Annotated in this window: 47 protein-coding genes and 2 pseudogenes (1 of these 49 running past the window's edge); 32 read left to right on the plus strand and 17 right to left on the minus strand. The window is 64.7% G+C overall.

Annotated features, from left to right (window positions below):
* From AC1DYM_RS09270 to AC1DYM_RS09340, 15 genes and pseudogenes are all read left to right on the plus strand, one after another.
* A pseudogene (locus tag AC1DYM_RS09270) lies at positions 1-5093 on the plus strand (beta strand repeat-containing protein); the annotation flags it as partial.
* Positions 5094-5313: 220 nt separating this feature from the next.
* On the plus strand, positions 5314-7029 hold the full coding sequence (gene gspE / locus AC1DYM_RS09275; RefSeq protein WP_477337686.1) for a type II secretion system ATPase GspE: 1716 nt from the start codon (positions 5314-5316) through the stop codon (positions 7027-7029).
* Positions 7030-7037: 8 nt separating this feature from the next.
* Positions 7038-8255 carry a type II secretion system inner membrane protein GspF gene (gene gspF / locus AC1DYM_RS09280; RefSeq protein WP_477337687.1) on the plus strand — a complete coding sequence of 406 codons (1218 nt, stop codon included), beginning with the start codon at positions 7038-7040 and terminating at the stop codon, positions 8253-8255.
* Positions 8256-8281: 26 nt separating this feature from the next.
* A complete protein-coding gene (gene gspG / locus AC1DYM_RS09285; RefSeq protein ID WP_071924881.1) occupies positions 8282-8707 on the plus strand; it encodes a type II secretion system major pseudopilin GspG in 426 nt (141 codons plus the stop codon).
* A 15-nt stretch (positions 8708-8722) separates the two neighbouring features.
* On the plus strand, positions 8723-9163 hold the full coding sequence (locus AC1DYM_RS09290) for a GspH/FimT family protein (RefSeq protein WP_046966915.1): 441 nt from the start codon (positions 8723-8725) through the stop codon (positions 9161-9163).
* Positions 9160-9579 (plus strand): prepilin-type N-terminal cleavage/methylation domain-containing protein, encoded by a 420-nt coding sequence (locus tag AC1DYM_RS09295; RefSeq protein WP_477337688.1) that lies wholly within the window; start codon positions 9160-9162, stop codon positions 9577-9579. The genes AC1DYM_RS09290 and AC1DYM_RS09295 overlap by 4 nt, the downstream gene beginning before the upstream one ends.
* The gene (locus tag AC1DYM_RS09300) at positions 9576-10241 is read left to right on the plus strand and encodes a prepilin-type N-terminal cleavage/methylation domain-containing protein (protein ID WP_477337689.1); all 666 of its coding nucleotides are present in this window, start codon (positions 9576-9578) and stop codon (positions 10239-10241) included. Before AC1DYM_RS09295 ends, AC1DYM_RS09300 begins: the two co-directional genes overlap by 4 nt.
* Positions 10238-11092, plus strand: a complete 855-nt coding sequence (locus tag AC1DYM_RS09305; RefSeq protein WP_477337690.1) for a type II secretion system minor pseudopilin — start codon at positions 10238-10240, stop codon at positions 11090-11092. The genes AC1DYM_RS09300 and AC1DYM_RS09305 overlap by 4 nt, the downstream gene beginning before the upstream one ends.
* The gene (locus tag AC1DYM_RS09310) at positions 11089-12330 is read left to right on the plus strand and encodes a PilN domain-containing protein (protein WP_477337691.1); all 1242 of its coding nucleotides are present in this window, start codon (positions 11089-11091) and stop codon (positions 12328-12330) included. The genes AC1DYM_RS09305 and AC1DYM_RS09310 overlap by 4 nt, the downstream gene beginning before the upstream one ends.
* Entirely contained in the window at positions 12317-12913 is a 597-nt protein-coding gene (gene gspM / locus AC1DYM_RS09315; protein WP_477337784.1) for a type II secretion system protein GspM, read from the plus strand. Before AC1DYM_RS09310 ends, gspM begins: the two co-directional genes overlap by 14 nt.
* On the plus strand, positions 12910-13683 hold the full coding sequence (locus AC1DYM_RS09320) for a hypothetical protein (RefSeq protein ID WP_477337692.1): 774 nt from the start codon (positions 12910-12912) through the stop codon (positions 13681-13683). The genes gspM and AC1DYM_RS09320 overlap by 4 nt, the downstream gene beginning before the upstream one ends.
* A gap of 36 nt (positions 13684-13719) precedes the next feature.
* A complete protein-coding gene (gene gspD / locus AC1DYM_RS09325; protein WP_477337693.1) occupies positions 13720-15915 on the plus strand; it encodes a type II secretion system secretin GspD in 2196 nt (731 codons plus the stop codon).
* A gap of 43 nt (positions 15916-15958) precedes the next feature.
* Positions 15959-18469 (plus strand): ATP-dependent helicase HrpB, encoded by a 2511-nt coding sequence (gene hrpB / locus AC1DYM_RS09330; protein ID WP_477337694.1) that lies wholly within the window; start codon positions 15959-15961, stop codon positions 18467-18469.
* A gap of 148 nt (positions 18470-18617) precedes the next feature.
* The gene (locus AC1DYM_RS09335; RefSeq protein WP_477337695.1) at positions 18618-19805 is read left to right on the plus strand and encodes a hypothetical protein; all 1188 of its coding nucleotides are present in this window, start codon (positions 18618-18620) and stop codon (positions 19803-19805) included.
* Between the two features lie 2 nt (positions 19806-19807).
* Positions 19808-20692, plus strand: a complete 885-nt coding sequence (locus AC1DYM_RS09340; RefSeq protein ID WP_477337696.1) for a deaminase domain-containing protein — start codon at positions 19808-19810, stop codon at positions 20690-20692.
* Here the strand turns inward: AC1DYM_RS09340 and dbpA are convergent.
* The 8 genes from dbpA to AC1DYM_RS09380 form a co-directional block, all read right to left on the minus strand.
* Complete coding sequence (gene dbpA / locus AC1DYM_RS09345) at positions 20684-22060, minus strand: ATP-dependent RNA helicase DbpA (RefSeq protein ID WP_477337697.1); 1377 nt, start codon at positions 22058-22060, stop codon at positions 20684-20686. The two genes, AC1DYM_RS09340 and dbpA, sit on opposite strands and share 9 nt — an antisense overlap.
* Positions 22061-22104: 44 nt before the next feature.
* Positions 22105-23172 carry a hypothetical protein gene (locus tag AC1DYM_RS09350; RefSeq protein WP_477337698.1) on the minus strand — a complete coding sequence of 356 codons (1068 nt, stop codon included), beginning with the start codon at positions 23170-23172 and terminating at the stop codon, positions 22105-22107.
* A 6-nt stretch (positions 23173-23178) separates the two neighbouring features.
* Positions 23179-24264, minus strand: a complete 1086-nt coding sequence (locus AC1DYM_RS09355) for a hypothetical protein (RefSeq protein ID WP_477337699.1) — start codon at positions 24262-24264, stop codon at positions 23179-23181.
* A gap of 28 nt (positions 24265-24292) precedes the next feature.
* Complete coding sequence (locus tag AC1DYM_RS09360) at positions 24293-25219, minus strand: hypothetical protein (protein ID WP_477337700.1); 927 nt, start codon at positions 25217-25219, stop codon at positions 24293-24295.
* Positions 25216-26349, minus strand: coding sequence for a hypothetical protein (locus AC1DYM_RS09365; protein ID WP_477337701.1), 1134 nt, complete (start codon positions 26347-26349; stop codon positions 25216-25218). The genes AC1DYM_RS09360 and AC1DYM_RS09365 overlap by 4 nt, the downstream gene beginning before the upstream one ends.
* A gap of 151 nt (positions 26350-26500) precedes the next feature.
* Positions 26501-27220 (minus strand): pseudouridine synthase, encoded by a 720-nt coding sequence (locus AC1DYM_RS09370; RefSeq protein ID WP_477337702.1) that lies wholly within the window; start codon positions 27218-27220, stop codon positions 26501-26503.
* A 4-nt stretch (positions 27221-27224) separates the two neighbouring features.
* On the minus strand, positions 27225-27998 hold the full coding sequence (locus tag AC1DYM_RS09375) for an ABC transporter permease (RefSeq protein ID WP_046966902.1): 774 nt from the start codon (positions 27996-27998) through the stop codon (positions 27225-27227).
* Positions 27995-28927, minus strand: coding sequence for an ABC transporter ATP-binding protein (locus tag AC1DYM_RS09380; protein ID WP_477337703.1), 933 nt, complete (start codon positions 28925-28927; stop codon positions 27995-27997). Before AC1DYM_RS09380 ends, AC1DYM_RS09375 begins: the two co-directional genes overlap by 4 nt.
* An 82-nt stretch (positions 28928-29009) precedes the next feature.
* On the opposite strand from AC1DYM_RS09380, the gene AC1DYM_RS09385 reads away from it, so the two are divergent.
* On the plus strand, positions 29010-29756 hold the full coding sequence (locus AC1DYM_RS09385) for an FAD-binding oxidoreductase (protein ID WP_477337704.1): 747 nt from the start codon (positions 29010-29012) through the stop codon (positions 29754-29756).
* 30 nt (positions 29757-29786) lie between these two features.
* The gene (locus AC1DYM_RS09390; RefSeq protein WP_477337705.1) at positions 29787-31067 is read left to right on the plus strand and encodes a flavohemoglobin expression-modulating QEGLA motif protein; all 1281 of its coding nucleotides are present in this window, start codon (positions 29787-29789) and stop codon (positions 31065-31067) included.
* Positions 31068-31076: 9 nt separating this feature from the next.
* Here AC1DYM_RS09390 and AC1DYM_RS09395 read toward each other — a convergent pair whose 3' ends face one another.
* Positions 31077-32969 (minus strand): reprolysin-like metallopeptidase, encoded by a 1893-nt coding sequence (locus tag AC1DYM_RS09395; RefSeq protein WP_477337706.1) that lies wholly within the window; start codon positions 32967-32969, stop codon positions 31077-31079.
* 226 nt (positions 32970-33195) lie between these two features.
* Between AC1DYM_RS09395 and AC1DYM_RS09400 the strand changes: the two genes are divergently transcribed.
* From AC1DYM_RS09400 to AC1DYM_RS09435, 8 genes and pseudogenes are all read left to right on the plus strand, one after another.
* Positions 33196-35496: an NADP-dependent malic enzyme gene (locus AC1DYM_RS09400; RefSeq protein WP_477337707.1), complete on the plus strand. Its 2301-nt coding sequence runs from the start codon at positions 33196-33198 to the stop codon at positions 35494-35496.
* A 208-nt stretch (positions 35497-35704) separates the two neighbouring features.
* A complete protein-coding gene (aceE, locus tag AC1DYM_RS09405) occupies positions 35705-38398 on the plus strand; it encodes a pyruvate dehydrogenase (acetyl-transferring), homodimeric type (protein ID WP_477337708.1) in 2694 nt (897 codons plus the stop codon).
* A gap of 191 nt (positions 38399-38589) precedes the next feature.
* The gene (locus AC1DYM_RS09410; protein ID WP_477337709.1) at positions 38590-38922 is read left to right on the plus strand and encodes a DUF4377 domain-containing protein; all 333 of its coding nucleotides are present in this window, start codon (positions 38590-38592) and stop codon (positions 38920-38922) included.
* 903 nt (positions 38923-39825) lie between these two features.
* A complete protein-coding gene (locus AC1DYM_RS09415) occupies positions 39826-41649 on the plus strand; it encodes a type IV secretory system conjugative DNA transfer family protein (RefSeq protein WP_477337710.1) in 1824 nt (607 codons plus the stop codon).
* Positions 41646-42494: a hypothetical protein gene (locus AC1DYM_RS09420; RefSeq protein WP_477337711.1), complete on the plus strand. Its 849-nt coding sequence runs from the start codon at positions 41646-41648 to the stop codon at positions 42492-42494. The genes AC1DYM_RS09415 and AC1DYM_RS09420 overlap by 4 nt, the downstream gene beginning before the upstream one ends.
* 201 nt (positions 42495-42695) lie before the next feature.
* Positions 42696-43991: pseudogene (locus AC1DYM_RS09425) on the plus strand (XVIPCD domain-containing protein); the annotation flags it as partial.
* A 24-nt stretch (positions 43992-44015) separates the two neighbouring features.
* Positions 44016-44867: a peptidoglycan-binding domain-containing protein gene (locus tag AC1DYM_RS09430; protein ID WP_477337785.1), complete on the plus strand. Its 852-nt coding sequence runs from the start codon at positions 44016-44018 to the stop codon at positions 44865-44867.
* Between the two features lie 78 nt (positions 44868-44945).
* Positions 44946-45479, plus strand: a complete 534-nt coding sequence (locus tag AC1DYM_RS09435) for a hypothetical protein (RefSeq protein ID WP_477337712.1) — start codon at positions 44946-44948, stop codon at positions 45477-45479.
* 59 nt (positions 45480-45538) lie between these two features.
* Here AC1DYM_RS09435 and AC1DYM_RS09440 read toward each other — a convergent pair whose 3' ends face one another.
* Both AC1DYM_RS09440 and AC1DYM_RS09445 read right to left on the minus strand, forming a co-directional pair.
* Positions 45539-45868 carry a hypothetical protein gene (locus tag AC1DYM_RS09440; RefSeq protein WP_046966891.1) on the minus strand — a complete coding sequence of 110 codons (330 nt, stop codon included), beginning with the start codon at positions 45866-45868 and terminating at the stop codon, positions 45539-45541.
* 112 nt (positions 45869-45980) lie between these two features.
* Complete coding sequence (locus AC1DYM_RS09445; protein WP_477337713.1) at positions 45981-46649, minus strand: glutathione S-transferase; 669 nt, start codon at positions 46647-46649, stop codon at positions 45981-45983.
* Between the two features lie 107 nt (positions 46650-46756).
* Between AC1DYM_RS09445 and AC1DYM_RS09450 the strand changes: the two genes are divergently transcribed.
* Positions 46757-47065: a DUF3247 family protein gene (locus AC1DYM_RS09450; protein ID WP_046966889.1), complete on the plus strand. Its 309-nt coding sequence runs from the start codon at positions 46757-46759 to the stop codon at positions 47063-47065.
* A 112-nt stretch (positions 47066-47177) separates the two neighbouring features.
* On the opposite strand, the gene AC1DYM_RS09455 is transcribed toward AC1DYM_RS09450, so the two are convergent.
* Complete coding sequence (locus AC1DYM_RS09455; RefSeq protein WP_477337714.1) at positions 47178-48479, minus strand: thioredoxin family protein; 1302 nt, start codon at positions 48477-48479, stop codon at positions 47178-47180.
* Between the two features lie 60 nt (positions 48480-48539).
* On the minus strand, positions 48540-49799 hold the full coding sequence (locus AC1DYM_RS09460; RefSeq protein ID WP_477337715.1) for an MFS transporter: 1260 nt from the start codon (positions 49797-49799) through the stop codon (positions 48540-48542).
* A gap of 98 nt (positions 49800-49897) precedes the next feature.
* On the opposite strand from AC1DYM_RS09460, the gene AC1DYM_RS09465 reads away from it, so the two are divergent.
* Positions 49898-50614, plus strand: a complete 717-nt coding sequence (locus tag AC1DYM_RS09465) for a hypothetical protein (RefSeq protein ID WP_477337716.1) — start codon at positions 49898-49900, stop codon at positions 50612-50614.
* 76 nt (positions 50615-50690) lie between these two features.
* Here AC1DYM_RS09465 and AC1DYM_RS09470 read toward each other — a convergent pair whose 3' ends face one another.
* Positions 50691-51512, minus strand: coding sequence for a ferritin-like domain-containing protein (locus AC1DYM_RS09470; RefSeq protein ID WP_046977772.1), 822 nt, complete (start codon positions 51510-51512; stop codon positions 50691-50693).
* 94 nt (positions 51513-51606) lie between these two features.
* Positions 51607-52023, minus strand: coding sequence for a universal stress protein (locus AC1DYM_RS09475; RefSeq protein ID WP_477337717.1), 417 nt, complete (start codon positions 52021-52023; stop codon positions 51607-51609).
* 194 nt (positions 52024-52217) lie between these two features.
* Here AC1DYM_RS09475 and AC1DYM_RS09480 point away from each other — a divergent pair, with 194 nt between their 5' ends.
* From AC1DYM_RS09480 to AC1DYM_RS09500, 5 genes are all read left to right on the plus strand, one after another.
* Positions 52218-52676: a hypothetical protein gene (locus tag AC1DYM_RS09480; RefSeq protein ID WP_477337718.1), complete on the plus strand. Its 459-nt coding sequence runs from the start codon at positions 52218-52220 to the stop codon at positions 52674-52676.
* Positions 52677-52829: 153 nt separating this feature from the next.
* Complete coding sequence (locus tag AC1DYM_RS09485) at positions 52830-53363, plus strand: peroxiredoxin (RefSeq protein ID WP_477337719.1); 534 nt, start codon at positions 52830-52832, stop codon at positions 53361-53363.
* Positions 53364-53365: 2 nt separating this feature from the next.
* Positions 53366-53908, plus strand: coding sequence for a hypothetical protein (locus AC1DYM_RS09490; protein ID WP_477337720.1), 543 nt, complete (start codon positions 53366-53368; stop codon positions 53906-53908).
* 5 nt (positions 53909-53913) lie between these two features.
* Positions 53914-54669 (plus strand): DUF2884 family protein, encoded by a 756-nt coding sequence (locus AC1DYM_RS09495; RefSeq protein ID WP_477337721.1) that lies wholly within the window; start codon positions 53914-53916, stop codon positions 54667-54669.
* A gap of 66 nt (positions 54670-54735) precedes the next feature.
* Complete coding sequence (locus AC1DYM_RS09500) at positions 54736-55170, plus strand: PA2169 family four-helix-bundle protein (protein ID WP_477337722.1); 435 nt, start codon at positions 54736-54738, stop codon at positions 55168-55170.
* Positions 55171-55202: 32 nt separating this feature from the next.
* Here AC1DYM_RS09500 and AC1DYM_RS09505 read toward each other — a convergent pair whose 3' ends face one another.
* Both AC1DYM_RS09505 and AC1DYM_RS09510 read right to left on the minus strand, forming a co-directional pair.
* Positions 55203-55424: a hypothetical protein gene (locus AC1DYM_RS09505; protein WP_477337723.1), complete on the minus strand. Its 222-nt coding sequence runs from the start codon at positions 55422-55424 to the stop codon at positions 55203-55205.
* Positions 55425-55539: 115 nt separating this feature from the next.
* On the minus strand, positions 55540-57671 hold the 3' portion of the coding sequence (locus AC1DYM_RS09510) for an ATP-binding protein (RefSeq protein WP_477337724.1). 628 nt of this gene lie beyond the right edge of the window; only the last 2132 of its 2760 coding nucleotides appear in the window; its start codon lies off the right edge, out of view — the gene reads right to left on this strand; the stop codon is at positions 55540-55542.

Raw genomic sequence — 57671 nt, forward strand, 5'->3', positions numbered from 1 at the left:
ATTTCAAGGCGAACGGTTTGAACGACGGTTCCGATGATGCGCAGGCGACGGGCCAGTACGCGACGGCGTCCGGCTCCGGTGCCTTTGCCGGTGCCGATGGCGCCACGGCAACCGGCAGCGGCGCGGTCGCGACAGGGACGAATGCGACGGCGAATGGCTTCGGCAGCGTCGCCACAGGTCAGAACAGCGCCGCCTATGGCGCAGGTGCGCAGGCCAACGGCCCGGGTAGTGTCGCCGTCGGCGGTGTCGCTGTGGACGAAGACGGCAATCCGTTGATCACGAACGGCGGTGTGCCGGTCGATACCGGCGCAACCAGTGCGGGTGTGGGCGGTACGGCGGTCGGTGCGAGTGCACAGGCCGGTGGTTTTGCCGCGTCCTCGTTCGGTGTCGGTGCGTATGCGAGTGGTGCGCAGGCCACGGCAGTGGGCGCGGTCGCCAATGCGACTGGGGCTCTGTCGACCGCCGTCGGTACGCAGAGTGCAGCGACCGGTGCGAGCAGCGTGTCGGTCGGTGAAAGCGCACAAGCTACCGGCGATGAAAGTGTCGCCGTGGGTGGCAGCACCTTCTTCGGCTTCATCCCCGCCCAGGCGACCGGTCTCGGTGCGTCCGCCTTCGGTGCAGGCGCCTGGGCCACCAACGACTATGCCACGGCACTCGGCTGGAACAGCTGGGCCGATGGCGCCAGCAGCACGGCGATCGGTGAGTCGTCTTATGCGTCCGCCGCCAATTCTGTTGCGCTGGGTGCGAGTTCGCTGGCCGATCGGGCGAACAGCGTCTCGGTAGGTGCCGCAGGTAGCGAAAGGCAGATCACCAACGTCGCCGCCGGTACGCAGGACACCGATGCAGTGAACAAGGGCCAGCTCGATAGCTCGGTGAGCGGAGCGACACGCTACTTCAAGGCGAATGGACTTAACGACGGCTCCGACGACGCGCAGGCAACCGGTCAATACGCGACGGCTTCGGGTTCCGGTGCTTTCGCTGGTGCTGACGGCGCCACGGCAACCGGAAGCGGTGCGGTGGCTACCGGTGTGAACGCCACGGCGAATGGCTTCGGGAGCGTCGCCGCGGGTCAGAACAGCGCGGCCTATGGCGCCGGTGCTCAGGCCAATGGCCCGGGTAGTGTCGCGGTAGGCGGCGTGGCCGTGGACGAAGACGGCAACCCGTTGATCACCAACGGTGGCGTGCCCGTGGATACTGGCGCGACCAGTGCGGGTGTGGGCGGTACGGCGGTCGGTGCGAGTGCACAGGCCGGTGGTTTTGCCGCATCCTCGTTCGGTGTCGGTGCGTATGCGAGTGGTGCGCAGGCGACGGCGGTCGGCGCGGTGGCGAATGCCACCGGCGCTCTCTCGACGGCCGTCGGTACACAGAGTGCAGCGACCGGCGCGAGCAGCGTGTCGGTCGGTGAAAGCGCACAGGCTACTGGCGATGAAAGTGTCGCCGTGGGTGGCAGCACGTTCTTCGGCTTCATCCCCGCCCAGGCGACCGGGCTTGGCGCGTCGGCTTTTGGTGCCGGTGCGTGGGCAACCAATGATTACGCTACGGCGCTCGGCTGGAACAGCTGGGCCGATGGCGCGAGCAGCACGGCGATCGGTGAATCGTCGTACGCGTCCGCGGCCAACTCGGTGGCCCTCGGCGCGAGCTCGTTGGCCGATCGAGCCAACACCGTTTCGGTGGGCTCGGCGGGTAGCGAGCGGCAGATCACGAATGTCGCGGCGGGCACCGAAGATACGGATGCGGTGAACAAGGGGCAGCTTGATTCGTCGGTGAATGGCGCGACGCGYTAYTTCAAGGCGAACGGTTTGAACGACGGTTCCGATGATGCGCAGGCGACGGGCCAGTTCGCTACCGCGTCGGGTTCGGGTGCCTTCGCTGGCGCCGATGGCGCCACGGCCACCGGTAGCGGTGCCGTGGCGACCGGCACGAATGCGACGGCGAATGGCTTCGGTAGCGTCGCCACGGGTCAGAACAGCGCGGCCTATGGTGCCGGTGCCCAGGCCAATGGCCCGGGTAGTGTCGCCGTCGGCGGTGTCGCTGTGGACGAAGACGGCAATCCGCTGATCACCAATGGCGGTGTGCCGGTCGACACCGGCGCGACCAGCGCGGGCGTGGGCGGTACGGCGGTGGGTGCGAGTGCACAGGCCGGTGGTTTTGCCGCGTCCTCGTTCGGCGTCGGCGCCTACGCAAGCGGCGCCCAGGCCACCGCGGTGGGTGCCGTCGCCAATGCGACTGGGGCTCTGTCGACCGCCGTCGGTACGCAGAGTGCAGCGACCGGTGCGAGCAGCGTGTCGGTCGGTGAAAGCGCACAAGCTACCGGCGATGAAAGTGTCGCCGTGGGTGGCAGCACCTTCTTCGGCTTCATGCCCGCCCAGGCGACCGGTCTCGGTGCGTCCGCCTTCGGTGCAGGCGCCTGGGCCACCAACGACTATGCCACGGCACTCGGCTGGAACAGCTGGGCCGATGGCGCCAGCAGCACGGCGATCGGTGAGTCGTCTTATGCATCCGCAGCCAATTCTGTTGCGCTGGGTGCGAGTTCGCTGGCCGATCGGGCGAACAGTGTGTCGGTCGGTTCGGCGGGTAGCGAGCGGCAGATCACGAATGTCGCCGCGGGCACGGAAGATACCGATGCGGTGAACAAGGGTCAGCTCGATTCGTCGGTAAGCGGGGCGACGCGTTACTTCAAAGCCAATGGGTTGAACGACGGTTCCGATGATGCGCAGGCGACGGGCCAGTACGCGACGGCGTCCGGCTCCGGTGCCTTCGCCGGTGCCGATGGCGCCACGGCTACCGGCAGCGGTGCGGTCGCGACAGGGACGAATGCGACGGCGAATGGCTTCGGCAGCGTCGCCACAGGCCAGAACAGCGCCGCCTACGGCGCCGGTGCGCAGGCCAACGGCCCGGGTAGTGTCGCGGTCGGCGGCGTGGCCGTCGACGAAGATGGCAATCCTCTGATCTCCGACAATAACGGCAATCCCATCGACACAGGCGCGACCAGTGCAGCTGTCGGCGGCACGGCCGTCGGCGCTAGCGCGCAGGCAGGCGGGTTCGCGGCGACCTCGGTCGGCGTGGGTGCCTATGCCAGCGGTGCGCAGTCCACCGCCCTGGGTGCCGTCGCCAATGCCACCGGCGATTATTCGACCGCCGTGGGTACATCGACGACAGCATCGGGCGCGGGTTCCGTCGCCGTCGGTGGGCCGAGCAACTTGCCCGGGGTAGGTCTGATCTATACCGGAGCAACGGGCGATAGTGCCGCCGCCTTCGGTGCGGGTGCCCAGGCCACGGCGGATTACGCCACGGCGCTCGGTGGCGTGGCCGCCGCCGAGGGGGTTGGCAGCACGGCGCTGGGCTACTTCGCCTATGCGCCAGGCGTAAACGCCACCGCGCTGGGCATCAATAGCTGGGCGTCCGGTGCCAGCAGTGTCGCGGTAGGTGATTTCTCGACAGCCCTCGGCGCGAATGGCGTCGCTGTCGGCGCCAACAGCACCGTGCAGAGCGCCGCCACCAACAGCGTCGCTCTGGGCTCGAATTCGCTCGCCACCCGCGCCAATACGGTGTCGGTGGGCGACCGCGGGAGCGAGCGGCAGATCACCAATGTCGCGGCGGGCGTGCAGGGTACGGATGCCGTCAACGTCCAGCAGCTGAATACGCTGTCCGACAGCGTGAGCAGCGCCAGCCACTACGTTTCGGCGACGGGTGCGGCCGACGGCTCGGACGATGCGAGCGCCACGGGTCAGTTGGCCATCGCGACCGGCGCAGGAAGCAGCGCGAGCGGCGATCTCTCGACCGCCAACGGCGCCTTCGCCACGGCGAGCAAGGAGTCGTCCACCGCGATCGGTGCCTCGGCCAACGCCGGCGCGGCGGGCGCCACGGCCATCGGCGACAGCGCCAGGGCCCTGGGCGTTAATTCGGTCGCCCTCGGCAATGGATCGCTGGCGACGCGAGCCAACACGGTATCGGTGGGTAGTGCGACGAACAACCGCCAGATCACCAACGTGGCCGCCGGCACGCAGACCACGGACGCGGTGAACCTCGGCCAGTTGAACACGGCACTCTCGGGCGCCTTCGCGGGAACCTCGAATGCGGCAGGCAATGCCGTGGCGATGGCCCTGGGCGGCGGCGCGACGATGGGTGCCAGCGGGTTCGTCGGTCCGGTCTATCGGGTGCAGGGTGGCTCGTACGGCACGGTAGGCGACGCGGTCGGTGCTCTGGACGGCGCCCTGACGTCGTTGAACAGCCGTGTCGGCAACCTGGAGTCGAAGTCGACCGGCGGCACGGGCACGGGGACGACGCCGATTCGCCGCAACGACGTCGCGGCGACGCCCGCATCCTCGACCACGCAGGGAGTGATGGCGGCAGCTGTCACACCGGCTGTCACATCGGCAGCCGTCGCCCCTGTGGCCGCTGCGGCGCCCGTGACGGCACAGGCCGTCGTCCCCGGAACGGGCAACGGCATCGCGATCGGCACGGGTAGCTACGCCAAGGACCCGACCGACATCGCCGTGGGCAACAACGCCAGCGTGGGCGCCGACAACGGCACGGCGGTCGGCAACGGTGCGACGGTGACGGCGGCGGCGACCAACAGCGTCGCCCTCGGCGCCGGCTCGGTGGCCGACCAGGCCAATACGGTCTCGGTGGGCGCGGTGGGTGCCGAACGGCGCATCACCAACGTCGCCGCGGGCACGGCGGGCACGGATGCCGCCAACGTCAGCCAGGTGGACCAGGCGGTAGCCACGGCCAAGACCTATGCCGACCAGGGCGATGCAGCCACGCTGAACAGCGCCAAGCAGTACACCGACCAGAAGTTCGGCGATGTCGTGAGCGGCGGTGCCTTCGATGAGTACAAGCGCGAGGTCGATCATCGCTTCAGCAACCTCAACGACCGCCTGAACAAGGTGGGCGCCATGGGTGCGGCCATGTCGCAGATGGCCTTCAGCACGCAGAGCGTCAACGGTGATAACCGGCTCGGCGTGGGCGTTGGCGGCTACAAGGGGCAGGGTGCGATGTCGGTCGGTTTCTCGCGCAGCCTCAGTCCCAAGGCGGCCCTGACCTTCGGCGCCGCGATCAGCGGCGGTGAGACTTCGGGAGGCGTTGGCGTAGGCATCGGCTGGTAATCAACCCGGCGAAATCCTACGGGTAGGCCCGGAGGGCGCGGAAGCCGGCGGCGACGCCGGCTTCCTCTTGTTGCGCCACGTCGCGGAACACGGGATTCACGGTCGCCGTCGACGCACGGTATGTGCTACCAATAGCGGCCCGCGCGGTCAGGAACGATCGCGTGGATCGACCGCTTTAACGGACCGTGAGGAAGGCATGTCTGCGATGACTGAGCATAGGGATATGCTGACCGGCGAACCCGGAGAAGCTCAGGTCTGCGCGCACCTGGTGGCGCACGGCCGCCTTAAGGACACCGACCTCGCGCGGGCCCGGCGCCTGCACGACGAGACGCCGGAGGGTACCCTCACCTCGCTGATGGCCCGTCTGGGCCTGGTATCGGAGCGAGATCTGGCCGACGCCTGGGCCGAACTGCTCGGCCTCACCCTGCTGGCCGCCAAGGACGCTCCGGACCTTCCGCCCGCGGACATCGAACTGTCGGTACGCTTTCTCAAGCAGTACCACGTCACCCCCGTTCGTGAAGGCGAGGACGGTCTCGCCCTCCTTGTCGCCGACCCGGCCGATCCTTACCCGCTACAAGCGGTGAAGCTGGCCACCGGTCGTGACCTGCCGTTGCGCGTCGGGCTGCGTTCGGAAATCGACGGGCTGATCGAGCGCTACTACGGCCAGGGTCGTTCGGCCATGGGCAGCATCGTCGAAAGCCTCGACGGCAACGCTACCGAGGAGGACGACGTCGAGCACTTGCGCGATCTCGCCTCGGAAGCGCCGGTGATCCGCCTCGTCAACCTGATCCTCCAGCGCGCCGTGGAACAACGGGCGTCGGACGTACACATCGAACCCTTCGAGAACCGCCTCAAGGTGCGCTACCGCATCGACGGCGTGCTGCATGAAGTCGAAGCGCCGCCGTCGAGTTCCACGGCCGCGGTTATCTCCCGCCTCAAGATCATGGCCCGCCTCAACATCGCGGAGCGGCGGCTGCCCCAGGACGGTCGCATCCAGTTGCGCGTTCAGGGCAAGGAGCTGGATCTGCGTGTGTCCACGGTGCCGACGAGCTTCGGCGAGTCGGTCGTCATGCGTATCCTGGATCGAGAGTCGATCGTTTTCGATTTCGCATCGCTGGGCTTCACCGACCACTTCCGCGACCGCTTCGTCGAGGTGCTCGACCGCCCGCACGGCATCCTGCTGGTGACCGGGCCGACCGGCTCGGGTAAGACGACCACGCTCTATACCGCGCTGTCGCAGATCAATACGCCCGACGTAAAAATCATCACGGTCGAAGACCCGGTCGAATACCAGATCGAGGGCATCAACCAGATCCAGGTGAAGCCGCAGATCGGCCTCGACTTCACCGGCGCGCTGCGCTCCATCGTCCGCCAGGATCCGGACGTCATCATGATCGGCGAAATGCGCGATCTGGAAACCTGCCGCATCGCGATTCAGTCCGCCCTGACGGGACATCTGGTGCTGTCCACGCTGCATACCAACAGCGCCTCCGGCGGCATCACGCGCCTGCTCGACATGGGCGTGGAAGACTACCTCCTCGGGTCGACGGTGAACGGCATTCTCGCTCAGCGACTGGTGCGCCGCCTGGATCCGGAAACGGCGATCCCCTACGAAGCGTTGCCCGAGGTTGTCGAGCAGTTCGAACTGCACAAATACACCGACGAGCGACCGATCCGGCTGTGGAAGCCCGGTACCAGCGCGACCAATCCGACCGGATACCGCGGCCGCCGCGCCATCATGGAATTCCTGGTGATGAGCGATCCGCTGCGTCGCCTGGTGATGCAGCGTTCCGATGCTGGCGAAATCGAGCGGCTGGCGCGTGCCGAAGGCATGCGCACGATGTACGAAGACGGCCTGGCCAAAGCGGTGGCGGGCGTCACTACGATTGAAGAAGTCCTTCGCGTCACCCAGGAATCCTAGGCCCTGCCATGAGCCAGTTCCGTTACCGAGCTATCAGCGCCGCCGGCGAAGCGCTCACCGGCCGAATGGAAGCCGCGTCCGTGGAAGACGTGGTCGCACGTCTTCAGGACCAGGGCCATACGCCACTGGAAGCCGCGCCCGCCGAGGGCGCCGCGAGCGGTGGCGGCTTCGCGGCGCTGTTCCGCAAAGGTGTTTTCACCGGCGATCAGCTGGCCCAGTTCACGCACCAGCTCGCGACGCTGCTCAGCGCCGGCCAGCCGCTGGATCGCGCCCTGGGTATCCTGCTGGATCTACCGGAAGGCGAGCGCGCGAAAAACCTCGTTGAGCGCGTGCGCGACCGGGTTCGTGGCGGCACGACGCTTTCAACGGCGCTGGACGAAGAGAACGGTGTTTTTCCCCGCCTGTATGTCAGCCTCGTGCGGGCTGGCGAAGCGGGTGGTTCGCTCGACGAGACACTGCGTCGACTCGCCGATTACCTCGAGAGGGCGCAGGCCCTGCGCGGCAGCATCATCAATGCGTTGATCTATCCTGCCTTTCTCATGGTTGGCGTACTTGGCTCGCTGGTCCTGCTGCTCGCCTACGTCGTTCCGCAGTTCGTGCCGATCTTCGCCGACATGCAGGTGCCGATCCCGCTCATTACCAAGGTGGTTCTGGCCCTCGGCACGGTGATCAGCGACTGGTGGTGGGCGCTCGCCCTGGCGATGTTCGTCTTCGGCGTCTTCGTGCGTCTGCGCCTTCGCGACCCCGACGCCAAGCTCGCCTTCCACGCACGCTTGCTCACGATGCGGGTATCGGGACCGCTGCTGCTCAAGGTGGAAACGGCACGCATCGCGCGTACCCTCGGCACGCTGTTGAAGCATGGCGTGCCTCTGCTGTCGTCCCTGGCCATCGCCCGGCAGGTGACCGGTAACCGGGCACTCGACCTCGCGCTCGAACAGGCGGCGGAACGGGTCAAGGGCGGCGCGGGACTCGGTAGTTCGCTCGCCCAGACGGAGCGGTTTCCCCGCCTTGCCTTGCAGATGATCCAGGTGGGTGAGGAAGCCGGTGCGCTCGACACCATGCTGCTCAAGGTAGCCGACACTTTCGACATTGAAGCCAAGCGGGCCATCGATCGTCTGCTCGCAGCCCTGGTGCCGGCACTCACCATCGTCATGACCGTCATGGTCGCCTTCATCATGGCGGCGATCCTGCTGCCGCTTCTCAGCCTCACCAGCAATATCAACTGACCGTATTCGTTCCAAGGAGCTCTGCCATGCGCGTGACACGTACGCTTCGACCCCGCCAATCCCGCGGCTTTACGCTGCTCGAAATGCTCGCCGTCATCGTCCTGATCGGCATCATCGGCGCCATCGTCGTGACCCAGGTCGGCAAGAACGTCGACAAGGGCAAGTACGGCGCGGGCAAGGCTCAGCTGGTCACTCTCGGCCAGAAGGTCGAAAACTACGCACTCGACAATGGCGCCCCGCCGCACGAGTTGGGCGACCTCGTTGCCAAGCCGGGCGACGCACAGAACTGGCAGGGCCCATATGCGAAGGAATCGGACCTGAAGGATCCGTGGGGTCATGCCTTCGGCTATCGCTACCCGGGTGAACACGGCAGCTTCGACCTGGTGTTCTATGGCCAGGACGGCAAGGCCGGCGGCGACGGCTATTCCGCCGACGTCGGTAACTGGCAGTAAGCGACCTGCACGGCCATGCATACGCGCGGATTCACGCTGTTCGAAATGCTGGCCGTGATCCTGCTGATCGCGATCGCCGCGGCGGCAGTCTCGATTCCGATTACACAGGGTCTCGCCAGCGCGCGCGTCAACGCCGCGAGTGGCGAGCTGGCCGCCGCCTTGCGCTGGACGCGCGCGCAGTCGATCGTCAAGGGCGAAAGCCTGGCCCTCGAAGTGGATACCTCTTCCTCGTCCTATAAACCGCCAGGCAAGTCGGTCGTCGCCTTGCCCAAGGACATGCGCGTCGCAATCACCAGTGCACGCGAGGACCAAGCCAACGCGACCACGGGTCGTATTCGCTTCTTTCCCGATGGCAGTTCGACGGGTGGTCGGGTCACGCTGACGCGCGGAACCCGCGAGTGGCACGTCAACGTGGCATGGCTGACCGGCGCGGTGAGTGTGGTGGACTCGAAGTGACACGCCCCGGTAACCAGCGCGGTTTCAGCCTGCTCGAAATCATCGCTGCCATCGCCATCCTCGCCATCGCGTTCGCCGCGCTCATGCAGGTTGCCGGCAGTTCGATGAGCCTCACGGCCCGTGCCAACGAGCGCACCCAGGCGGCGCTGCGTGCACGCACGCTGCTCGATGGCGCTTTCGTCATGGAGCCGTTGCGCGAGGGCGATAGCGACGGGCGCTTCGACGATACCTATCGCTGGCACATGAACGTGACCCGCTATGTCACGCCCGACGCGAAACCGCCGACGGATGGCGTCGTCGCCAGCCGAGTGTATCGACTGGACCTGGACGTCATGTGGGGAGCGGACGACAACGTGCGTCATGCGCGGTTCTCCACGCTGCGCATGGGCGGCGCGAACACGGATGGTTCGCCATGAGGCGCACGAACGGCTTCAGCCTGATGGAAGTGCTCGCCGCGCTGGCCTTGCTGTCGCTCGTGTTGCTGGGCGTGTATTCGGGCATCAGTACGGCATCGCGTATCGTGCGCAGCGGCGACCAGGCGATCGAACGCATGGACGAGATCCGCTCCGCCCAGGGATTCCTCCGCAGCGAACTGGCCCAGGCGCTCGCCGTGCCCTTCGACGAGACCGATGATGGCGAGCCCATCGTGTTCTCCGGTACCTCGCGCACGTTGCGGTATGTCGCACCCATGCCGGGTTATCTGTCGAAACTGGGACCGCAGCTACAGACCGTCGCCCTGGTCGACGACGGCCGCCAAAGCCTTCGTCTTGAAGTGACGCTCGCGATGCTGCCCCCGGACGGCGGTGCGCCCCAGCCGATCGGCGAGCCCCAGGTCCTGCTTCGAGGCATCCGGAAGGGAGCGATCTCCTATCGCGGCATGGACGACCAGAATCGCCCCGGCGACTGGCAGGACAGCTGGGACGACGGTCGTCGAACGCCGTCGCTGGTCCGCGTCGAACTCGAGGTAGGCGGCAACGTGCTGTTCCCCACCCTGGTCGCACCGATCCGCATCGATGCATCGGCCGCCCGCAATGGTCTTTCGCTGACGCGTGGCACACGCGGGCCGGTGGTCCGATGAATCGTGCACGTACACGCGGGGTTGCGCTGCTCATCGTCCTGTGGGGTTGCACGCTCCTGGCCATCATGCTGGGCGGCTTCGCCGCGCTGGCGCGAACCGAAGGCCTGCAGGCGCGTTACCAGTTCGCGCAGACGCGTGCCCATTACGCCGCGGAGGCGGGTATGGTCCGCGCGATCGAGGGCTTGCAGACGACCGATCCCGACGCACGCTGGATCGCCGATGGGCGACCGTACGTGTTCGTGTTCGACGACGCCACCGTCAACATCACCGTGGTCGACGAAGACGGCAAGGTGGATCTCAACGCCGCCTCCGACCAGGTGCTGACCGGCTTGTTCAAGGCCGCCGGTGCCAACGATGACAAGGCAAAGAGCTTGTCCGCGGCGATCCAGGACTGGCGCCGTCCCGGCGACGCCGCGTCGCCCAACGGCGCGAAAAAGCCCCAATACGACGCTGCGGGCCTCGGTTACGGCCCGCGAAACGGCCCGTTTGCCACGGTCGAGGAAGCGCGGATGGTGCTCGGCATGGATCCGGCGATCTGGACCGCCGTCGCACCGGTGCTGACCATCTGGTCGGGCCGCGAGCGACCGAATACGGAACACGCGCAGCCACTCGCGCTGGCGTCGATTCCCGGTCTGGGCGACGCCGGTGCCGCGGCGATCCTGGCGACCCGCGGCCAAGTCAATGGCGCGTCGGTCGCCGGCGGCAACGGTGTCACGCACACGATACGTGCGGAGGCCATCCTTGACGACGGGACCCGTAGTTTCCTTACATCGACCATCCGACTACGTGGGATAAGATCCGGTAACCAGCCCTACGCGATACTGCGTTGGCGCGAAGGAGATGTTGAATGACCGCTTTGCAGGACGCCTCCCAACTCCAGTTCGACCGCCTGCGCCGTGCCTGGCGCGGCAGCGCGCTGCCGGGCTTTCTGCGCTGGTGGGGTGGCGAGTTGTCGGCGCTGCTGCCCGTCCGCTGGCGGCAGGCCTTCGCCGGTGGCGAGCGCTGGTACGTCCTCGAACGCGGCGAAGGTCTGTGGCAGCTGCGGCGAGCGGGCGAGAGCCTGACCATCGCGGATGCCCACGACACTGACACCGTCGATCATCGCGCTGCCCTGCTGGCGCGTGCACTGGGCGAGTGCGACCCCGCCGATCGCCGTATCGCCCTGCTCATGCCGGCGGCCCAGGTACTCCGGCGTCGCCTTGTGTTGCCGATCGCCGCGCGCGACAACCTGCGCCAGGTCGTCGGCTACGACATCGACCGACAGACACCCTTCCGTGCCGAAGACATCCACTTCGGCGTGCGCGAGTTGGGGGAGGGCGGCCCGGAGGGGCGCTTCGTCGCCGAACTCGCGGCGACGCCCCGCGTGTCCCTCGATCCCTTGCTCGACGAACTCACGGCGCTCCGTGTCGCCCCCGACCGGGTCGATGTGCCGCTCGGCTACCAGCTGGCCGGCGTGGATCTCTTGCCGCCGTCGCGCGCCCCACGACGGGTCGATCGCCGACGTCGGCTGAACCTCGCACTCGTCGCCGCCATCGTGCTTTTGCTGCTCGGTGCCATGGCGGCGTGGTTGCACAACCGCCAGGTCGCGCTGGATACCATGCGCGCCGATGTCGAGGCCATGCAATCCGACGCGCAGCGGGTCAAGGCGCTGCGTCAGCGGCTCATGGACAGTGTCGGTGCCTCGGGCTTCCTCGTGCGTCGCAAAAGCGAATCGCCCTCGATCCTGCCCGTCCTCGATGAACTCACCCATCGCCTGCCCGACGACACCTGGCTGGAGCGGTTCACGCTCAATGCGACCGGCCAGATCGGCTTCCAGGGCCAGAGTCCCCAGGCCGCCCGCCTCATCGACGCGCTGAAGGGTGCTCGCAGCATCGGTGAGCCGAGCTTCCAGGGCACCATCCAGGCCGACCCCACTTCTGGCAAGGAACGCTTCTATATGCAGGCGAAGGCGCTGATGCCGAAGCCCGTCGCCGCGGCGCCTGCGAAGGCGACGAGCGCCCCGGCGCCTGCACCCGCGTCGACGAAGGCGGCTGCCGCAGCCGCCACTGCCGCGCCGAAGGAGGACGCCCGTGCGAATGAAGCCCGCTGAGTCCCGTGTCGCCGCGATCGTGCTGCTGGTCGTCGCTGTCGCGATCGGTTACTTCGCGCTGGTCCACTGGTGGTTCGTCGCCCCGCAGCTGACGATTGCCGCCGACATGGACGATCTGCGCGATACGCAACGTCGTTATGCCGCTGCCATCGCCGAACGCCCCCAACTGGAGAAACGTCTGGCCACGCTGGAGCAGGGCCAGACACGCAGCGATGCCTTCCTCGCCGGCGACGACACGAACGCCGCCGCCGCGGGCCTCATGCAACGCATCGTGGATGTCGCGGCCGCACATAAGGAAGACGGCGCCTGCGACGTCGTGCAGAAGATGCCTGTGCCGAGCCAGGAGAAGGCGGGCGATCCCTACCGGAAGGTCACCGTGAATATCAGCCTGCGGTGTCAGATGCAGCCGATGACAGCTGTGCTCCACGATATCGAGGACGAGACGCCGTACCTCTTCATTGAGGACTTCAGCATCTATCGCAATCCGGTAGCCGCGCGGTCAGGCGCCGCTGCGCCGATGGAAGTGCAGTTCACCGTGTCTGGGTACATTCATGCCGCTCGCGCGGCGAAGGCGGCCACATGAATGCCGCCGGTCAACGTCGACTGACCCCGCTCCTGGCCATCGTCGCGCTGGCGCTGGGATGTACGGCTGCGTCGTTCGTCATGGGCATCGGGCAGGGCGTGCGCTGGGACGATCCGGCGGCGCCGGAAGCGTTGCCACCCCTGCGAGCCGCGGTGATGCCAACGACGTCACCGTTGAACCGCTATGCGGAAGTTTGGCAGCGGCCTCTCTTCATGGCCGATCGCAAGCCGGTAGCCGCCGCGGACACCGACGATTCGTCGAGCAACATCGGCGATCTTGAACTCACGGGCATCATCATGACGTCGGGCCTGCGCATGGCCTTGCTGCGAGATCGCGGCAAGGACATGACGGTGCGCGTCAAGGAAGGTTCGCCCTTGTCGGATGGGCACTGGACGCTGGCCTCGCTGACCCCCCGTAGCGCCATCTTCGACAACGGCGGCCAGCGGCGCGAGCTGACATTGAAGGTCGCGGCGCCCGAAGCCTTGACAAAGGATGCCCCGCGGGGCGGCGCACAGGCGGGACAGCCTTCGCAACCACCGCGAAACGCGCCGGCGCCTTCGGGCAGTGGCGTGCACGTGGAGCAGGTCTCTGGCAGCGGCATGACCGGCCCCGCCTTGCCGCACACGCCTGCTGCGCCGGCGCGCGATACGCCGCCGCGGCAAGACGACAGTGCGCTTCAGCAGGCCAGGATCGAAGCGTTGAAACAAGCCGTACAGAAGCGCCGCATGGAGCAACAACAACAGCGGCAGCAAGCGCAGGACTCGCAGTAGGGCGCATGAAGCGCCCACCACGGAAGGAAGGACAACATGAAGCGACTCAATCTGGGCATCGCCGTCGCGGCGGCCATGCTTGCGGCCGGCTGTGCCTCGCACACGAAACGATCCGCTTACGGTGACATTCAACGCGAAGCGCTCGCGGGTCTCGACAAACCGGTTCCATCGACGCTGCCATTGGCGTCCGGTGGGGAACCGGCGGCGGACGGTTCCGCCACGCAGCGTGAGATCAGTCATGGCACCGGTCGTTTCATTCAACCGCAGCCCTTGAAGGAGCCGCGCCCGGCTGCCGTTGGAGAAGGCGCGGTAACGCTGAATTTTGAAGATCAGCCGATCGAGGCGGTCGTCAAGGCGATCCTCGGCGACCTGCTCGACACCAACTATTCGCTGGCGCCGGGGGTTAGCGGCTCGGTGTCGTTCTCCACATCCAAGCCGGTGAAACGCGAGGATGCGTTGCCGATCCTCGAGAACCTGCTCTCGTGGACAGGAAACGCCCTGATCCGTGAGCACGGCCGGTACACCATCGTGCCGACGGCGCAAGCGGTTGCCGGCAAACTTGCGCCCAGCCTCGGTGCGAATGCTCCCCGCGACGGACTCAGTGCGCGTCTTTTCCCGCTGCGTTTCGTCGCGGCACCGGAAATGGTCAAGCTGCTCACGCCCTTCGCGACCGCGGATTCCATCCTCCTGGCCGATCCCGCGCGCAACGTCCTCGTCGTCGCGGGTACGCGCGACGAGCTGGACAATGTTGCGAAGACCATCGATACCTTCGATGTCGACTGGGTGAGCGGCATGTCGGTGGGTGTTTTCGGATTGAGCAATGCCAGCGTCGCGGAACTGATGCCCGCGCTTGAATCGGTATTCGGCCAGAAGAGCGGTGCGCCGGTCGCCGGGCTCATCCGTTTCATTCCCATCGAGAGGACCAACGCGATCGTCGTGATCTCGACGCAAGCCGATCACATCGAACAGGTCGGCGGGTGGATCGAACGTATCGATCGCGGTGGCGGTAATGAGCCGAGGCTATTCGTTTACGACGTACGCAACCTGCTGGCGTCGGATGTCGCGCGCTACGTCGGCAATATATTCGGCGGCGCCGTCAGTGGAGATGCGCCACAAGCGCCGATCGTCCCCGGACTCACAGGCACCGCGCTAGGTGCGCCTCCTGGTGAGGGGGAGCCGGGCTTCGGTATCACCGACAATCCTGCCGACCCGGACGCAGCCGACAGCGATGCTTCGTTCTTCCAGGCACCGAACGCGACATCGTCGGCTGGTCACGCTTCGGGCATCCGCATCACTGCCGTCGATGCGAACAACCAGCTGATGGTTCATGCGCGGCCGTCGCAGTGGGCCGATATCCGCCGGGCCATCGAGCGGCTCGATGCCATTCCGTTGCAGGTGCAGATCGAAACCCGAATCCTCGAAGTGGTCCTTCGCGACAACTTCCGTTTCGGTGTGCAGTGGTATCTGGAGGGATTGGCTGGCGGCAGCGGAGCGGTGAGCCAGCCAGGCAACAAACACCAATGGGCGCTCGGCAGTGCGGCGGCCAAACCCCTCAGTCCCGACACGTTCTTCTATTCCTTCGTGAACAAGAATGTCCAGGTGGCCCTGCGTGCGATGGAAACCAGCGGCAATACGACAACACTCTCCGCGCCGTCTCTCGTGGTGGTCAACAACCACAAGGCCCGCATCCAGGTGGGCGACCAGATCCCCGTCACCCAGACGTTCGTCAATCCGTCGCTGGGTGGCAAGGAAGTCGGGCAGGTTACCTACAAGGATACGGGGGTGATCCTCGAGGTGCGCCCTCGCGTCAACCCGGGTGGCATGGTCTATCTGGACGTGGCCCAGGAGGTGAGTCGGGCGGACGATGGTGCGCCAGGTCAGAACGTCTCGATCGCCAAGCGGAAGCTGGACACGCAGGTCGCCGTGCAGAGCGGACAGACGGTTCTGCTGGGTGGCTTGATCAGGCAGCGCGACAGCCGTGGACACGCCGGCGTGCCTGGCCTGTCGCGGATACCCTGGCTCGGCGCCCTGTTTCGCGGCCGTAGCGAAGACCTGATGCGGACGGAGCTGATCGTGCTGATCACGCCCAGGGTGATCGCCAATGCCGACGATGCGAAGCGTATTTCGGATGACTATCGCCAGCGTTTCCGCTCCCTGAAGCCTTTCGGCACGGTCGCGCCGAAGGACGGCAAGGCGGCCATGGCCTCCCTCGAATCCGCTGGCGCGAGCTAGGAAAGGGGCGATCCTGCGCCGGCTTGCGTAACATAGCCGGCGCATGACTTCCGTCTTCCCGATTACTCCGCTCCTTCCCGACATCCTCGCTTCCCTGGCCGAGCGTCCACGACTCGTGCTCGAAGCGCCGCCCGGCGCCGGCAAGACGACCCAGGTGCCGTTGGCCCTGCGCGATGCCCCCTGGCTGTCCGGGGGGCGAATCGTGGTGCTCGAGCCGCGTCGCATCGCAGCGCGCGCCGCCGCAGCTTTCATGGCGGCGCAACTCGGCGAGCAGGTCGGCGAAACGGTGGGTTACCGGATCCGTTTCGAGTCCCGCGTGGGGCCTCGTACGCGCATCGAAGTGGTTACCGAGGGCATTCTCGGGCGAATGATCCAGCAGGATCCGGCACTGGAAGGTGTCGGTGCGATCCTGTTCGACGAGTTCCACGAGCGGCATCTGGCTGGCGACCTGGGTGCGGCGCTCGCGCTCGACGTCCAGTCCAGCCTGCGCCCGGATCTGCGCCTGCTGATCATGTCGGCAACGCTGGACGGCGAGCGCATTGCGCGATGGCTCGATGCGCCTCGCCTGAGCAGTCCCGGCCGAAGCTTCCCCGTGTCGATCACGCATACGCCCGCGCGGCCACAGGAGACGATCGAGCAGCATCTTGCGCGTACCGTGCTCCAGGCGTTGCGTGAGCATCCCGGCGACGTGCTCGCCTTTCTTCCCGGTCGGCGTGAGATCGAGCGCGCGCGCGGCATGCTGGAAAAGCAGGGCGACGATCTCGAGGTTGTCGCCCTGCACGGTGAGCTTTCGCTGGCCGAGCAGCAACTCGCGCTTTCGCCAGCGGATGCCGGTGTGCGTCGCGTGGTGCTCGCGACCAATGTCGCCGAGTCGAGCGTGACCTTGCCGGGCATCCGCGCGGTGGTCGATGCCGGTCTCGCGCGCGAACCGCGCTTCGATCCGCAGTCCGGCTTCACGCGACTGGAAACTGTCCATATCTCACAGGCATCGGCGGACCAGCGCGCGGGTCGCGCAGGTCGCGTCGCGGAGGGTGCCGCCTATCGACTCTGGCCGCAAAGCCGCCGTCTCGAGCCGTCGCGCACCGCGGAAATCGAGCAGGCCGAGCTCTCCGGCCTTGCGCTCGAACTGGCGGGGTGGGGCAGCGACAACCTGCCCTGGCTGGATGCGCCGCCGGCCGGCGCCATGGGCCAGGCACGCGATCTGCTACGCCGCCTCGGCGCGCTCGACGGAGCTTCCGCTATCACACGTCTTGGCCGCGACATGCTGGCGCTCGGCGCGACACCGCGCCTGGCGGCGGCCGCCTTACGCGCAGCCCCGGAGCGTCGTGCCCTGGTCGCCGACCTGCTCGCGCTGACCGAAGCCCGTTCACCGCTGCGGGGTGAGCAGGGGCGCACCGATGACTTTCGCCAACGCGTGGCCGCCCTGCATCTCTGGCGCGACGCCGGCGCGCGTGGTGCGCGTGCGGGTTCGGCGGACATCGGCGCACTCGCCGCGATCGAGAAGGCATCGGCGGGATGGCGAAGGCGACTGGAGATTCGATCGTCTGCCAGCGGCGTGCCGGATTCACACGCCGTCGGTGACCTCCTCGTGCACGCGTTTCCCGATCGCGTCGCACGTCGCGACGAAGGCCAACCGATGCGCTATCAACTGGCCAATGGCCGTGGTGCCCGCTTGCATGAGGCGAGTGCGTTGCTTGGCGAACCGTGGCTGGTCATCCTCGACCTGCGCCTCGACGCGCGCGACAGCCTCGTTTTCGCCGCGGCGCCTTTCGACCCCGACGTACTCGAGCGCGACCACGCGGATCGCTTCGTCACCGAGCGGGTCATGCGATGGGACGACGACCGGCAGATTGCCGAGGCATTCGAAGAACGACGCTTCGATGCCCTGGTGATCTCCCGAAAAGCCATGCCGGTCAGGGGCGACGATGCCGTGCCTGCACTGCTGGCGGGCATCCGCGCGCGGGGCATCGACAGCCTGCCATGGAGCGACAACGCACGTCGACTGCGTGCGCGTATCGGCGCACTGCGTGTGTGGCGACCCGAGTTGAACCTGCCCGACGTTGCCGATGCCACGCTGTTGCAATCGCTCGAGTCGTGGCTGTCCTCGTATCTCTCGGGCAAGCGTCGGCTCGAGGCCTTGCAGGCAGCGGAGCTGTCAGAAGCGCTCTCATCCATGCTCGACTATGAGCAGCGTCGTGCGCTCGACGCTCACGCCCCGGAAGAACTCAAAGTCCCCAGCGGCATGACGCGCCGCCTGGAATACGGAACGCGCGACGACGATCCGGGTGCGCCACCCGTGCTCGCCGTGAAGTTGCAGGAATTGTTCGGCCTAGCCGACACGCCGCGCGTGGGCGACGGGAGCATGCCGGTCATGTTGCACCTCTTGTCGCCCGCCGGTCGTCCCATCCAGGTGACACAGGACCTTGCTGGTTTCTGGAACCGGACCTATCCGGAAGTGAAGAAGGAACTGAAGGGGCGCTATCCGAAGCATCCCTGGCCCGAGGATCCCTGGACGGCGACCGCAACGCACCGAGCGAAACCGCGGGGGACCTAGCCGACGCGGGCGCAAGGCCCGGACCGACGGCAATGTCAGCGCATCAACGCCAGCTCGTCTCCCACTGCCGATGGTTTGGCCGATAAGAGCTTGCTTCAATGGCGTGACCACCCCGATCTCCACGAGGTGCTCGAAAAGGAGTTTCGTCATGATTCCCGCCGCGTTTGCCACCCACCCCACGCCGTTGCTCTTACGCGCCATCGTGGGTCTGCTGGCCTTCGTGTCCGCGCCATCGATCCAGGCCTCCCGGCACACCGAAGATGCCATGTCGGCCTTGATCCAGGAATACTCCCGCGAGGGCACGAGTGCGGAATATGTCGCGCGCTCGGACGATCACTCCTATGAACGCTACGTCCTGCGCCGTCCGGGATTTCCCTATTCCGATGTGCTCCAGGTGACATTGCCTGAACCCGACGCCCCGACACGACGTGCGATCGCCGCCATCTCGACGGCGGACTACCCGGTGAACCATCGCGACCTCCACGCGATGAAAGTGTGGGACCTCGGTTACACGAAAAGCAGGGTCGGTCGCGAGATTCCCCGATTGCCCAACGAACTGGCGACCATTCCGGGCGCGGCAAGCCTGGTCAAGTCCGGTGTCGATCCGGACATCTATACGCAGGCCAGCTATCTGGCCGGCGCGCCCTATCCGACGATCGCTGCGAACTATGCGATCGCCGCCCAGGTGCTACGTACGAAGCTCGCAACGACGCCGAGAACGCTGTGGGCGGAGCACGGCTTGCGGCACGACGTCCTGGACAGGTTCCTGCACGCATCGACGGGTGCCGCCGTACACGACACCGATCTCTACTACCTGATCCATTTGCTGGATGGCGCGATGTCGACATGGTCGGTCGGCGCTCTCAGCAGCTACGGTCTCAGGGAGCTGCCGACGAACTTGCGCGTGGCTCGCCTCGCGGCCGCGTACCGCGAGCGTATGCCCTACGAACACGACCCTTGCCGCGATGACCGGACGTACGATCCAAGTCACGCAGGCATGGGTGGCGTGGACAAACGGCCTCTTTGTTTCGACGACGCGACCGACCGTGCCGTCCATTTTTGGTACGCGTCACGCTTTCGCGCGGAGTTGTCGACCGTGCTGCCCGTGCGTCGTAGTGGTACGACCCTCATCGAGCGTATGGCGGCACCGTTGACTGAAAGTCGCCAGGGCTGGATCGGTGTTCGCCGCAACGGACTCCTCGAAGATACGGTCCGCCTCGAGGTCATCGAGTCCAAGATTGCCGACACCTTGCTGTCCGAAGGTCTCTTGCCGTATCGCGATGCCTTCGACATCTCCCGGCGCGCCCTGCAGCTGACCTGTCGGGCGGGAAGCTGATCATGACGACGAAACCATCACGGCACCTCATCGGCGCGGCACTCTTCCTGCTTCTGTCTCTCGGCACGGCGGCACCGGCCTTCGCGCAAACGACTCCCCCAGGGGGCGTCACCGAGCTCGCCGTCGAGCACGATGACGATCACATGATGCAGACGTGGCTCGGTGCGGCGCTGAACGATTACGCCAACGCCATGACGCGATGGCTCATGGATGCGGCCCACGCACAAGGCGGCGTCGTCTCGGAACGGGCTTTGGTTCGTTTCCAGCGTCAGCTACGCACGGCTACATTCGCCTACTTCGAATACAGCTATCTCGTCGACGGCGTGGCCTACAGCCGGATTTACCTTGCAGCGTCCGGACGACCGTTCGCGACCTATATCGATCCGCGTTCCGTGGGGCTGATCGCACCGCGTCAGGCCGACGCACACTATTTCTCCTCCGACAACGTCGTCCGGCATGCGTCGGCTGGCGCAGCCGATGAGTCGGGCGTCACCCCGCGGCCGAATCGTCCGAGCATTCCCAATCGCGGCAACGATGCCGAGATCAAGGTCCTTCAATCGATCATGCGTGACATCGCTTCGCGTGAGGTCCAATCCGGCGGACGCCTCACCGGTTTCGTCAGCAAGCAACCGTGCGATTCATGCAGCGCCGCACTGCGCCAGTTCGCGGTGGAAACGGATGCTGACGTCCATGTCAACTATGTTCACGGCGCGAATGAAGACGGCCTACGCACGCCGGCATGGACCGCCCTGCGGCAGGCACGCGACGCCTTGATCGACGATCTCACGACGCTCTTCACCCGACCGGTCGCGGCTTTGCCCCCGGCGCCCGCGCATCCGGCGGACGATGACAGGCCATCGACGTCGGTGTGCGGCCGATCAGCCTAGGGGGCGCACCCGAAAATTGCGGCCCTTGATCTTGCCGGCACGCAGGCGTTCCAGCGCTTTGTTGGCAAGGTCTCGCTGAATCGCCACGTAGGCGCGCGTGGCGTAGACATCGATCTTGCCGATGTCCTTGGCCTGGAGTCCGGCGTCGCCGGTCAGCGCGCCAAGAATGTCACCCGGGCGCAACTTGTCCTGACGCCCGGCATCGATCACCAGGGTCTTCATCGGAGCCAGGTTGAGCACCTTGCGTCCGTCACCGACGGGCTTGGCGGGATAGCGCAGCATCGGTCCGCCGAGACGCTCCTCGATCGCGCGGATCTTGGGCTGTTCGCGCGAACCGACGAGCGTGATCGCCAGGCCCTTCGCGCCAGCGCGCCCCGTGCGGCCTACGCGATGCGTATGGGTATCGGCATCGTGCGCAACGTCGTAGCTGACCACCAACGGGAGGTCGATGATGTCCAGGCCGCGCGCCGCCACGTCGGTCGCGACGAGGATGTTGCAGCTGCGATTGGCGAAGCGAACAAGCACCTCGTCGCGGTCGCGCTGTTCGAGGTCGCCATGCAGCGCGAGCGGCGAGAAGCCGCGACGGTCGAGTTCCGCCGCCAGGGTCTCGGTGTCCTTTCGCATGTTGCAGAACACCAGCGTCGCGTCTGGCTTTTCGTGGGTAAGGATGCGCGACAGCACATCGGGTTTGTTCGTCGGCTCGACCTCGATCATGCGCTGCTCGATGGTGTTCTCGTCGTGCTTCTCCTCCACGGTGACCGTGACCGGGTTGCGCTGCACGCGGCCGCTGACGGCGCGGATCGCATCCGGGTAGGTCGCAGAGAAAAGCAGGGTCTGGTGATGCTTCGAGATGCGCTTGACGATGTCGTCGATCGCTTCCTCGAAACCCATGTCGAGCATGCGATCTGCCTCGTCGAGCACCAGCACCTTGATGCCGCCGCCGTGCAGGCTTTCGCGCTTGAGGTGTTCCTGCACGCGCCCCGGCGTGCCGACGACAATGTGTGGATCGTGCTCCAGCGAGGCGAGCTGCGGACCCAGCGGCATGCCGCCGCAAAGGGTGAGCAGCTTCACGTTGGGCAGGTTGACGGCGAGACGGCGAATCGCCTTGCTCACCTGGTCGGCGAGCTCACGGGTCGGACACAACACCAGGGCCTGTAGCCGGATCTGCGTCAGGTCGAGTTGCTGTAACAGGCCGAGGCCAAACGCGGCGGTCTTTCCGCTGCCCGTGCGTGCCTGGGCGATCACGTCACGGCCCTCGAGGATCGACGGCAGGCTTTCCCGCTGGATGGGCGTCATCTCCGCGTAGCCGAGGGATTCCACGGCGGCGAGGAGGGCGGGGGAAAGCGTAGTCTGGGCGAAGGCATTCATTCGCCTATGATCGCACGGCGGGTCGGGGGACGCCTTTCCGACCGTCAGCAGCCGGTCGCCGGGTCTTTCGGAATGCGTGGCCGGGTCGGCGGTGATCCCTCGGACGACCCCTCCGACACAGGCGGGAGGCGGATCGGACCCAGACGGAAGGAACGCCGTGACCAGGGCATGCGTTTGAACGACCGGCCCATAGCGCGGGGGCTCAGCAACCGTCTGACCTGGCCTTCGCGCGCGCCGTGCAACAGGTCGAATGCCAGCAGGGGGCGATCGGTGACGGCATCGACCAACAGGTCTCCTCGCAGGCGGGCTTTCCCCGAAGAAACCAGTTCATCCAGTCCCGCGCCCCGCACAGAGGGATAGAGATGCGACAGGCGGATATCGACGGCATAGGTGTCCGAAAATCGCCTCATGGCGTTTTCGCATGACGTGCAGACCAGCTCGCTGACGCTGCCGCGAATACGTCCACCGCCGGGGACCACCTGATCCTGCAAGTCTTTCTCCAGTGACCGCAATGCCTTGAACTCCGGATCGAAAAGACGATCCCTGTCAGCGACAACGAAGGCATCGAGGACGGACGCGCCGCGAGCCCTCACCGGCGCCCTGACACCGAACTCGCCGAACCCCGTGTAGAAACGGCTGTCTGCCAGGTCGAGGGCGGCTTCCTCCGCCACGGGCAGCGTATGGGAGGCGAACTCGAATTCAGATTCGGAGCCAGACGGGCTGAGCGGACTGTCCGGCGTGCCAGGGCGCGTCGGCCCCTCGAAAATCGACCTGGCGACGGAACTCAGTGAACGTCCGCCCATGGCATGGTACACGCGCACGTTCGGAAGGCCGTTCAGGGTGAAGTGGTATTCCAGTCGTGCCACCGGCGCACCACGCATCGCCTCCTCGAGTGCTTCCCAACGAATGGCGCGATACTCATCGCGGTAACGTTCGTTGACCAAGGTGCGCATGGCGTCGACATAGTGCTGGCTGGTTGCTTCGAGAAACGCCGTGACATTGCCTTCGTCGAGCGTAATACGCTCGAGTTCGACCGCCCCTGTCGCACGCGCGGAGGACGTGGCGGACATGACGACGGCGGTTGACAGGACGATGAGAAGTCGTTGGCGCATGCTGGGTCACTCGGGGAGCGGACAGAAAAGGCGATCGGCCCGCGCGGCGGCCATATCGGCCTCGGTGGACGTGAGCAGCCTTGCCGTGACGAGATCGTCGGCGGCAACGGCCTCGAACATTTCGATGAACGGTGCAAGGTCCAGCAGCACGAGCATGGCTGACACGAACCCGGCCAGCCGCTGCATGCCGTCGTGTTCGCGTTCGGGCACCCAACGCGCCTGTCGGTCCGATTCGTCGACATACCAACGGTGAATGGCACGATCGGTCGCCGCGACGAAGCACAGGGGGCGCTCATCCCCTTCGGCACCCGTACCGGCGGACCCGTCGTGCGGTGTCGCGCTGGGTGTACACGGGAATCCGCTGAGATAACCTTGCGCATCCCGATAGGCCGCGGCCACGCGGGCAACACGAAACGCGGTGGGGAGTGCACGCGATCCTGTCGTCGCGCGACCGCCCACCTGCCAGTGAATCAGACGATGCTGCACGAGGGTGGTGAGGTAATGCAGGTCATACGTGGTTACCCGGTCGAGATAAGCGGCATTCATCACGCGGTGAAAGACGTCTTTATCGATGCCGAGGGACGCTTGACGGGCTGAATCGGTTTCACGAAGCTGCTGGCGCAGGATCTGCATGGCGACGGCGTATGTCGCCGCTCTCGTGGAATGCCTGAAGCCCGTGAGGTCGACCATATGCCAAAAGATATCGGCGTCGACATCCGCCTTCGCGGCGCTGGCGGCGACGAACGGATCGCGAAAACCGCTGCGTGTCACCACATCTAGCCCGGGTCTTGCGCGGGTAAGACCCAGGTCCCAGTTCAATACGGCCAAGGCGTCACTCGTCGACAGGTTCCCCGGAAGTCGCGCCAGGACGTCAGGCCATTCGACATCGTTAGTGAACGCGGGATCGCCCTTTACGTCCGAGTAGGGCGAGGTCGGGTCGACGAGTAGCTGATTCAGCGTGGTGTCCTGTGCCTGCGGCGCGTCATCGCCTCCAGCGCGAGCCATACGCTCGCGCTGGAGGTGGCTGAAAACGTCGACGCCGACGATCGTCGTGGCGAGCGTTGGCATGCCGGGGAAGGCGACAAGCGCCATACCTAGCAGGAACACCTCCCTCTTCAACTCAATCACCGCACGGCAGGGCAACCGTCCGACGCGCTTCTTCGGCCTCGATACGCTCGAGGGCATCCGGGATCTTTTGCGACGTCCTGTCAAGAGGCACAAATTCACTGATGACATTCCTCTTCAGGTAGTCATCGCGGCGCCTTCTCAGAACGCCGGACAATCGAGTGCTCTCGCTTTCGATGGCATTCGTGGCCGGCTCGGATCCGGGTTCGAGCAATTGAAAGATGTTTCCGTCGATGTCATACGCGGCGGCGAGTTTCTCCGATGCCGCCTTGCACGAGGGGCACACTGACTTGCTGACATAGCCAACCAGCCTTCCGCCTTTCGGCACGGCCCGAGCAGCGATATCGGTCTCGAGCTTGCGGAAGATCTTCAGTTCCGCATCGCCCGCATGGAGAGGATCGTTGGCCACCACGCCATCGGCTACGCCCGGAAGATTCGGCGCACGTGCGCGAAGGGACGTATCGGCCGGATAGAATCCACCTTCAGCGATGTCCAGCGCAATGTCATCGTCGGTGATGACGTAGCGGCCTGAGCTCTCCTCCGTCGATCCGTCATCGAAGTTCCGCTTGGTCATTCGGCGGAAGGTGACGTCCATCGCCGGACCGCTGCGCGCATAGTAGGTCCTTGAGCGTAGACGCCCTGCCTCGGTGTAGACGTATTCCATTCTTGCAACGGTGGCCTGCTTGGTGGCCTTGAACAGGTGTACCTTCGCTTTGCCAGTGAATGGGCCCTTGATACCTTTCTCAGGTATGGCCATGCGAAAGGCATCGACGAAGACTTTTGAATCGCTGTTCAGCATGGCTGCGACAGCGTCACCATGCGCGGTATCGATTTTGATTTTGCCTGCGAAAGCCGTCGAGGCAGAGAGCGCGAACGCAAGTGCGGTCAAGCGGATGGCGCGTGATGCGAACAGGGTGATCATGTGCGGAGCCTGCACTTCAGCTGGGTCGCACGTTCTTCCACGACGGCGGCTTCTTCGTCGGTCAGTGCACCTTCGGCACTCAGTTCGTTGACAAGGTTGGCTTCCGTAAACTCGACAAAGCCCGCAATGTCGACCAGCGTGAGAACCACGCTGAACCAGAACTGGACGCGTAGCTGTGCGTCATCCGGGCTATGGTGCGCGCGACGGACACTCGCTTCCTCCTGACGCATCTTGCGGCGATACCACGACTGTACGGCCTGATCGGTCGCGGCGACGAAGCACAAGGGGCCAGCGCCTTCAGTCGCGGCCGGCCCCGTGGGCAGGCGCTTGGCGGGATCGTTGCCCGTGCAGGTCCCTCCGGGAACCGTGTAGCCGCCTGCATCGGCATAAGCCGCCGCGACTCGCGCGACGCGATACGCAGCGGGCAGCTGTCGGCGCCCCTTGGAGTCGACGGTGAAACTGTTGTCGGATAGCGCGTAATGGAGCAGTGAGGAAAGGTAGTCTTCGTCGCTATCGGTCAGGTTTCCCGGGTAGAGCTGGTCGAGATAGCGTGCAAGGACATCGGGCTTGATGCCACGTGCTTCGTACGTTTCGGGTGCGTAGCTACGGATTTGGTCGCGGAGCAGCTGCAATGCCACCGCTTGTCCGGCCGCAAGGGTGGACAGTGCGCCGTTGAAGTCTCTTGCCTTCCAGAAGATGTCCGCGTCGACGCCGGCTTTGATCGCATTGGCGGCGGCATAGCCATTGCGGAAAGCGATGATTGACGCCTTGTCGACGATCACGTCGACGCCGATCCTCGCCTTCGTGAAGCCGCCCTGCCACTGCAGCATTTCGAGGGCCGCCGCATTCTTGTCTGCGGCATCGATCGGAAGGCCATCGACGAAGTCGTACCACCATACCTCGTTGGTGATCGGGGGGTCGTCGCGCAGCGCGCTGTATGGGAAGTCGGGGTTTTCCAGGAAGCCGGACACGTATTGACGCGTGCTGTGATTGAACGCCTTGTCGACACCCAAGGTCGCGGTGCGATGACGGACGAGTTCACGGTAGACATCGACCGTCGTTGGATCCGCGGCCAGGGCCGGGAGGGGCAGGAGCGCAGCAAGGCACGCCAGCCGTAGGAAGGGCTTCATGTAGGGGTAACATCCATGTGGGCGTTTCAGAGGTGCCGACGTCATGTCAGCCCGCATAGTCTCCGGCAAGGCACGAGAACGCACCATCAGGGTTGCCCTTGATGGTCGCAATCATGTCTCGTGTCGCTATGTCAGCGGATTCTGACCGGACCTACCAGCGAGTGCGTTCCGGCAACAGGCCCTTCAGTTCGGCTTCGGTCAGGTTGCGCCACTGACCGGGCTTCAGATGGCCCAGCTTCACGTTGATGATCCGCACGCGGCGTAGTTGGGTCACGCGGTAACCGAACTCGGCGGCCATCAGGCGGATTTGCCGGTTGAGGCCTTGCTTGAGCACGATGGAGAAGCCGAACTTCGCGATCTTGCGCACGCGGCAGGGATCGGTCATCTGGTTGTGGATGCGCACGCCCTTGGCCATGCCGCGAATGAACTCATCGGTCACCGCCTTGTTCACCGCCACGAGGTATTCCTTCTCGTGGCCGTTCTCCGAGCGGAGGATCTCGTTGACGATGTCGCCGTTGCTGGTGAGCAGGATCAGGCCTTCGGAGTCCTTGTCCAGGCGTCCGATGGGAAAGATGCGCTGCGGGTGGTCGACGAAGTCGACGATGTTGCCGTCGACGGTCTGGTCGGTGGTGCAGGTGATGCCGACCGGCTTGTTCAGCGCGATATAGATGCCGCGACTCTTCGCCGACTCGGGGGCCATCGTGCGCGCGACGACGATCTCGCCGTCCACGCGCACCACGTCGCCGTCGAGCGCCTTGGCGCCCATGCCGACGACTTCCTCGTTGATCGTGACACGGCCGGCGACGAGCAGTTCGTCCGCCTCGCGTCGCGAACACAGGCCGGCCTCGCTGATGTACTTGTTGACCCGCATGGCGTTACGAGCGAAGACCGACGCCGCGCGAAAGCAGGCGCAAGGCAACGGCGCTGAGTCCGACCACGAAGACCAGCATCACGATGAACGCAGTGACGATGGGGACGTCGCTTACGCCCAGCACGCCGAAGCGGAAGGCATTGACCATGTAAAGGATCGGATTGGCCAGCGAGATCGTGTGCCACGGCTCGCCAAGCAGGTCCACCGAATAGAACACGCCGCCGAGATAGGTGAGGGGCGTGAGCACGAAGGTCGGCACGAGGGCGATGTCGTCGAATTTCTTTGCAAACACGGCGTTGACGAAGCCTGCCAGCGAGAACACGGTCGCGCCGAGTACCACCGAAACGAACGTGATGATCGGGTGGGCGACGTGCAGGTCGGTGAAGAACAGTGCGATCACCAGCACCAACGCACCCACGATCACGCCGCGGGTGACCGCGCCGGTGACATAGCCCAGCAGGATCACCCAGTTCGACATCGGCGAGACCAGCATCTCCTCGACGAAGCGGCCGAACTTCGCGCCGAAGAACGACGAAGAGATATTGCCGTAGCTGTTCGTGATGATGCTCATCATGACCAGGCCGGGCACGATGTACTGCATGTACGTGAAGCCATGCATGAGGCCGATGCGGCTGCCGATGAGCTTGCCGAAGATGACGAAGTACAGCGTCATCGTGATCGCCGGGGGGATCAGCGTCTGCGTCCAGATGCGCAGGATGCGTGCGATCTCGCGACGAACGATGGTGTTCAGCGCGACGAGGTTGGTGGCCGCGCTCATGCCGCGTTCTCCCGGCCGTGCTCGACCAGTCGGACGAAGAGTTCTTCCAGGCGATTGGACTTGTTGCGCATCGAGGTCACGGTGACGCCGTGCGAGGAAAGCGCGGCGAACAGGGAGTTCAGGTCGTGGGAGCGGGACATCTCGGCTTCGATGGTGTGATCGTCCAGGGTGCGCAGGACCACACCCGGCAAAACAGGGAGAACGCCGGGAGCGCTGGGAACGTCGAGCACGAAGGTCTCGACATCGAGCGTGGCCAGCAGGCTCTTCATCGAGGTGTTCTGCACGATGCGGCCCTGGTCGATGATCGCGATGTTGCGGCAGAGCTGCTCGGCTTCCTCGAGGTAATGCGTGGTGAGGATCACCGTGGTGCCGGCGGCGTTGATGCCGCTGACGAACTGCCACATGGAGCGGCGGATCTCGATGTCGACGCCCGCGGTGGGCTCGTCGAGGATCAGCAGCTTCGGCTCGTTCATCATCGCGCGGGCGATCATCAGGCGGCGCTTCATGCCGCCCGAGAGCGTGCGGGCCTGCAGGTGCGCCTTGTCCCACAGGCGCAGTTCCTTCAGGTACTTCTCCGCGCGCTGGGAAGCCTCGGCGCGACCGATGCCGTAGAAACCGGCCTGGTTCACGCAGATGTCGAAAGGCTTCTCGAACTGGTTGAAGTTGAGTTCCTGGGGCACCAGGCCGATCAGGTGCATCGCCTCGCTGCGGTGCTTGTGGATCGACACGCCGAAGATCTCCGCGTCGCCCGAGGTCGAGTTGACCAGGGAGGAGAGGATGCCGATGAGGGTCGATTTACCAGCACCGTTGGGCCCGAGCAGGGCGTAAAAATCGCCCGGTTCGACGGTCAGGGAGATGCCCTTGAGGGCCTCCACGCCGTTACCGTAGGTCTTGCGTAAGTTCGTGACGTTTAAAGCAGGAGTGGTCATGGGCTGCGCCGGGATGCCAAGCCGCCTATTATACCGGCCTTTGTCTGTCCACCTTGTTCCCGTACGTCAACAGAGACTTTCCATGGCCGAACAATTCCAGCTCCGACTCGCCGACAGCTTCATGCTCGCCCCCGCGGTGCGGCACCTGTCGTTCGAGCGCGCCGACGGCCAGCCGCTGGCCTTCGTGCCCGGGCAGTTCCTCCAGGTCCACTTCGCGTACGACGACGGCAAACCGACCAAGCGCAGCTACTCGGTGGGCACGATCGGCGACGGGACGGGGCCGGTCGAGCGGATCGAGATCGCGGTGAGCTATGTGGACGGCGGGGCAGCGACCAAGCTGCTGGGCGGTCTGAAGGCGGGTGAGACGGTCGATGCCAGTGGGCCGTACGGCCGTTTCTGCCTGATGGACGCCGACCAGAATCAGCGCTACATCCTGATCGCCACGGGCACCGGGGTCACCCCGTACCGCGCCATGTTGCCGCAGATCGCCAGCCTCATCGCCAGCCGGGGCTGCCGTTTCGTGCTCCTTTACGGCGCCCGCAACGAGGGTGAGCTCCTCTACGGCGAAGAATTCGAGGCCTTCGCCCGTCAGCACGAGGGCTTCGATTTCCATCCCTGCCTGAGCCGCGGTGCCCGGCCGAATCCGCGTCCGCACGACCGGCTCGGCTACGTCCAGGACATGCTGGCCGAGCTGGAGCCCAACGGCGAGCGGGACATCGCCTACCTCTGCGGCAACCCGAACATGGTCGACGCGGCCTTCGCCGCCCTGAAGGAACAGGGCTTGTCGGTCCAGCACATCCGTCGCGAGAAATACATCTCTTCCCGCTAAAACCGCCCGCCCGGCCTATACTTGCGCCCCATGCACGCCCACGTCCTTCCGCCCCATCTCACTCCGGACATGCGGCGCTACGCGACGCTGGACCAGCGTCTGCTGGCGGCCGTCCGGGCCATCCGCATCCTGCCGACCGTGTCCTGGCCGGCCTCGGTCGAAGAGCGCCTCATCGCCGAATTCGGCGCAGGGCGGCTGTCCCTGCCGGATATCCGCTATCGGCCACCGGACCTGGGTGACACCCGGGCGGAGCTGGAAGCGATCGAGCGGGAGGTCTGCGAAGACCATCCGATCGCCGAATACCTGCGCCGGACCGCCGAATCCTGGCGTGTGGCGACGGAAATGCTGGATGCCGCCGGCACCGATGGCGTGACCACCGCGTCGGTCGCGCTCTATGGCAAGCCGGGTGACGCCATCCCCGGCAGCAATCGCAGCAACCTGGATGCGGCCCGCTACTTCGTCGACCTGGCCGACGAGTTGGGCGCCGACCTGGAAACCGAGGACGCGACGGGGACGATCCCGGCGGAAGACCTGCGCCGGGACATGACCGAGATGCTCGATGCGTTCTTCTCGCCCGGCACGATTTCGGTGGAAGTCGATCCCGAACTCACCGCCAAGGCGGCGGCAGGTGCGACCCGTATCCGTCTGCGCGGCGGCATCCGCTTCACCGAATACGATCGCCACCAGTTGCTGGCGCACGAGGCCTTCGTGCATTCGCTCACCGCGCTCAACGGTCGCGAACAGCCGGTGCTTGCCTCGTTGGCGCGTACTTCGCCGCGGGTCACCGCGACGCAGGAGGGTCTGGCCGTCTTCGCCGAACTGATGTCGGGCGCGATCGATATTTCCCGGCTCAAGCGCATCAGCCTGCGCATCCTGGCGATCGACATGGCATTGAACGGCGCCGACTTCGTGGATGTATTCCGCTATTTCCGCGAATGCGGGCAGAACGTCGCGGACAGTTTCCACTCGGCACAGCGTGTGTTTCGCGGCGTGCCGCTGACCGGCGGTTCGGCCTTCGCCAAGGACAACGTCTACCTCACCGGCCTTCTGGCCGTGCACACGTTCTTCCGTTGGGCGCTGCGCCAACGTCGCCTCGATCTGCTGCGTAACCTGTTTGCCGGAAAGCTCGCCCTGCACGACGTCATGAGCCTCGAGGCCCATTTCGCAAGCGGTGACATCGTCGCGCCGCGTTACCTGCCGCCGTGGATGCAACATGTACATGGTCTGGCCGGCAAGCTCGCGTTCTCGTTGTTCGTCAACCACATCCATATGGCCGGCGTGGAAGCCGAGGAAATTTCCCTCGGCTTGTGACGTCGTGGTTTACCGGCCCGGCGCGATCGTGAAGTCGCCAGGCGAGACGGCGAAGAACGGTCGCCAATCGCAGCGTACGCGAAGGCGCGCATGATCCGTCTGCGTGGCGATGACTGGAAGCACGACGTCGGCTTCGCCGTCATTGCGTTCGTCCGTTGCCACGGGCTCGGGCAGCCACGTACGGCCGCCGTCGACGGAAAGATCGATCTCGAGGAAGTGGCAGTCGATCGGCGCCACCGTCGTGTCGGCAACGTCCCAGTGCAGGCGAAGCCGCTGCCCAGCGACACCACGCGCGCCTTTGGTGGGCGACAGCACAGCGAAGGGGCGGCCGGTGTCGATGACACGCACCCGGGTATCGGCACCGGCCACCGTCGCCGTGCCACTCCCGCTGTCTCTCACGGTCAGGCGAAAATTGAGAAAGCGCGAGGTGGTCGGCAACGTTTCACCCGGTTCGGCGGTTTCATGGCCGAGAACGGCGGCCATCCTTGGAAAGCTGCGCACGGCGTAGGGCGTCGGTGCGAACGAGCGGAACAAGGGGCCGTTGCCGCGATCGGTCAGTTCGCGTTTCTGTGCATCGCCGGCATCCATCTGTTCCCACGCGTACGTGAGGTGCGTGCCGGCCGCGTCGGGCTCCACCGATGCCGCGAGCATGAAGGGGGTTCGCGCCGGTATGACCTTCTCTTCCGCAAAGGGCTCGGGGTCGATCCATGGCGCCGCGACGGGGTTGATACGCTTGGCGGCGCATCGCCCGCCGCGTGATCCGAGCCAGGTTTGCATCTGCGCGATGTTCACCGCATGGAAATACAGGTCCGAACGATCCTGCAATTGCTGCGCGGCGCCTCCGCAGCCCGAGGGGGCGTAACCCATCGCGGTACTGCCGCCACCGGGTTCCATGGCACGGTCATCGAGTGTCGAGCGACCGCATCCATTGGCCGTCGGCCACGCACCTAGCTGGCGTCCGAGCACGTGAATCATGAAGCCGATCGCATGAGGTTCGCTTTCGGGATGTGCGTGACCGCTCCAGGCAGCGGCTTTGTGCGTGGCGAAAAACTCGGCACGACGATCGTCGCTGCACGAGGTTCCGATGTGGCTTTCTCCGCCGAACATCGTCGTCACGGCGTGGCCGATGTCGTAGTTCGCCTTGCCGATCTCGCGATCGATCAACTGTACCGTGGCCGGACCGGGATCCATGCGACGGTAAGGGTCACGTCGCGGGTTGGCGCGAATGATCCGGTCGTTGTTCTCGGCCAGGGTGAAGTGCACGCCGATATCCGTTTCGAAGACCTCGTTCGCACGGTTCACCGCGTGCACGATCTCGCCGAGTGCGCCTTCGACGGTGCCCCCAAAATGGGCGACATAGCGGCTGTCCGCGGCAACGGCCAAGCGGAAGTCGTAGCGCATGCCGCCGCCGGCGTGCGCCAGTGCTGGGACAGATGCGAGATCTTTCGTGCCGAAGCCAGGCGCCGTCACGGCGGCCTCGGTCGACGGGGCCGACGTGTCAACCGACGCAGCCGCAGCCGTAGTCGTGGCCGCAGCCGCAGCCGCATCCAGCTCACCGGGGCGAACCAGCCACTCCGTCGCACCATGGCGAACGCTGGCTCTCACGCCGGCTGCCGAGAGGTCGAGTCGCACGGTGCGCCCTTCCTCGTCGCTTCCCCGGAAGCTTCGCAGGCCCGGAAATCGGGCGGCAAGGCCCGGCGGAAGCGTGCCTGAGTCGTGTACGCGGAAGCGCGATGATGTGGCGATGCCGGTGGGAAGAGCCACCTCGGTGCTGCGGCTGGCATCGCTGGGCAGGCGGAGCAAGCTGCGACGCAACGCCGGCTCATCGATGACCTCGGTGGCTTGGGACGCCAGTGGGAACACGCCGCCCACCAGGGCGGTAACGATAGCGAAACGTGACATGACGATGCTCGACGATCAGGAAGAGCCGTCGACGGTAGACGTGTCCGCGCGGCACATCTGCCGGGATCCGCATGGCTGATATGTAGCCTTTTCATATCACTGGATGTCGCAATGCAACACACCCCGGGTCGGGCGAATCGTCATGGCGGTGCTAACATCGACGCCCTGTAGCGCGGCTTCCAGCCCGCTCCCTCGTCCCCATTCCATCCAGCTCCCACAGGACCCCATGGCCATCTCCGAGGAACTGCGGCAAGCCGCGCTCGAGTACCACCGCCTTCCCCGTCCGGGCAAGATCAAGGTCACGCCGACGACGTCGCTGCTGACCCAGCGCGATCTTTCCCTCGCGTATTCGCCCGGCGTTGCTGCGGCGTGCGACGCGATCGTCGCCGACCCGAGGGAGGCCGCCGAACTGACTGCGCGCTCGAACCTGGTCGCGGTGATCACCAACGGCACGGCGGTGCTGGGCCTGGGCAACATCGGTGCCCTGGCGAGCAAGCCGGTGATGGAAGGCAAGGGCGTCCTGTTCCAGAAGTTCGCCGGTATCGATGTGTTCGACATCGAGATCAACGAGAGCGATCCGGACAAGCTGGTCGACATCATCGCCAGCCTCGAGCCGACCTTCGGCGGTATCAACCTCGAAGACATCAAGGCGCCGGAGTGCTTCATCGTCGAGCGCAAGCTGCGCGAGCGGATGAAGATTCCGGTGTTTCACGACGATCAGCATGGCACGGCGATCATCGTCGGTGCGGCGGTCATCAACGCGTTGCTGGTCACCGGCAAGAACATCGAAGACGTCAAGCTCGCCACCACCGGCATGGGCGCCGCAGGCATCTCCTGCGTCGACATGCTGGTAACGCTTGGCCTGAAGCGCGAGAACATCCTCGCCTTCGATCGCGACGGTGTGTTGCACACCGGCCGCACCGACCTCGATCCGGACAAGCAGCGCTACGCACGCGACACCGACAAGCGCACGCTGGCCGAGATCGTCGTTGGCGCGGACATCTTCCTGGGTCTCTCGGCCGGCGGCATCCTCAAGCCGGAAATGGTCGCGACCATGGCCGAGCGCCCGATCATCTTCGCGCTGGCCAACCCGAATCCGGAGATCCTTCCGGAGGATGCGAAGGCGGTTCGCCCGGACTGCATCATGGCCACCGGCCGTTCGGATTACCCGAACCAGGTCAACAACGCCCTGTGTTTCCCGTACCTGTTCCGCGGCGCGCTGGACGTGGGCGCATCGGTCATCAATGAACAGATGAAGGTGGCCTGCGTGAAGGCCATCGCCGAGCTGGCGCGGCGCGAAGCGTCCGACGTCAGTGCGCGCGCCTACGGTGGCAAGCCGCCGAGCTTCGGCCCCGAATACCTCATTCCGCAGCCGTTCGATCCACGTTTGCTGATCCAGTTGCCGCCGGCGATCGCCCAGGCAGCGATGGATTCCGGCGTGGCGGAGCGTCCCATCACGGACTTCCCGGCCTACATCGACCAGCTCACCAGTTTCGTGTTCCGCACCGGCCTGCTGATGAAACCGGTGTTCGATCGCGCCAAGGCCGATCCGAAGCGCGTGGTCTACGCCGAAGGCGAAGAAGAGACCACGCTGCGCGCCGTGCAGACCGTGGTCGATGAAGGCCTGGCCCGGCCGATCCTGGTCGGTCGTCCCGATGTCATCGAGCGCCGCATCGCGCGCGCCGGCCTGCGCCTCAAGCCGGGCGTGGACTTCGAGATGTGCAACATCCACTCGGATCCGCGTTTCGAGGATTACTGGCGCCTCTACCACTCGATCATGGAGCGCCGTGGCGTCACGCCGGCCTCGGCGAAGGCCGTGGTGCGCTCGCGTCCGACCGTGATCGCTGCGCTGATGGTGGAGCGGGGCGAGGCCGACGCGATGATCTGCGGCCTGGTCGGCACGTATCACAGCAAGCTCGACTACATCACCGACATCATCGGCCTGGATGAAGGCATCGCCGAAGCCTCCGCCATGGCCGCGGTATCGACGGAGAAGGGTACGTTCTTCTTTCTCGATACCTATGTGCAGGACGATCCGACCGCCGAGCAGATCGCCGAGGCGACCCTGCAGGCCTCGCTCCGCTTGAAGCTGTTCGGCATCCAGCCCAAGATCGCCCTGCTGTCGAACTCCAATTTCGGTGGCCGGGAGACGCGCAGCTCGAAGAAGATGCGTGAAGCCCTGCGCCTGATCCGCGAAAAGGCGCCGCGCCTCGAGGTGGAAGGCGAAATGCAGGCCGATGTGGCCCTCACCCCGGAACTGCGCGAGAAGATCTTCCCGAACTCGCGCCTGGAAGGTAAGGCCAATGTCTTCGTCTTCCCCAACCTGGATGCCGCCAACACGGCCTACAACATGATCCGTGTGCTGTGCGATGGCGTGGTCATCGGCCCGATCCTGATGGGCGTGGCCAAGCCGGCCCACATCCTGACGCCGCAGGCCACGGTACGCCGGGTGGTCAACATGACCGCGGTGGCCTGTGTCGAGGCACAGATCCGGGCCGGGAAGCCGCGTACAGTTGTAACTGATTGATTTATGGTCGATGTGGGAGCCGCTTCAGCGGCGATCCCGCGACAGCGGGCCACATCACCAAATCCCTGCAAGATCCGATTTAGAACGAGACAAACCGCCATACCGCCGCGTATGTGAAAACTTCGCGGTATCATGGAAAGGTTTTCCCGCCACCCCAGCGGGCTTCCCAGACCTCATGAAGCGCGCGCCAGGCGCGAGCGGAGCATCCATGGACCAGATCGACGATATCCTGAACCAGGACCTCGACCCCACCGAAACCCGTGAATGGGTCGAGTCGCTCAACGCCGTCATCAATCACGATGGCACCGAGCGCGCGCACTTTCTGCTCGAGCGGATGGTCGACTCCACCCGTCGCTCGGGCGGCTACCTGCCGTTCGACCCGACGACCGAGTACGTCAACACCATCCCGCCGCACATGGAAGCGCGCAGCCCGGGTAACGCCGCCATCGAATGGCGCATCCGCTCGCTGATCCGCTGGAACGCACTGGCCACCGTCGTGCGCGCCAACCGCAAGCCGGGCGACCTCGGCGGCCATATCTCCAGCTTCGCCTCCTCGGCGACGCTGTACGACGTCGGCTTCAACCATTTCTGGCGCGCTCCGAGCGCCGAGCACCCGGGCGATCTGGTGTTCCATCAGGGCCATTCGGCGCCGGGCGTCTACGCACGTTCGTTCCTCGAAGGCCGCATCACCGAAGAACAGCTCGACCTCTTCCGCATGGAAGTGGAAGGCAAGGGCAAGGGTCTCTCCTCGTACCCGCATCCGTACCTGATGCCGGACTACTGGCAGGTACCGACCGTGTCCATGGGCCTGGGCCCGATCCAGGCGATCTACCAGGCACAGTTCTGGAAGTACCTCGAGCACCGCGGCCTGATCCCGAAGTCCGATCGCAAGATCTGGTGCTTCATGGGCGACGGCGAGTCGGACGAGCCGGAGTCGCTGGGTGCGATCTCGCTCGCCGGCCGCGAAGGCCTCGACAACCTCATCTTCGTCATCAACTGCAACCTGCAGCGCCTCGATGGCCCGGTCCGTGGCAACGGCAAGATCATCCAGGAACTGGAAGGTGTCTTCCGTGGGGCCGGCTGGAACGCGATCAAGGTCGCCTGGGGCAGCTACTGGGATCCGCTTCTCGCCCGCGACACCACGGGCAAGCTGCGCCAGCTGATGATGGAAACCGTCGACGGCGAGTACCAGGCCTGCAAGGCCTTCGGCGGCGCGTACACGCGCGAGAAGTTCTTCGGCAAGTATCCGGAAACCGCCGCGCTGGTCGCCAACATGTCCGACGACGACATCTGGCGCCTCAACCGCGGCGGTCACGATCCGCACAAGGTCTATGCGGCCTACCACGCGGCCGTGAACACCAAGGGCATGCCGACCGTGGTCCTCGCCAAGACGGTGAAGGGCTATGGCATGGGCGCGGCCGGTGAGTCGCAGAACCCGGCGCACAACCAGAAGAAGATGGACACGGACGCGATCCGCGCCTTCCGCGACCGCTTCAACATCCCCATTCCCGACGACAAGCTCGAGGAAGTGCCGTACTACCATCCGGGCAAGGACTCGGAAGAAGTGCAGTACATGCTCGAGCGCCGTCGTGCACTCGGCGGTTCGCTGCCGCAGCGTCGTCGCAAGTCGGACCAGTCGTTCACCGCGCCCTCGCTCGAAGCCTTCGAGCAGATCACCAAGGGCACGGGCGAGCGCGAGATCTCGACCACGATGGCCCTCGTCCGCGGCATGAACCTCATGCTGCGTGACAAGGAGCTCGGCCCGCGCCTGGTGCCGATCGTCGCCGACGAAGCCCGCACCTTCGGCATGGAAGGCATGTTCCGTCAGATCGGCATCTACGCGCCGTTCGGTCAGAAGTACCGTCCGCAGGATGCCGACCAGCTGCTGTACTACCGCGAAGACCAGAAGGGCCAGGTCCTCCAGGAAGGCATCAGCGAAGCCGGCGGCATGAGCGCCTGGCTGGCGGCGGCGACGAGTTACAGCATCAGCAACGTGGYGATGCTGCCGTTCTTCATCTACTACTCGATGTTCGGCTTCCAGCGCATCGGCGACCTCTGCTGGGCAGCGGGCGACATGCGTGCGCGCGGCTTCCTCATCGGCGGCACCGCCGGCCGCACCACGCTCAACGGCGAAGGCCTGCAGCACGAAGACGGTCATTCGCACCTGCTCTCCGGCGCGATCCCGAACGTCATCTCCTACGATCCGACCTTCTCGTGCGAGCTGGCGGTGATCCTGCAGGACGGCACGCGCCGGATGATGCAGGAGCAGGAAGACGTCTACTACTACATCACCGTGATGAACGAGAACTATGCCCATCCCGACCTGCCGAAGGGCAGCGAGGAAGGCATCGTCAAGGGCATGTACCTGTTCAAGGACGGTGGCAAGGCGAAGAAGAACGAGACGCGCGTGCAGCTGCTCGGCTCGGGCACGATCCTGCGCGAAGTCATCGCCGCCGCCGAGCTGCTGGAGAAGGACTTCGGCGTGTCGTCGGATATCTGGTCGGTGCCGAGCTTCTCGGAAGTCCGCCGCGAAGGCTTCGACGCCGAGCGCTGGAACCGCCTGCACCCGGAAGCCACGCAGCGCGTGCCGTACATCACCGGCCTGCTCGGTGAGCGTCAGGGCCCGGCGATCGCCGCGACCGACTACGTTCGTGAGTTCGCCGACCAGGTCCGCGCGTTCATGCCCGATGGCATGCGCTACACGGTGCTGGGCACGGACGGCTACGGTCGCAGCGACTCGCGTGCGAACCTGCGCAGCCACTTCGAGGTCGATCGCTACTGGATCGCCCACGCCGCCCTGGCCGCCCTCGCGAAGGACGGCAAGGTCAACGCGAAGGACGTGAGCCGCGCCATCAAGGAATACAAGCTGGACGTCGACAAGCCGAACCCGCTGTACGCCTGATAGCAAGGCATCGAGAAGGGGCCGGAGCAATCCGGCCCCTTTTTTGTTGAGCGGTGCCCTTGTAGGAGCCGATTCATCGGCGAAAAGGGTGCTAGCCAAGACCTGCCCCCCCCCCAACGTCACATCCCGTCCATGGCATTGCCACCCCGAAGCTGGTATTTCTCCAAGGCATACGACCTGGGATTCCTGCCATGCGCCTCGCTCTTCTCGCTGCCTCCATCCTCTCCCTCGCCGCCTGCGCGACCACGCCTTCCGACCACGGCTCCCGCTCGCGACTGCTGTATATCGCCGGCGCCAAGGTGCCGTGCACGAACGGCGTCATGAAGACCGAGTGCCTGCAGTACCGCGAAACGCCGAAGGACGCCTGGCAGATCAACTACGCGCCGGTGGAAGGCCTCGACTGGAAGGCGGGTAACGAATACCTGGTGAAGATCACCGAGGTGCACGCGAAGAACGTGCCGGCCGATGCGTCGCCGGTGACGTGGCATGTCGACAAGATTGTCGAACAGCATCCGGTGCCGTAAATCGCGCTGCGCGACTACAGACAACTGCAAGTTGATTTGATACGGTCGCTTCGTTGTCTGCGTTGTCGATTCGAAACGCGTCGCAGGCAACCATCGCTCGATGCGATGAGAAGCGCGGCCCGAGAGTGCTAGAACACTCCCGAGCCGCTGATCAAACCAACTTGTACGGAGCTGATTTGACTATGTCACATCATACGGCACTCGTTCGCCCGCCGAATCCCCTCGGCGACACCCCCACCGGTTACCGGGACGTCTGCCGACACGGCAGACACGCCTGACGAACGGCGGCGACAGTCGTTTCCTTAAGGTTTTTCTTGGCCGTCTTACCCGGCGCGTAGTTGCGTGGGTTCGCGACCAGGGCTGACGCCGCCACCCACTTCGTCGAAGCACGCCACCCGGCGCCCGGCCTCGGGCTGCCGATGAACCCGCGAGTCCGCGTTTTGCCCGCGGCACGCTGCGCTGTGCGTGGCGTGCCGCACCTTGGACGCGCGCTGCCCTTTCAGTTGCGAGCACGCCATGAACTCATCGACTACAACCTGCACGAATTGTCGAGCTGACCCCTACGTCGATTCTCACAATCTGCTGAACGAAGCCACCGAGTGGCTGCAATACGCTCGAGGTCTCACGCAGTTGCTCGCAGAACTTGTCCACGAAGCCGAGGCAGTTGACTGCCAGCGCATGTCGCTCGGGCTCGACGCCATTGCGGCGCTGACGCGTATGGGGCTGCAGTGCACGGCAGATGCGCATGCGCGGATGTCGTGGGAGCGAGCGGCGCGTGAGAGCAGAGGGCGGTGCGAATAGAAGAAATCGGAAAAATGCGCTCAATACGCCAGCGCCGCTCCGCTTTGTTTGTCATCTATTGCATGCTTGTTGTCCAACTTTGGCGTGACGGAACACGAGCGCATGAACGGCAAGATGAAGGCAATCGCTCTGTTGGTCCTCGGCGCGCTCGCGGCATTGGGTGGCGAGTATCTGGCGGGTTATCTGACGCTGTGGGCGCTGAGACTCGACAGTGTTCCATTGGGTATGACGACGTATTGGGAGTACTTTCGCGCGCTCGATCTGCCGCAAGTCGCCCCTTACGTGTTGAAAATCAAACTCTGCGGGGCGTTCGGTTTCGGTGTTCCATTGCTGACGTGGCTATGCCTTCTCGTCCCTGCACTGAGGTCGAAGCCGGAGTCGACACACGGCGACGCGCGCTTCGCGACGATGTCCGACCTGAAGAAGGCCGGGCTGCTCAAGCAGACCTCGCAGAGCATCCTCATGGGCAAGTACAAGGGCCGCTACCTGTGGCTCGGCGGCGCGCAGCACGTCATCACCATCAGTCCGACGCGCTCGGGTAAGACGACGAGCGTCGCCATCCCCGTGTTGTTGTCGTATGAGCAGTCGATGGTGGTGCTCGACCTCAAGGGCGAGCTCCACAAGGCGACCAGCGGCTGGCGCGAGGCCCTGGGTCAGGACATTCGTGTGTGGGCGCCGTACGACGAGAACGGCCACACGCATCGCTTCAATCCAATGACCACCCTCGCGGGCATGAGTCCGGACAAGCGCATCGGCGAGATCCAGACCCTCTCGGCCATTCTTTACCCGGACCAGCCGGGCGGGGACCCGTTCTGGACGTCGCAGAGCCGTGCGGCGTTTACAGCCTTCACGTCATTCCTGTTCGAGCGCTGGGACCAGAAGGTGGCGTGCTGTATCGCGGGTGCGCAGGACAAGCCGAACATCAACGCGTCTTCCGATTACCCGAGCTTCGAGCGCGTGCTCCGTTTCTCTAGCGGGGAGGACATGAACGGTACGAAGTCGTTGCTCGACGAACTTCTGAACAGCGCGACGTACGCCTTCATCACACCACAGACCCGGACGGTCTTCGGCAACCTTGCGGGCCTGGCGGAGCAGACATTCTCATCCGTCATCGCCTCCATGCAGGCACCGTTGCAGCAATTCCTCAGCCCGATCCTCGCGGCGGCCACCAACGCGAGCGACATCGATGTCACGAGTCTCCGTAAGAAGCTGACCACGCTCTACGTCATCATTCCGACGAATAAGCTCGACGAAAGCGCGAAGCTGCTGAATATCTTCTTCAGCACTGTAATCGGCAACAACCTCGGCAAACAGCTCGGCGAAGAGCCCGACCTTACGTTCCAGATGCTCATGCTCATGGATGAGTTCACCGCCATGGGTCGGGTCGACGTATGGGCCAAACGCATCTCCATCTCCGCCAGCTACGGCGTACGCGACCTCTGCATCGTGCAGAGCCGCGCCCAGCTCCGTGCCGCCTACGGCGATCACGACGCCGAGAACTTCATCACCAACCACGGCGCGCAGATCGTCTTCGCGCCGCGTGAGCAGAGTGATGCCAACCAGTACAGCGAAATGCTTGGCTTCAAAACCGTCCGCAAGGAGCACCGAAATACCAGTCGCGGAAACGGTTCGCGCCAGGTATCGACGAGCCACACCGAAGAGCGCCGCGCCTTGCTTCTGCCCCAGGAGATCAAGGAGCTGCCGGGCGACGAAGAGTTGATCTTCTATGAAGGCTGCAAGCCCATCCGCGCCAGGAAGAACTGGTTCTTCAAGGACAAGATGTTCAAGGAGCGTGCGGGTATCGCGCCCGTGGTTGTTCGGCGCGAGACGGTACCGTCTTCGGATCCGGCGGATGCCACGACATCGGGAACGCCGAAGGGACCGAATCCGTTCGCTGAAACGTCTCAACGAGCTCGTGCCGCGTGACTGCGTCGATTAGAGGTGCGACCGCGCGTGATGCGTTTGACAAGGACGTTGGCGCGCGCCCGTCATCGCTAATAGCTGTGCATAAGTTAACCGTCCCAGATCGGCACTACGACATTCAGTTGTTGCGTGACATCGAGGCGGTTAATGCGCGGACGCGGCAGGCGCTCGGTCCGTTGCCGCCTGGTGGCATTCCGTCGGTCGTCAAACGGAGGCCTGATCTACACACGATACCACCGCGCACCGAATCGACTGTTGGTCAGGTAACGGAGAACGAAGAGATGGATATCAAGTATCTGGCCATGGCGGCAGCCATGACCGTGGCGAGTGGTTGTCATTCGGGAATCAAGTCGTGGCACATGAAGTCGAAGATCGAGAACGGTGTGCTGAAAATACCGTTCTACGATCACAGTTTCGGCGCGAGGTGCTTCGACACACTCAGATGTCGCGTGCTCTACGGCAATGCCTACATTGTGAATAGCGGATCGCCGAGCGGTCCTTTCACAGGGCGCGATCGGCAAAACCTCTCGGGCGGTTGGGCAAACCTCGAATTTCCTTCAGTCGCGCGTGTCACGTGGACATCGAAGGACGGTACGAATCACGACGAGAAGATTGATCTAGGCGAGATATTTCGTTCCGGAATGGTCCGCTACGCGCCTGATCTGGACGTCAACGATGTACACCTCAGCGTGCCTCCGAGCGCACCCGACATCATTCTGGTAGTCGAGGATCGATCGATACATGTCTACATGAAAGCGTGGATCTGGCTACTTCACCCCACAGATCCAACGAACAAATTCTCCAACCTACGGACGGATGCGGTCATAGCGTATTCGCAAAGATTCTAACGGGAGTACATGGACGTGGTAGAGAAGCATAAGCGCGACAGTCGTGGCCACCTGCAAGATGCCGTAAGAACGGAGCCGGTGACGGACGCTGATCGGAAGGTATACGCGAAGGCGGCACAGGAAGTTGGAAGTCTGTCGGTCCCGCACATGTTTAGGGCGTCTGACCCGCACTCGCGCCTATAAGTTGCAAATTTCGACGGTACCGGAAACGACCTTTGGGCGGATCCGGAGCATGCGACGAATGTCGGCAAGTTGCATCTGCAGTTATCGCACGCGGGCAGTGTCGACCCTCGGTTGCATGCGGACTACATCAAGGGCGCCGGTACACAGGAAGGCATCGTTGCCAGGACGGTCGATGGCGCGACTGGGGCATCCTACGACGAACGAATTGACTGGATGTACCTGAAGTTCTGCGAACGCGCCCAAGAGTGGCTGAAGGTCGATCCGAATGCTGATATCCGGCTGATGGCTACTGGTTTCAGTCGCGGTGCGGAGCAGGCCGCCGGATTCCTACGTAAGGTGCAGGAGTTGGGTATCCAGAACCCTGATGGGAGAGAGGTCATCCATCAACCGTTTGGCCCCGATATCGTCAAGTGGACCCTTGCGCCCTTGCGTGCGCCGGGCAGGATCGTGATGGGTGAGGTCCTCTTCGACCCCGTCGGAACAGGCGTGCCGAACAACCACGATCGTCAGCCTACAAGCTCAACGGTCACTGGAATACAAATTACTGCCCGTGACGAGCGGCGCAATGCGTTTCCCTCCACGCAGATTCTTCGGCCCGGGCGCTCGGCGGATGGCCGGTTCGTTGGCATCATCGTACCCGGCGCTCACTCGGATATCGGTGGCAGCTATCACCGTGACGGCCTTTCAATTCTCAACTTCAACATCGTCGCCGACTATTTGAACGCTCTTAGCGATACGCCATTAGTCCATAGAATGTTGGTGCCGACAGACCCTGAGATGTTCCAGATTCATCGTTCCGAAGATCATCTGTTTATCTATAGCACCTCGGAATTCAGACACGAGGGCTACCGCGACGTTATGGGATCGCAGGCATCACCACCGCACTGCAACGACGAGCGCAAGATGATCCTCTGCGCGCTGCCCGATCCGCTCGATCCACAAATCGCGGCACACCTCGGCCCTCGATACCTTGTGGGCGTCCACGGCCCCGATGCCGTTCGTGAACTCAGCGACCCCGCGCATCCCGACTACGCTATGTACCGCTCTACCAGCGTGCAGGTCATGGAGTTGCACGCGCGCTCCGGTATCGACCTTAATCGTGCTCAGGTCGATCAGCTGACCGCGGGCCTCGTGATCGAGGCCAGGCGCAGCGACATGATCGCTATCGAAGATGTTCAGTTCGGGAAGAACTTCCGGCCTGACCGACCGACTCTCCGTGCCTTTGAGGCATTCGGTGACGACGTCGACTATCCCAAATCCAGGACGGCGAGTATCGAGGCGTTGAAAGCGCTCGACGTTCCGCTGGAATCGTCCAATCAGCAACTGCACATGCTCAATATGGAGAAGGAGGCGATTGTCAGTCGAGAAGATCTGGCGCCCCCGTCGCCAGTCAAATCTGCCGTGCTCGAACCTTCGAGGCCCCTCCCGTCGCGGGAAGAGCCGGTCATTGCGCCCTCGCGAAGCGATGCGTTCGATAAAACCGACGGCGGGGCCATCCGCGAACTCCAAAAAAACCTCAACACGCTCGGCATCCGCGACATGGCAGGTGAGCCGCTGGCGACGCACGGCGTCTACGACGTGTCGACTCAGACGGCGGTGGCCCGGTTCCAGTCGAGTCATGCGATGCCTGTTACAGGACAGGCCGACGACGCGACTCGCAACAGGATTCACGGACAGGCCTTCATTGCAGAGTTGCAGCGACCCGTACAGGTCAGGATGTCTACCGAGGTTCCTGCATCTCAGGTGCAGCCTTCGTCGCCGATGGCAGCGTATGAGTCGCCTACGGGTGCGTCCCTTTCGAGGGCCGCCGCGCCTCCGATGCTGGCTCACCAGTCTCGTAGTGACCCTCGTAACCCGAACAGCAAGGATCACTCGCTCTATAACGAATTACAGCGTCGGCTGCCGGATTCGTCGGAAGAACGCCTGATGCAATTCACCGCTTCATGCCACCGACACCGCATCAACGCCAGCAATCTGGGTGGGGTGCATATGGATTACGACAGCATGAAGTTGACCATCGACACTCACGGCCTGATGGCGACACCTGCTGTCGTCGACATGAGCGTTCCGCCGCCGGAGTCGGAGCAGTCGATCAGGCAGATTCAGCAATTCGACCAGCAGATGGATCAGGTCGCTCAGCAGAGTCAGGAGCGGAGTGCGCAGATGGCACAGCAAGCGCCTGTGATGTGAGGGGCGCAAGGGCATCGCCTAAGGACCGACTCCTTCACGCGGCTTGAATTTTCGTAATCAGCTTCAAGGAATGCAATCATGTTGCACAAGAAAGTCATGACGACACTGCTCTATCCGGCACTAATGCTGTTGTCGGCCACTCCGCAATCCGTTTCGGCCAATTCCGCCGTCGACTCGCCGTCCGGGAGCGCAGCGAGCGACATGCGGGCGCTTTCGATTGAAAACAAGAAGAAGTACGCCGCGTCGCACTTTCTGGGTTTCTACACCGCGTTTGGCAGTATTGCTTCCGATGTTTGCCAAGCGGAAGGCGTCGACCTCACGGCATACGTGAGTGCCTTCACGCTCAAACATACGGCGGAGTTCGCGAAGGCGCAGAAGATCATCTTGGCATCTGGTATCTCGGACGAACAGATGGCTTCGATTGCACGTGGCAGGCGGTCGGTAATGGAAGCCAAACTGCGTCGAGCGATGCTCGATCTTGCAGCTGCCTTGCACAAGACGACGGTCGCCGATGGTTGCTCTTATGTCGCATCGAATCCGACTGATGCTGCGTCTGCGCAATCCTACGCCGAGGCGAGTCCCGACGTCGAAGCGATCCTGATGTCCGACTGAGATTCCACGAAAAAAGGCCGGGATTACTCCCGGCCTTTGAGCGGTTCGACAGTCGTGAATCAATCGTCGTCGCGAAGCGCATGACGAATCAACAGGAACGTCCCAATAGCCGCAGCCGCAATACCGATAGTCACACCCGGATTACGGCGGACCTGCTTCCGCAGACGGCGATACTGATAAGTCGCTTCATCGGCAAGATCCTCGGCCAGGTAACGAACCTTCTGGCTGCTGCCGCTGTTGCGCTTGGCGAACTTGTTGGTCACGCGACGGGTGCGCTCGAGCAGGTCGTTGCCTGCGCCGGTCGCCTCGTCTGCATAGTGGCGAACGCGGCCGGATACGCCATTGACGGCGGTCTCGACCTGCTGCGCGAACTCGCGATTTCTGCTCATTGGATGGCTCCCTCTCAAGCGTTGCTGACGGGAATCGACTTTGCGGCCCGGGTCGTGAGGGTCGTGTAAATGGGCAAGTGGCGGATTGAACAGGGATTCAGGCTGGTCAATCTCATGCGAAATCGTACTTGCCACCCTTGGCGAGCGCCGCCTGGTACGCCGGGCGTGCGTGGATTCGCTCGAGGAAGGCATGCAGCTTAGGCCGGGAGGCGTCGAGGCCGCCTCGACTGGCGGCGGCCTCCAGCGGAAAACTCATCTGGATGTCCGCTGCCGTGAACTCGCTACCCGCGAACCACTCGGACTTGCCGATTTCGCCTTCCATGTAGTCCAGGTGCAGCTTGAGCTGCGGATCGACAAAGGCCTTCTGCGCGCCCTTGGCCAGCATCCGGGCCACCGGCTTGGCGAAGAACGGGACCGGCGCCGTCTCCATGCGGACGAAGACCAGCTTGAGCAGCAGCGGCGGCATGGCTGAGCCTTCGGCGTAGTGCAGGAAATAGACGAAACGCAGCCAATCGGCACTGCCAACGGCGGGTTTCAGGCGCCCCTGGCCGTAACGTTCAAGCAGGTATTCCACGATGGCGCCGGACTCGGCCAGGGTGACATCGCCGTCCTGGAGGATGGGCGACTTACCGAGCGGGTGGATGGCGCGGAGCTCCTTGGGCGCCAACATGGTCTTCGGATCGCGCTGGTAGCGGACGATCTCGTAGGGCAGGCCAAGTTCCTCCAGCAGCCAGAGGACGCGCTGGGAGCGCGAGTTGTTCAGGTGATGGACGATGATCATGGCCGGCCCGGATGTGGAAGAGGGCGCAGCGTAGCAGCGCGCCGCGTGCACATTCCATCGACGGGCGGCGAGTAGCTTCGGCGGTCTGACACCACGAGGACATCGACATGGGCCGCGAAGCCGACACGATTCATACCGACAAGGGCACGATTGGGCGACTGCAGGCGCTGATTCACGAGCTCCGTGACAACGCCAAGGTCATTCTTCATCTGCAGGATGGTTCGACGATGCAAGGCATCGTGGCGGTTGTTCCCACAACGCAAACCTTTGTCGACGGCGATGGAACGGAAGGCATCAACGGCGTGGTCAAGCTGATCGACAATGACCGCCCCGACTGGTCGGCGACGGTGTCGCTGGACACCATCGCGCGGGTCGAGCATCTGGACTCGGTGGGTTACGGTACGTCGCAGACGTAAGCGCCCGGATTTGGTAGGAGCCGATTCATCGGCGATCAGCGTGTGCTACGTAGCGACGCCTGTTCGCCGATGAATCGGCTCCTACCAAAACGCGTTGAGCGAACGAATTGCGTTAGGCGGACGGTAGGGTTTCCTGCAGTTTCTTGGTTTGCTCCGGGAAGGCGGCGCCTTGTGCCGCTACTGTCGTGGCGACAAGTTTGCGTGCCTCGGCTTCGCGATTCAGCGCGTGGAGCGCCTTCACCCGATACGTCGCCACACTGATCGTGTTGGCACCGTAGGCCTTCTTTGCAGCGGCTTCGAGGTAGGGCAGGCCTTCGGCGAACTTTCCGCTCTCGACGAGACGACGCCCGTAACGATAGTTGTAGACGTAGTCGCTCGGATAAGCGGCGATCAGTTGCTTTTCCAGGGTATCCAGCTCATCGCCGGCCTTGGCGCGAACCAGATATACGCGAAGGTTATCCGCGAGGTTGCGGTCGCTCTTGAGATCGCCGTGAAGCTTCTCGCGGCTGAGGTCGATCGCCTTGCGCAGTACCGCTTGCTCGCCGGCCGTGTCGCCGATGGCGGCGTCGAGATCAGCGGCGGTGAGGACAGCGCTGCGCTGGTCGGCGCAGGTCGGCGATGCCACGAAGATCTGCGTGGACAGATACTCGTCGAAGGCCGGCTTCTGCGGCGACAGTGAAGCCTGTCGCGTCGCTGGGGGCTGCGCGGCTGTTGCACCGATCAGGTCATCCAGGACGTAAGGACGGTCGCAGCCGATATTGCCGGCAAGCACCTTGGTCGCTGCCGCCGCGATGGCCGCGTCGTTCTTGTCGGCCTTGCCTTCGAGAAGCAGCAACTTCTGCTTGGCCAGTGCGACGCGCTTGTCCTGATCGGACACGTTACGAACCATCGATGGCAGGGTATCGAACCAGGCCATGCCTTCCTTGCCCTGGTAGCGCTGCTGGTACGTATCGAGCACCTCGGCGACCGAGGCGAGCGATCCCTTCACGGCTTCGTCTTTCTGGTGCGACAGGCGCGCGTCACCGGAGAGCAGCGCGGCGACCTGCGGATAGAACTTCTCGCGCGGTTGCTCGGCGAGGATGCGTCCCAGCTCCTCTCCATCCGGGCCGATGGCGACATAGGTCGGAAGGAAGTGAACGTTGAGCTTGTTCATCCATGCTTTGTCGGCGGGTTTGTCCGCGTCGGCCTCGTAAAAAACGATCTTCTTTTCCAGATCGTTCCACTCCTTGCCGTTGAGGACGTGGCTGGCCATGTAGTAACACGAGTAACACCAGACCGCCTGGAAATCGACCAGCACCGGCTTGTGCTCGCGCTTGCCCTGGGCAAGTGCGGCATCGAGACTGGCGGGACCCTCGTGCGCGGCGTAGGCCGGTGCAACGAGGGTGAGAAGAGCGGCGGCGAGCAGGCGCTTCATCGTGGACGTCCCCTTTGGCGGTATAGACGTCCACTTTATTAGCACGTTTTCGACGAGATGTCAGATCGTGCTGCTGGCGCCTTCGATCGGCTCGGGGTCCGATACCAGGCCCTGGCGACGCCGCAGGGAGGGGAACCACCAGGTCCACAGGCCGACCACGACCAGGGTGCCGATACCGCCGATAAGCGTGGCATTTACTGCACCGAGCGCGGCGGCGAGTATGCCGGACTCGAACTCGCCCAGCTGGTTGGAGGTGTTGATGAAGATGGCATTGACCGCACTGACCCGGCCGCGCATGTCGTCAGGGGTCTCCAGCTGCACCAGCGCGCCGCGGATGACCATGCTGACCATGTCGAAGGCGCCCAGGGCGAACAGGGCGATCAGCGACACCCAGAGCGTCGAGGAGAGGGCGAAGGCGATGGTGGCGACACCGAAGCCCGCCACGGAGGCGAACATGATCGGCCCGACCCGCCGGGTCAGGCTGTTGTGGGCGAGCCACACGGACATCAGCAGGGCGCCCACCGCCGGTGCGGCACGGAGCAGACCGAGGCCCCAGGGGCCGGTATGCAGGATGTCCCTGGCGAAGATGGGTAGCAGGGCCGTGGCGCCGCCCAGCAGCACCGCGAAAAGGTCCAGGGAGATCACGCCGAAGACGGCGGGCCGATGGCGGATGAAGTGGACCCCGGCGAACAGGGTCTTCAGCGTGGCCGGCTCGCGGCGCGGCGGCTGGTGGTCGTAGGAAAGGCGCGACATCAGCGTCAGCGCGACAAGGTAGAGCACGGCGGACACCGAATAGACCGTGCCGGGCCCGGCGACATAAAGGAGACCACCGAGGGCAGGGCCGGCGATCATCGCCGCCTGGCCCGCCGAGGCGGTGGAGGCCATCGCCCGGGGCAGCACGGCGGGTGGGACGATCGCCGGGAGCATCGATTGCAGGGCCGGGAATTCGAAGGCCTTGCCGAGGCCGACCACGAAGACCAGGGCAAGGATACCGACCTCGTTGATGTGCCCGCTGAGGCTGAATACGGCGAGCAGCGCGATCGCCAGCCACTCGATGGTCTGGCAGATGGTGACGATGCGGCGCCGGTCGAACTGGTCGGCCACGTGGCCGGCGGGCAGGGCCAGCAGCACCGAGGGGACGAACTGGACGAGGCCGATGAGGCCGAGGTCGAGGGCGCGATGGGTGATCTCGTAGATCTGCCAGCCGACCGCGACCGACATCATCTGGAAACCGAAACTGGAGGCGTTCTTGGCGAACCAGAACTGCATGAAGGCGCGATGGCGCAGAAGGGAGACGGCTTCGGGGGACGACGAAGGCATGAGGGATCCTTGGGGAGTCGGGCGATTCTACGCCCGCCTTGCCAGCGGCCGCGCCCAGGGGCGAAGCTAGGGCTTCGTACTTCCGGGATGCTTTCGCCATGCGCCGTTTCGCTCCGCTCGCTGTTCTCCTTGCCACCGTCACGGTGGCTGCCTGCTCGCCGCAGCCCGATGCCCAGACCACGCAGCAGGCACCTGTGGACAACCGGGCCGACGAAGCAGCGAAGAAGCTGGAGACCTACCAGCAGCTGCTGAAGCTGCACAACGACGGCCCAGCCGTGCAGCTGGGGCATGAAATCGTCGATAAGTATCCGGACACCCCGGCAGCCGCCGAGGTGAAGAAGACCCTCGACAATCTCGAGACGAACTACAAGGCCTCCAGCGAGAAGGCGCGCCTGACCGCCCTATGGCTCTACCAGACCTCGCCCATGCAGGGCGGCACGCAGAGCACGGCGACCATTCAGTCCAGCCAGCCCACGGGCGAGGCGTCGGTACGGCTGATCCTGCGTCGTCATACCGCCTGGGGTCAGACCGTCTTCCTCTACGCGACGACGGGCAAGGGTTTTGTCTGCAAGGGTGACTRCACGCTCAAGGCGACCTTCGACGGCAAGCCGAAGACGCTGAATGCCTTCCGCCCACCGACGGGCGAGCCGGCGCTGATCTTCCGCAACGACCCGCAGTTCATCAAGGACATGGCGAAGACCAAGCGGCTCACGATCGATGTGGTGACGGTGAGCCGGGGTGAGACGACGCTGACCTTCGATACCGGTGGCTATGATGCGGAGAAGTGGGCGCCGCTTCCTGGTAAGAAGAAGTGAGGTTTGGGCTAGCACCCGTTCGCCGATGAATCGGCTCCTACCTTGAGAGGCCGATTCATCGGTGGGGCGGGGTGCTTCAGTGCAGGAAGAGCTTCTCGGTGATGCGGGTCAGCGGCCATTCGAGCATGGTGTTGAGCCGGGCGGGAAGGTCGAGCGGACGTAGCAGCATCTTCACCGTCATCTCGGCGGGGAGGTGCTTCTTGAGAAGGCCCTCCGCGCGTCCGGCGATGCGGCGAAATTCCGCGTCGTCGTGCGCCTTGTCGGGATGGCGTACGTTGAAGACGTGGCGCAACGCAATGTCGCTGTCTTCGTTCTTGATTTCGCTGAGGCGCTTGAGCAAGGTGCGCAGCGTGCTGAAGCGGCCGATCTTGTCGCGCTCGCGATAGATGCGGAAGTGCTGGTAGAAGTTCTTGTAATGACGGACTTCATCGCTCTTGATGTAGTTCGTCAGTTCACGCAGCACCGGCTCATCGGTCACTTCGTTGAGTGCGCGATAGAGGCTCGCGGTACCCGTTTCAACGACGCAGCGCGCGGCGAGCTCCAGGCCCCGGTTGGGTTCGAGCTCATCCGGCGTGCAGACCGAACCGTAGTGTGCGAAGAAGTTGCGGAAACCGGTTTCCCAGTCGAACTCCGGCCACACGTGGCGCACATAAGCGGCCAGTGCGCGGCCGTGCTGCATTTCCTCGTGCTCCCAGTGATCGCGAAGCCACGCCTGCAGCGTTTCGTCGCCGGCGAAGTGGTCGACCAGCAGATGCGTGTACAGATCCGAGCCGCTCTCGACGAACGACGAGCTGCAAAGCAGCAGGAACAGGTCTTCGTTGTGCCTGACCTTCTCGACATCGATACGAGAGAGGTCCAGTTTTTCAAGCGTCCATGGCAAGGTGGCGGCGTAGCTCACGCGTTTTCCCCGATCGCTTTGTCTTATCGCCCCGAGGGCATCTGACCGAATTGTGACAAAGCCGGGCAGGCCTGGCTACGCGGCATCCTTGCGGTCAGCGGACCACCGTCACCGGCACGTGGGCCTTGGCGAGCACGTCGGTGGAGGTCGAACCCACCAGCCAGCGGGCCAGGGCGCCGCGCTCGGTATGCCCGATGACGATGTGGTCGACCCCGTGACGGGGGACGTACGAGAGCAGGGCGTCGCCCGGGCTGCCGTGGATGAGGTCGACCGTGACCGGCACCCCCGCCTCCGGCTTCAAGGCCCTCACCTCGGCCTCCAGCGCCTCCTGGCGCCCCCGGCCGTTGCTCTCGGTCATCATCAGCGCAGCCGTATCGGCGCCGTTGTCCACCTGCAGGACCGAAACCACGTGGACCCGGGCCCCCGCGCAGGCCGCCAGTTCCAGGGCGAAAAGGTAGGCGCGGCGGGCGGTTTCGGAGCCGTCGTAGCCAACCAGGATGTGCTTGGGCATGCCTTTCCCCTTCGAGTCGCGGCGTTGAATCGATAGTAAGCCGCCGGCAGCCGGCCGGGGGAGGCCGGTTCACGGGTCTTCCACGAATCCCCGGCTTACCTGAACGGCCGTCCGGGGCGTCCGTGTTTCTTCACATTCGTGAGTACAGAATCCGATCTCGCAGCTTCCTGCTATCTACCCACGGAGAAACGAACATGATCAAGCGCATTACCGGTCTGGCTGTCCTGGCTCTCGCCGCTGCAGGTACCTTCTCCGTCCAGCCCGCCAAGGCTGACAGCAGTGCTGAGGTGAAGTGCCACATGACGTTCAGCACCACGGGTTGGGCTGCGATCTACAAGAAGGCCGATGGCCGGGGCCACGTCCGTTGCGATAACGGCCAGAGCGCCGACGTGATCATCCACGTCCGTGGTGGTGGCCTGACCGCCGGCAAGTTCAGCATCGAAGGCGGCAAGGGTGAATTCACCCACGTCCACGGCATTGGCGAGATCTACGGCGAATACGCCAGCGGCGGCGCCAACGCCGGTGTCGTGAAGAGCGCCGAGAGCGCCGCAATGACCAAGGGCGAAGTCTCGCTGGCCGTGACGGGTACGGGCCGCGGCTTCAACCTCGGCGTCGACCTGAGCAAGTTCGAGATCGAGAAAATCGGCAAGTAAGCGCCGGCTCGGTGAAACAAGGGGCGTCCTCCGGGGCGCCTCTTTTTTTTGCGAATCGGCGACGCCTGCTCGGGGCTCGCAACCGAAGAGGGCGGAACCCGCATTCACGCGGACGAGTACACTTCCCTGATTCCCACCCATCGAGGTTTCCCCATGCGTCGCCTCTCCACGCTTCTCGCTCTTTGCCTGATCACTGTTTCCGCCTGGGCTGCCGCCCCGACCGGCCCCGCCGTCGGCGACAAGGCGCCCGATTTCAAGCTGCAGGACCAGAATGGCAAGTGGCACACCCTCGATACCGAGAAGGGCAAGTGGCTGGTGGTTTACTTCTATCCGAAGGACTTCACTGGCGGCTGCACCACCGAGGTCTGCACCTTCCGCGACGATATCGTCAAGCTGCATAAGGCCGGCGCCGTGGTGTACGGGGTGAGCCTCGACGATGTGAAATCGCATGCCGAATTCGCCGCGAAGTACCACGTCCCGTTCCCGCTGCTTTCCGACGCCGACGGCGCCATGGCGACGAAGTACGACGTGCTCAGCGATGAAAAGGGCAGCAAGTACGCCCGCCGCGAGACCTTCCTGATCGACCCGAACGGCAAGATCGCCAAGGTCTACAAGGACGTGGACCCGGAGAAGAATTCCGGCCAGGTGCTGGCTGACCTCGAGCAGCTGAAGGGTTCGGGCGTCTGAGCATGTTCAAGGCTCTCAAGGGCGCACGCCATGCCCGACCCTTCGCGCCGTGGCGCATCGTGGTCTGGCTGGTGATGCTGCTGGCGGCCGTCGGCTTCGTGATCAACACGTACGGCGCGATCATCGCAGCCGGCGCCATCGGCTCCATGACCCCCGAGGCGCTGGCGGCGGGCGGTCCCGACCCGCGCGTGCTGATGGCGTGGTCGCTGAGCTACTCCCTCGGCGCGTTTGCCGTGATGGTGCTGGCGCTGGGAACCCTGCGCTGGCGCGAATGGGGGCGGCGCGCCATGCGCGTCGTCGCCGGCGTACTGGCCGTTTGGGCGATCTATACGGCGGTGGTCGCCTTCCATCAGTGGCAGGAGATCGGTGTCGTGCTCGGTCAGGACGGCCTGCCGCCCGAACTGCTCGCCCGCGGTATGAAGGCGCGCTCGATCCTCCTCGTTGGCGTCGTGCTCAAGGCGGTCTCGGTACCCGTGCTGGCCTGGCTGGCCTGGGCACTGGGTAGCGTGTCGGTCCGGCAGCAGTTCGCCCAGCCCGCGCTGTGAGCCGGATGACTGCCCGTTGGTGGATCGTTGTCGCTGCCGTCTGCGCCTCGGGCGGCGTCGGCGCCCAGGACGTGGGCCAGCTGTCCTGTGGGGTCGCCAGTACTTACGACCTCACGATCCGACCCGATGCTCTCCTGTTCGAGCGCCCGCAGGTGGCACCGCGCAGTGTCCGCCTGCACGACGGTAGCCTCGCCACGGACGGTCGCGCGGTGACGCTGCGTGCGGACGAGCAGGATCGTGTCGCCCTGTTCGAGCGTGACGTCCGGGCCCTGGTGCCCAAGGCCAAGGCGATCGCCAGCGATGGCGTGGACGTCGCCGCGCGCGCGGTGCGGGACGAGGCCGGAAGGGCCTCCCCGGGGTCGCTCAGCAGTGGCGAACTCGACCGGGTCCTTGCCAGCCGTGTCACCGATATCAAGCGGCGCATCGCCGCGAGCCAGAGCACCCGCGACTGGCAGGCCGATGCGATGCGTGCCTACGCGCAGGAGATCGTCTCGGACATCACGCCGGTGCTCAGCCAAGACGTCGGCAGTGAAGCGATGCAGTTGGCGATGAACGGGGATCTGGACGGCGCCGCCGCGTTGCGCGACCGCGTTGCCGACATCTCCACCGGCGGGCAGGCACGCGTGCTTGCCAAGCTGGAAGCCGCGCTCAGGCCGCGGGTGCAGGCGCTCTGTCCGGCGGTGCGTCAGCTGTTGGACCTGCAGTCCGGGTGGCGCGACGCATCCGGTCAGCCTCTCATGCTGATCGAGACAGGCGGATGACCGCCGGCTGACCGGATACCTGGCCGTTTATCACCGGCTAAGTCCGACAGGTCTAACGTTTCATCCATGGAACGTAACTCGATCCGTGTCGTGAATGGGCTGATTCGCCGCGTCATTGCGGATCGTGATCTCTATGGTCAGGCGGCACGTGGCGTGCGGGAGCCGGGCCTCAAGGCGATATTGCAGGAATCCGCGGACTCGCTGACGGCGATCGCCGCAGAATTGCAGGGCGAGGTCACCGCCACGGGTGGGCGTCCTGCCATGGCCGGCGGCCCCATGAGTGGCGTCCGGCGCAGCATGATGGAAGCCTCGGCGAAGCTGTCGAGCGACCCCGATGTCACCTATATACGGACGCTGGAGCTCATGGAGCGTCGTCTTCTCGACGCGTTCCTGCGTCTCGAATCATCGTCTGGCGACCGCGCCGTCGTCGGTCGGCACATCGCGCGCTTGCGCCTCTTGCACCTCGACATGATCCACATGGGTGGCGCGACCGGGCGCTGAGCGGCTCCCCGTCGGGCGCCTGCCGTCCGCTGTCAGGCGGCGCGTCTCAGCTCGATCAGGGTCCGGTGCATGTGGCGGTCGGCGGAGACGCGCACGGGGTGAGCCGCCATGCGTGTTTCCCGATCGGCGAAGAAGTTGGCGAAGGCAATCGCATCGCCAGGGTCCTTGCGTACGGCGATCTGCACTCCCTCGCGGAAAATACCCCAGGCATGGCCGATGTCGGCGATGTGGTAATCGATGACCTGCTGATGCATGGGCGACCTTTCCGTTTCGACGCGCCTGACGGCGTATGTCGATAAGGGTCGCCGCTCGAAGCCGAACGAGGAATCAGACGAATCTGAAAAATTGCACTTTTTTTTGAGAAAAAACTCAGTCTGACGCCAGGCTGGCAGCGGCACTAACCATGCGGTCGACATGCACCCGCAGGGTTGCGATCACGCCGGGCAGCCGTTGTAGCGCGGTGCTGGCATCGTCCCCACGTAGCTCCGATTCGAGGCGCTCGAGCATCGTCGCCGCGTGCGAGGGTCCAAAGACCCGGAGCGCCCCGCCGATGCGATGACTCCACGCCGCGACATCCGCCGGAGAGCGCAGGGTTGCCGCTTCGTCGAGATCGGTGCGCAGGGTGGTGGCGAAGCGAGCCACCATGGCGGGCAATGTGGCGAGGCTTCCGAAGTCGCTGCGCAGGGCCTCGAGGTCCCACACCGCGCTAGCGGTTCCGACGGCGGCCAGCACATCGCGCAGTGCACCGAGCCGGACGGGCTTGGCCACGAATCCATCCATGCCGCTGGCCAGGCAGCGCTGCTCCACCTCGGGCATCGCGTTTGCCGTCATGGCGATGATGGGCAAGGTCACGTGGCTCTCGCGAAGGGCGCGCGCCAGTGCATAACCATCGCGCCGCGGCATCTGCAGATCGGTCAGGAGCACGTCGAAGACCTCGGTCGTCGCCGCGATCCACGCCTGCTCACCGTCATCGACAACGGTGTGCCTGTGCCCAAGCCGCTCCAGCTGTGCGGCGACCAGTTCACGATTGGTGGCGTGATCCTCCGCGACCAGTACCTTCAGGGACACCCCGGCGTGTGACGGTCGGGAATGCAACCGTCGCTCGTCTCCATCGTCTCCGGCGGTGACGGGTAGGGTCAGTTCAGCGGTGACGCGGGTGCCGACGCCGAGCTCACTGGTTATGCCGATCTGGCCGCCTAGCAAGGTGACCAATCGCCGACTGATGGCGAGGCCGAGACCGCTGCCACCCGGTCGCCCGGTGGTGGCCGAGTCGGCCTGGCTGAACGGCGCGAACAGCCGGGCCATGTCATCGGCAGCGATACCCACGCCGGTGTCGGCCACCACGATGCGTAATGACTGGTGACCCGACGTGTCCTCTGAGACCTCGACGCTCACGGTGATCGTGCCGCGGACCGTGAATTTGATCGCGTTGCTGACCAGGTTGAGGAGGATCTGGCGAAGCCGCGCACCGTCGGTGAAGACGTGGGGAGCAAGACGTGGGTCGATGCAGCATGCGAGGGCCAGCCCCTGGTTGCCGGCCTGCCATGCGAACAGGTCGACGACGCCCTCAATGAGCTCCCGTAGATCGACCGGGCCGCATGCGATGAGCAGTTCTCCGGCCTCGATACGGGAAAAATCGAGGACGTCGTCGAGGATGCGCAGCAAGGCCCCGGCCGAGCTCTCGGCCGTGCCGAGCAAGCGCTGCTGCGTGACGTCGAGCGAGGTCGTGCCAAGCATCTCCAGCATGCCGATGACGCCATGCATCGGTGTGCGGATTTCATGGCTCATCGTCGCCAGGAACTGACTCTTCGCGCGCGTCGCCGATTCGGCCGTTTCCTTCGCCGCGGCGAGCTCGATCGACTGGCGTCGTCGTTCGGACACGTCGATCCAGTACCCGGTGAACTCGACCGCATCGCCGACACGCCGCGGTACCGCATGCGATGCCACCCAGCGTTCCGGCACCACGTCGCGTATGCGCATCTCTGCGTGGATGGGCGTCAGCGAGGTCGCCGCGCGGTTGACCTCGGCCATGAGCGTTGTCTGGTCGCGTGCATCGATCCGCGCGAATGCGCGGCGTTCGTCATGGAGAAACGTATCGGCCGATACACCGAAGATCGGCTCCGGATTGCCGCCGACGTAGACGAACCCGATGCGTCCGTCTGCGTGGTGGAGAAAACGGTAAACGACGGCTGGCATGTGCCGCGTCACGTCGGCCAGCTGCGCTTCCGTTCGTTCTCGGCGTCGCGTCTCGCGTCGCAGGCGAAGGTAGGCATGGCTGACAAGGAGCAGCAGGGCAAGCACCGCGGCACCCGCCGGCCCGACCTTACGCATGATCTCCCGCCAGGATCCTCCCCAGATGTAGTCGGAGCGCAGCCAGGTGTTCCGGATCGTCTGGCTGCGTCGCTCAGGCATCTGCGTGAGCACGCGGTCGAGAAGGGGAAGCAAGGGGGCGAAGCGTCGATCCAGCGCCATCGCGACACCGGCTTGCTTGCCCGTCGGCG

The organism is Luteibacter sp. P1_D3 (assembly GCF_056406135.1).

Bases quoted from the DNA above. Each gene is read 5' to 3' on its own strand.
- AC1DYM_RS09410 (WP_477337709.1), top strand. From the start codon at position 38,590: ATGCGCCTCGCTCTTCTCGCTGCCTCCATCCTCTCCCTCGCCGCCTGC.
- AC1DYM_RS09290 (WP_046966915.1), top strand. From the start codon at position 8,723: ATGCATACGCGCGGATTCACGCTGTTCGAAATGCTGGCCGTGATCCTG.
- AC1DYM_RS09400 (WP_477337707.1), top strand. From the start codon at position 33,196: ATGGCCATCTCCGAGGAACTGCGGCAAGCCGCGCTCGAGTACCACCGC.
- AC1DYM_RS09480 (WP_477337718.1), top strand. From the start codon at position 52,218: ATGATCAAGCGCATTACCGGTCTGGCTGTCCTGGCTCTCGCCGCTGCA.
- AC1DYM_RS09415 (WP_477337710.1), top strand. From the start codon at position 39,826: ATGAACGGCAAGATGAAGGCAATCGCTCTGTTGGTCCTCGGCGCGCTC.
- AC1DYM_RS09375 (WP_046966902.1), bottom strand. From the start codon at position 27,998: ATGAGCGCGGCCACCAACCTCGTCGCGCTGAACACCATCGTTCGTCGC.
- dbpA (WP_477337697.1), bottom strand. From the start codon at position 22,060: ATGAATGCCTTCGCCCAGACTACGCTTTCCCCCGCCCTCCTCGCCGCC.
- gspM (WP_477337784.1), top strand. From the start codon at position 12,317: ATGAAGCCCGCTGAGTCCCGTGTCGCCGCGATCGTGCTGCTGGTCGTC.
- AC1DYM_RS09305 (WP_477337690.1), top strand. From the start codon at position 10,238: ATGAATCGTGCACGTACACGCGGGGTTGCGCTGCTCATCGTCCTGTGG.
- AC1DYM_RS09380 (WP_477337703.1), bottom strand. From the start codon at position 28,927: ATGACCACTCCTGCTTTAAACGTCACGAACTTACGCAAGACCTACGGT.
- AC1DYM_RS09370 (WP_477337702.1), bottom strand. From the start codon at position 27,220: ATGCGGGTCAACAAGTACATCAGCGAGGCCGGCCTGTGTTCGCGACGC.
- AC1DYM_RS09450 (WP_046966889.1), top strand. From the start codon at position 46,757: ATGGGCCGCGAAGCCGACACGATTCATACCGACAAGGGCACGATTGGG.
- AC1DYM_RS09335 (WP_477337695.1), top strand. From the start codon at position 18,618: ATGATTCCCGCCGCGTTTGCCACCCACCCCACGCCGTTGCTCTTACGC.
- AC1DYM_RS09340 (WP_477337696.1), top strand. From the start codon at position 19,808: ATGACGACGAAACCATCACGGCACCTCATCGGCGCGGCACTCTTCCTG.
- AC1DYM_RS09365 (WP_477337701.1), bottom strand. From the start codon at position 26,349: ATGAAGCCCTTCCTACGGCTGGCGTGCCTTGCTGCGCTCCTGCCCCTC.
- AC1DYM_RS09460 (WP_477337715.1), bottom strand. From the start codon at position 49,799: ATGCCTTCGTCGTCCCCCGAAGCCGTCTCCCTTCTGCGCCATCGCGCC.
- AC1DYM_RS09320 (WP_477337692.1), top strand. From the start codon at position 12,910: ATGAATGCCGCCGGTCAACGTCGACTGACCCCGCTCCTGGCCATCGTC.
- AC1DYM_RS09395 (WP_477337706.1), bottom strand. From the start codon at position 32,969: ATGTCACGTTTCGCTATCGTTACCGCCCTGGTGGGCGGCGTGTTCCCA.
- AC1DYM_RS09490 (WP_477337720.1), top strand. From the start codon at position 53,366: ATGTTCAAGGCTCTCAAGGGCGCACGCCATGCCCGACCCTTCGCGCCG.
- AC1DYM_RS09500 (WP_477337722.1), top strand. From the start codon at position 54,736: ATGGAACGTAACTCGATCCGTGTCGTGAATGGGCTGATTCGCCGCGTC.
- AC1DYM_RS09455 (WP_477337714.1), bottom strand. From the start codon at position 48,479: ATGAAGCGCCTGCTCGCCGCCGCTCTTCTCACCCTCGTTGCACCGGCC.
- AC1DYM_RS09360 (WP_477337700.1), bottom strand. From the start codon at position 25,219: ATGATCACCCTGTTCGCATCACGCGCCATCCGCTTGACCGCACTTGCG.
- gspG (WP_071924881.1), top strand. From the start codon at position 8,282: ATGCGCGTGACACGTACGCTTCGACCCCGCCAATCCCGCGGCTTTACG.
- AC1DYM_RS09440 (WP_046966891.1), bottom strand. From the start codon at position 45,868: ATGAGCAGAAATCGCGAGTTCGCGCAGCAGGTCGAGACCGCCGTCAAT.
- AC1DYM_RS09485 (WP_477337719.1), top strand. From the start codon at position 52,830: ATGCGTCGCCTCTCCACGCTTCTCGCTCTTTGCCTGATCACTGTTTCC.
- gspD (WP_477337693.1), top strand. From the start codon at position 13,720: ATGAAGCGACTCAATCTGGGCATCGCCGTCGCGGCGGCCATGCTTGCG.
- AC1DYM_RS09435 (WP_477337712.1), top strand. From the start codon at position 44,946: ATGTTGCACAAGAAAGTCATGACGACACTGCTCTATCCGGCACTAATG.
- AC1DYM_RS09445 (WP_477337713.1), bottom strand. From the start codon at position 46,649: ATGATCATCGTCCATCACCTGAACAACTCGCGCTCCCAGCGCGTCCTC.
- AC1DYM_RS09475 (WP_477337717.1), bottom strand. From the start codon at position 52,023: ATGCCCAAGCACATCCTGGTTGGCTACGACGGCTCCGAAACCGCCCGC.
- AC1DYM_RS09390 (WP_477337705.1), top strand. From the start codon at position 29,787: ATGCACGCCCACGTCCTTCCGCCCCATCTCACTCCGGACATGCGGCGC.
- AC1DYM_RS09385 (WP_477337704.1), top strand. From the start codon at position 29,010: ATGGCCGAACAATTCCAGCTCCGACTCGCCGACAGCTTCATGCTCGCC.
- AC1DYM_RS09430 (WP_477337785.1), top strand. From the start codon at position 44,016: ATGGAGAAGGAGGCGATTGTCAGTCGAGAAGATCTGGCGCCCCCGTCG.
- AC1DYM_RS09355 (WP_477337699.1), bottom strand. From the start codon at position 24,264: ATGGCGCTTGTCGCCTTCCCCGGCATGCCAACGCTCGCCACGACGATC.
- gspE (WP_477337686.1), top strand. From the start codon at position 5,314: ATGACTGAGCATAGGGATATGCTGACCGGCGAACCCGGAGAAGCTCAG.
- hrpB (WP_477337694.1), top strand. From the start codon at position 15,959: ATGACTTCCGTCTTCCCGATTACTCCGCTCCTTCCCGACATCCTCGCT.
- AC1DYM_RS09505 (WP_477337723.1), bottom strand. From the start codon at position 55,424: ATGCATCAGCAGGTCATCGATTACCACATCGCCGACATCGGCCATGCC.
- AC1DYM_RS09495 (WP_477337721.1), top strand. From the start codon at position 53,914: ATGACTGCCCGTTGGTGGATCGTTGTCGCTGCCGTCTGCGCCTCGGGC.
- AC1DYM_RS09300 (WP_477337689.1), top strand. From the start codon at position 9,576: ATGAGGCGCACGAACGGCTTCAGCCTGATGGAAGTGCTCGCCGCGCTG.
- AC1DYM_RS09310 (WP_477337691.1), top strand. From the start codon at position 11,089: ATGACCGCTTTGCAGGACGCCTCCCAACTCCAGTTCGACCGCCTGCGC.
- gspF (WP_477337687.1), top strand. From the start codon at position 7,038: ATGAGCCAGTTCCGTTACCGAGCTATCAGCGCCGCCGGCGAAGCGCTC.
- AC1DYM_RS09350 (WP_477337698.1), bottom strand. From the start codon at position 23,172: ATGCGCCAACGACTTCTCATCGTCCTGTCAACCGCCGTCGTCATGTCC.